Origin of the sequence: Exiguobacterium sp. s141 (assembly GCF_018618085.1) — a bacterium.
Taxonomy (GTDB): domain Bacteria; phylum Bacillota; class Bacilli; order Exiguobacteriales; family Exiguobacteriaceae; genus Exiguobacterium; species Exiguobacterium mexicanum_A.
The window spans coordinates 1-57,671 of sequence record NZ_JACSLJ010000001.1 but is presented as its reverse complement, the minus strand read 5'-3'; the positions used below and the strand labels follow the sequence as shown (position 1 = coordinate 57,671).

The window sequence follows — 57,671 nt, the reverse complement described above, 5'->3', positions numbered from 1 at the left end:
CCATATGAACAGAAGTAGGATTCCGGTATAGGCCGGCCATAGCTTGTCGTCTAAAAGTGACGGTGTGCTCACTTCGACTTGTCGCATCTTCACACCTTCTCGACCGGTACATCGACTCGCTCCAAAATATCAGCGAGAACTTCCCGTTTCGTCGATTTCACGTCCCCTTCGAGCGTGAGCGTCAAGCGGTGTGCCAGAACATGCGTCGCGACGGCTTGGACATCTTCCGGGGTCACGAATTGACGGTCTTCGATATAAGCGTAAGCTTGAGACGCCTTGACGAGGGCGAGCGTCGCGCGAGGACTGGCTCCGACTTCGACGAGCGGATGAAGTCGTGTCTCTTGGATGAGGGCGAGCAGATAGGTGACGACGTCGTCATGGATACGGACCTCCTCAACTGCTCGCTGCGCTGCTAAAAACGTTTCGGACGACATGAGGGCATGAACGATGTGGCGTGTCTTAGAAATTGTCTGAAGAATCAACTGTCGCTCCTCTCCTGCTTCAGGATATCCGACTTGAAGGGACATCAAGAAACGGTCGAGTTGAGCGTCGGGCAAGGCGAACGTCCCTGCCGATTCGATCGGGTTTTGCGTCGCGATAACGAAGAACGGTTCCGGCAGTTGATACGTGACTCCGCCGATCGAGACTTGCCGCTCTTCCATCGCCTCGAGCAAGGCGGATTGTGTCCGGGGGACGGCTCGGTTCACTTCATCAATCAATAAGATGTTGGTAAAGATCGGTCCTGTCCGATTTTCGAACGTCTGTGTCTGCACGTTGAAGAAGTCAGAACCGATGATATCGGTCGGAAGCAAATCGGCCGTGAATTGGATGCGCGTGAAATCAGCTTCAAAACTCTTGGCAATACTTTTGGCAAGTAACGTTTTCCCGGTACCCGGGACGTCCTCTAACAAGATGTGCCCGTTCGCGAGTAGCGCCGTGCAGCAGAGGCGCGTGATTTCAGGTTTTCCGAGATAGATTTGGTCCAATTGTTCCAATACACGTTTGATGGTCATAAGGGTGGCTCCTTTTCTAAACGAAGTAAATAGGCATCAAGCTGTTGTTTGAACGCTTCTTCACGTTGTGGCGTGATCTCGACTTTGTCATAACGGGTCTCTAAATAGCTCCGAAGCGAGGCGTCGAGTTGAATGCGGCTCGCCCAGGCGGATAACGTCTCGAACGTCCGTCGACGTTTTTCTGGCGGTAGCGCTTGTTCGAATTGAATCAAATGTTGCCGCAACGGGGAATCTGGTAGCGGATGAGCGGAGCGTTTTGCCTCTTCGAACGTTTCGTCTGTCTCTTGCCTTGAGTGGATCCTCTCGTCTATCGGAACGGCTTCCCTCCCCTTTTTGTGGAAGGGTCTACGCCACATCCATACACCAATCAAAAGAAGGAGGAAAGCGCTGACAGTGTAAGGCAACAGGGAAAGGCGATCGGATTCGCTTGTAGATGGTGTACCATATGACGGAGACGAGTTATTCTCATCTTCCCTTGGTGTGCCGCCTTCATCATCTGATGGCCCAACAACCGCTCCTGCTTCAGAAATACCGGGACCGGGATCTGCGTCACTACCATCTCCACACCAAACATCCGTATCGACGACCTCAATTATCCCAAACAACTTTCGCTTGTCATGACAATCCGTGACCCAACTTGTGATGGGGCTCCCTGAAATGTCCAACCCTTTGAAGTAGGTATAAGCAAGTTGACCTGAAAATGAAATAAGTGCGACAACCAGTAAAGAAATCAAGACTGCTGATACAAACAGAACTTTGGCTTTTCTCATGTAACGACCCGTATGTGAATATGTAGATTCGACTGCATCCCATTCAACGACTCCTTTCATTCATCGATTCCATTTAATCCTTTTTTTGGAAAATGGATTTGAAAGGATTATAGCATACGGATTAATGGAATATTCAGTTTTTTAGCAAAAAAAGTTGCCCGCTTATTGTACACGAGCAACCAGACTTCTCCACTATGCATATAATCTTCATCTTGAATCAGTTCGTGAAACCGATGCACCTCGACGTTCGCCGGAAGCATGAATCGCTGTAGGCACACAGAGCCCACTGGCAAGCGCGTCCATGTCTGCTCAGACGTATCGCGTTCCATGAACGCCTTTAGTCGTGCGTCGCTTTCAAACACGAGAAGTTCGGACTGCCAGAGCGTCGGCAAATCGAGTAAGACGACGACCTGGTATCGCTCCTCTTCTCGGTTATGCACTAGACGTGAGGCCCCTTCCATCATCACCTCGATAATCGCACGTTGAATCCGGCTGTTCTCCTGTACAGACGATAAGAACGATTGATCAATCGGGATTTTGTTATGCTAATACCCGTCGTGAAACGTCGTCGGGAACGAATAGGTCTGTTCGTCGACATCCATGCGCAACCGTTTCAGTCTTCGTCTAACACCGCGTACTTTCGCTCGTCTCTTCAAGACGTTTTCCCCAAGATGCTGTCGACTTGTTGCTGATGGTGCCGGTCGTGTTCGATGAACTCGGTGACGATATAGGCAAGTGTGTACGGAACACCGTCATGCGGAGAATGGGTCGTTCCGTTTGCCATCGTGTGAGAAGTCAGCGTCTCTTGACGTAATGACCGAAGCGTTTCTATAAGCAAGCTCCGACTCGTTTTGGCTAACTGGAACACGTTTTCTCCCGAAAGACGTTTCGCTTTTTGGGTCGCTCGCGCGTTAAATGAGTCGAATTCAGGGAAAATCATGGCTTCCCCGGTCTTGACGGCCGGGACGATGACGTTCAACAGATGATTGTCCCAATGGGCGATGTGAAGGACGATTGCTTTGATTGACCATTTGTCGGTTGCAATCGATTTTTCCCACATCGATTCATCCAATCCCGACAATGTGTTTAACCAGTCTATATAGGATGCAAACTCGTCGATGACATCTGAGGTTTTCGTCATAAAAGTATCCTCCTTCGGTTGTAAGCTAAGAAAATTGTATCATGTTCCGGCCGCTTAGCACTGAGCTTCGTCAATCAAGGAATGCTTGATTGAGGTGATTGAGCCTCACTTATGCATATAACGGGATAGACCTCTTCATATTGGTTTGAGGAGTCATCCCGTCGATTGAAATTGAACCGTAAGTTACCATCACGCCTTGTGGTGACGGGACCATAAAAAGAGGGAACGTATCCAACCAGTCCGCTGATGTCGGAAACGCATCAGGTGCCCAGTCGAGCTCAAGTTCGTGCCCGGCAAGCGCGTACGAGAATGGCATATGGCGATACACGTCAACGAGCAGTCGTTCGATTTTCTGTGTGAACACGGGTCTCGATGCAGGGTGTGAGACGATATCATTCCACTTTATATCGATGAGAATCCCGACATAGGTGTCCATCTCTTGAAGGGACACGGTCATCGTCATGTCCACGTCTCCAAAATAGTTGCTTCGTAAATGGATAGATCCGTAATGCCCAACCTGAGCAAAGTCGGTACCTGTCGTTGTCGTCCAACTAGTGCCCGCCTTATCCTGACTGTATGTCACGTTTATGATTTCGCCACCGCTACTTAACAGTTCCACACATACATTTTGAGCAAGTTCAGGTAACGGATAATGGCTCGGATAAGCCATCCCGATGGAAATGAATCCGCCTGCTTGATCCATTCAAACACCTCCTTTGTCTCATCATACAAAAAAGCGGCACCGTCTACACGGTACCGCCCTATCTTACAGCCAGACTGGTAAAGAAAAGAAAACCAAGAACAATACGGTCAAGACACCGACGACCGGACTGAGCGACCGATAGCCCTTCTTGAACAAGACGATCATCGTGTAGGCGATGAATCCGAGCCCGATGCCATCGACGATGGAATACGTGAACGGAATCATGATGATGACGAGAATCGCCGGGAAGGCATGCTCCCAATTGTCGAGCGGGAGATGCTTCACGTTCTGGAACATCATCATGCCGATAATGATCAACACCGGCGCAATCGCCGTCACCGGAATAATCGCGAACAACGGCAACAACAAGAGCGAGACGACGTACAGGCCTGACGTCACGAACGAGGCGATGCCGCCCCGAGCGCCGACCGAGATGCCGGCCGCGACCTCGACCGTCGAGACGGTCGGGCTCGAGCCGAATAGGGCACCGGCCATCGTCGATAACCCTTGGGCGACGAGCCCTTTCGGGGCATCCGCATCCTTGCTGATGGCGCGCGTCTGATTCTGGATCAGGCTGATGTTCTCGATCAGCAAGACGAGCGTCAATACGCCGACGGCGACCAAGAAAATTGGTGACGCCGACTCAGCGAACGAGACGTTGCCGAACACGGTCCCGAACGACTCGAAGAACGGCGTGAGCGCGAACTCACCGGTCCAGTCGAGCGTACCCATGACGGCGCTTAAACCGACCCCGAACGCGATTGTCCATAAGAAACTGCTCGGTCCCATCTTCAAGAAGAGCAGGATGGCGACGAAGAGCGACAGGAACGCGACCTGTACCGGCCGTTCCCCGAGGTCTCCGATATGAAGCAGTGCCCCACCACCGCCCGAGACGATCCCCGCCGCCTCGAGTCCGATCAAGATAAGGAACAGGCCGAGCCCGACCGTCAATCCGTCATGAATGATCGGCGGAAAAGCGTTCGCGAGTTTCCTCGCCACTTTCGTTACCGTCAATAGGACGACGAGCGCTCCTGAGACGAACGAGACGGCGAGCGCGCCTTGCCAGCTCAGCCCCATCTGCAGGACGAGCGTGTACGTGAACAACGCGTTGATGCCCATCCCTGGTAACAGGAGCAGCGGCAAGTTGAACAGCCCTGCGATGAACGTTCCGATGACGCTTGTCAAAATCGCTCCGACGAGCGCTCCCTCGAACGGGAGTCCGGCTTGTGTCAAGATTGCCGCGTGAACGGCCGGGATGTATGCTGTCGCCAGAAAGTTCAGCACGCCCCCGTATGTTTCTGTTTTCCATTCTGTTTGTTTTGCCATAGGAATCAATCCTTTATTGGCACCCTCACCCACCCATGTGGTTATACACACGAGATTGATTATATCCTGTCTGACCTCTGACATACAAGCTATTATTGGTTCAAATCCATCTTTGGACCCAGTCATGAGACCCATTCGGACGAAAGGTTCATTTTATAAAATAAGAACAAACGTTCCTGTTTTTAGCATCTTTTTTGACAAGAATCTGCTATAATGAAGAGGCAGGTTAACGCAGCAATAGTGGGGTCAGCCGCCAAGTCCACAATGGAGGAAGGCGGTGGTGCGGATGGAACAACTATGGACCTGGGTCGGCGATTATGTGATCGTCCCGATCCTCGCTCCGATCATCGTTCACTTGGTGTTACATCAAACATCCGATCGTGCAACGTCTGAACGCACAAAAAAATGACCCCCTCGGCGCAATGAGATGGGTCACTTTCTGATTCACTAACCATTGTGGCGGCTGGGCCACTCTTAAAGTGGTAACCTGTACGCCAGAGGCCGGTGTGTCCAGCACCGGTCTCTTTCTACTTGCATCATACCATACTTGTTCCCATTTTTCAGTAACAGAAACACGAAAACGGTGAAGTTGACGTGACGAATGATATCGGGACGCCCGACATTATTCCGAGAGCAAGCTTCTTGATTGATTGTTCTACAGTTCGAGGCAACGCAAAGCGCTTTGCCTTTTTTAGATTTCATTTATGACTCCTTTAAGAATTCTTTAAATCTGCCATCTACACTGAAGACAGTTCAAATTCTTAGGAGGTTTATTCCCATGTATAATCAGAATTATTCAGTTATGTTCACAATCGAATCAGGAGTCGTTCTCATCCCACTCGCCATCCTCGGACTCATCACGTTACTCGTCTGGTCGTTTCGCAAGAAACATGTAAAAGTCACACAAACCATTTTGCTTCTGTCATTCGGGATATACTTATTAGGTGTCCTTCACTTCGTGTTTTTCCCGATTGACGTCAATTTAGGAAAATATGCGAACCAAGTACCATGGTGGAAAACGATTAATTTTATTCCGATTTTGACCATCGATGTGTATTCGTTTGTGTTGAATATCGTGATGCTCCTCCCGTTCGGCTGTTATCTTCCATTTTTGAAACCGTCGATCACGAAAAAAGAAGTACTTAAATTAGGATTTCAGTTTAGTCTGATTCTTGAACTGATTCAATTATTGGTGCGTACGACACTAGGCAGTGGACGAAGCACGGATGTGAATGATTTATTGGCAAATGCGTTCGGCGCGCTCTTAGGGTTCTTACTCGTTCGCTTCGTCGTCCAATACGCTCCGTTCCGACGTTTGTATCAGAATTTCCAACTTTAATTCGCGAGGGAGTTTCAAGCATGACAAAAATCTTGTTAGTGGATGATGATGTCCAAATCGCAGAACTGATTGATGTGTATGTAAAAAATGACGGGTATCACACGACGATGGCAACCGACGGGGAAATGGCGCTTGACTTGTTCAACCAAGAATCGTTTGACTTAATCATTTTAGATTGGATGATGCCTCGGATGGATGGGCTTGAATTTTGTAAGCGGGTGCGCCAGACGAGCCAAATTCCGATCTTAATGGTCAGTGCCAAAGTTGGTGATATGGATAAGATATTGGGATTGACGACGGGAGTCGATGACTACATCATCAAACCGTTCAATCCGCTCGAGTTGATGGCACGTATTAAAGCATTGCTGCGCCGTTCAAACTATAACCGACCAAGCGAGTCCTCAAGTGTACAAGCTGGCCCTTTCCTCATCGATCGAGCCAGCCACACCGTCATGATGCAAGAGCAGACGATTCGATTGACTGCACGTGAATTTGAGATTTTGTATTTACTGGCGAAACATAAAGGCCGGGTGTATAGCTCTGAAGAAATATTTGAGGCTGTCTGGCAAGAGCATGGCGTCGGGTCGAATCAGACGGTGATGGTTCATATCAGTAACATCCGTGAGAAATTACATGCCGTCGTGCCACATGAGGTCATCATTCATACGGTGTGGGGAGTGGGATATAAAATTGAGACATAATATATGGCGCGTCATAACGTTCATCCCGATGTGGAAACGTCTGCTGTATGTATTGATTGCGTTTGGGGTCGCCACACTGAGCGGTGCTCTGTTACTGCCTGCCGTCTGGTACTTCGAGGAGTCATCACGATTTATGGAGAGTCTGATCATCGTGTTGTCGTATTTCCGGGAAGGTGTCATCGTCATGTTTTACAGTCTGATGGTCATCGTTTGTCTCGTGTTGATCTATCAATATGAGCGTAAACGGTATTTACAGTTTCACATTGAGCGGATGACTTCACTTGTCGAAGAACTCCACGCCGACCGGGATTCGGTTGAACCATCTGTCCCGCCAGAGCTAGAACGATTGATGGCAACCGTACGCGCCATCTCGGACAGTGCGGCAAAAGCGGAGCAGGAAGTGCTTCAAGCGGATCGGTTGAAACATGAGCTCGTGACGAACGTCGCCCACGACTTGCGCTCCCCCCTCACGTCAATCACGGGTTATCTTGACTTGATTCACAGCGACCGTTACCGGGACGAGGTGGAGTTGCGTCATTACATCCAAGTCATCCATGAGAACGCGACCCATCTGAAAGGCTTGATTAACGATATCTTTGACTATACATTTCTACAAAACGACCGGATTGCCCTCCAGACAAGCGAGGTCCGTCTCGATGAATTGCTCAATCAGCTCATCATGCAGTCGACGTTACGTCTCTCGGAAGTTGGAATGGAAGCTCGATTCAGCTCCTCAGCCGAACGTCCCATCGTGGAAGGGGATGCGTTGAAGCTCGTCCGTGTGTTTGAGAATATACTCGAGAATGCGATTCGTTACGGGCGTGACGGAAAGTATATCGATACATTTGTCGAAGATACGGATGAAACGGTTCTTATCAACATGACGAATTACGGCGAGGAGGCCATCCCCTCACGTGACATCCCATACGTGTTTGAACGATTTTTTAGAGTGGAAAAGTCACGCGCACATTACACCGGCGGATCAGGTCTCGGTCTCGCCATCGCCAAGTCCATCATCGATTTACATGAGGGCGAGATTCACGTGACGAGTCAACCAAGAAAAACGACGTTCACAATCATTCTCCCAAAAGTCTCTTCCAATGCTGTTCATGAAAAATCATGGCCCGTGTGACCTACACGCGCCATGATTTTTGCATTCACACAAAAGAGGATCAACTTCAAGCTTATGTCGGAGCGAGCCCCTCAAGCCGATTTAAAAAGACGAGCCCACTTGCAACACGCGAGTGGGCTCGTCGATCACCTGGCCGGGCTATCCGTTAGCCCGGTGTTTTCATGTCTTCCTCTACCGTATAACGGGAGAACCACTTCAACATGGCTTCTGCCTCGTGTTTCGGGATGTCCTCGATCATCTCATTCGATAACAAGCCACCCCGTGTCGAGAACAGGACGTTACATACATCGAAACGGCGTTGGAGTGGCGTCTGTGTCACTTGGACCTGTTCGATCCGCGGCTTGTCCGTCAAGAATGAACTGACGTTGAAGGCCCCTGTCCGCAGCTCGATGAACTGACCGTTGCGAGCGTAGCGCGTCGTCATATAGCTCAATAGGCGACCGCCGATAATGATGGCCCACAGGAGGACGAGCCACCAGGCGTAATCGCGGAAGAAATACAAAACGACACCCGAGACGATGAGTCCGACCCAGCTGATGCGTAGCAGTTTGACCCAGAGCGAACGTTTTGGCAAGCGATGAAGCGTGTCAGACCAGACGAACTGGTCGAAGTGCTCGTTCAACACGGTCATCGCCCGCTCCCGTTTCACGAACGGGAGGATGGTTGACGATTCGTCTTTCAACTCGTCCATCGTCCCGGCCGCGACGAGTTCGACACCGACGATGTTGAACCAGCGCCGAATGAACGTCTCTTTGACCCGGACCGCTTGAATCTTCTCGTATGGGATCTCTTTAGCGGAACGGTTGAGCAGTCCTTTCTCAACGCGGATGCGGTCCCCGCGTCGTTCGAGCCGGAAGTTCCCGTATTTCAAGAAGTTGATGACCATGCCGATGACGACCGACAATATCAGGACCGTCAGGACGAGCACACCAATCGCGATGATTGACGCATGGACGACCCAATCTCCGATCGTATCGAACGTCCCGTCGAGATTGATGAAGTCATCAATCGACGAGATGATCGTCGAGGCGACCGGGAAGATGGCGAACACTGACAATGACGTCAGCGAGGCGATGATGATCTCCCGGGTTGAGAGGGCGTACAACAAACGGCTCGCCGGTTTTTCAATCGCCACCGGTGCAATTGTCCCGTCCGTCTCCCCTTCTACCGGTATGTCGGTCTCGGTCTTGCGATGACGGACCTGGTCAAGGATGTCCTCGAGCCGCTTCGCCTCGTTCGGGAAGACGCCGGCCAGTTTGAACGAGGCGTCGTCACTGTTCGCGTTCGTGTCGAACGTCAACTCGACGACCCCGAGCAACCGGTACAAGAACGGGCTGTTCGAATGGACGCTTTGAATCTTATACAGCGGAAGCGACTTCTCTTTCTTAATCCAATTGCCATCGATGATATATACCGTCTTCTCATCGAGCGCATACCGGAAGTTGAGCCAGCCGAAGAACTTCTGCAGGACATCGAGCCCGAGGAAGAGCAGGATTCCGACCCGTAAGATGATGCCGAACGTGGACTCCCAATCGTTGTTGACGACGAACAATAACACGAGTGGGATGGAGAACGACTTGATGACCTCTAATACCCGTAACAGTAAGACGCGACTCGGCAGCCGATGCCACGTGAGGGCGGCTTCCGTCATACGACATCCTCCTCTTTGATGCGAGCGTAGACCGCAATCTGTTCACGGAGCGTCTTCGCGAACGATTCTTCAATCGCGTAGATGTCGTGTGACCCAGCGGCCGTTCCGATGGTGATTGTCTGCAAGCCGTATTTTCGAAGCAGCGGTCCTTGCTGGGCGTGGACGTATTGTACTTTCGTCATCGGAATCAAGACGTCGTGCGTCGTGATGATGCCGTGATGCAAGCGAATCTCGAGTGGTTTCACGTCATACGTGAACCGCTCTTGCTTCCACTTTTGGAAGACGACGATATCGATCACACTATAGATGAGGTCGATGGCGAGTAAGGCGTACATCATATATTGCAGCCATGTCGGCCAGTCAAAATAAAACGCGGCCGCGACGAGTCCCCCTGTGATGACGAGGCCGATGAGATAAAAGATGGCGCTCGACAGTCGGAAGACGACGCGTGCCTCGATTGGCAGTGTGCCGCTGAATGATGTCGGTGTTGTTTCTATGTCTGACATTGGTGTTTCCCCCTAACGATTCGGAACTGATGTCCGTTCTACCTCTAGTATACGGGGCGATTCCTAAAAAAGTTTCAAAATGAGGTCGGGAAACTGTTCAACTGCAAGCTCATCGATTCAAACCGCGGTCTGCCTTCTGATTCGACTTGCTGGATGAGGCGCTCGAGTGCGGAGACATCTTGCTCTTGTAGCGCAGCGTCTAGATGACCGGTCAGTTTAATCGACGTGAACGCACTCGACATGACGGCGACGTCACAGTCGAAGCCGTATTCATATGTCGCCCAGTCGTCAGGGCTCGATACATCCCGCTCCATCCAGCCTGAAGCGATGTCGTACGCACCGACGAGGAAGTCGATGTTCCGGTCTTTTCGGATTGCGTCCTCGAACATCACGAGCACGTCGGCACCTTCATCGCTCCCGAATCGACTATATTCATCCGTGCAGTCCAAATAATAGTCATCTTGGAAGTGAGCATTGAACCGAGGGTGTGTCGTGAGTCGGTTCGGTCCGACTTCAGGGTCGTCGACATAAATCAAGTCGTCCCAATCGGTATCGGTCTCGACGTACCCTTTCCGGAGTTTCTGACGAATCAGCTTGTCCGCTTCTTTGCGGCAGATACCGTCGGATTCAAAATACTTAATTTGAACTTTACCAATCGTCCCGAGTTTTCCGTAATGGACGGCGAACTCGTCGGAACCGACGCGGATGTTCCAAAACTTCTTGGTGTGTTGTAGGTACGTTTTCATCAAAACCTCCAGAATGATATATGAGTTCAGTCAAGTGCGGGTAGAACAAAGAGACGTTTTCTTGGTTTGAACTTCAGAATTTCCTCATGAGTTTTCCCTTCTTCTTCTACAGAAATTCGTAGCGTGTAGACACTGGTCGGATTCGGTTCAGCACCTAAAAATGCAAATTCATACGAGTTGCTTTGATCCATCTCAATTGGATGGGTCATAATATCCCCCGTCAGTTGGATGTCGTTCTCATAAAAAGATAGATTGACGAGGACACCGTCTGACTCCTCCCATTCCACCTGACCCGCCCACGTCTCTTTTAAGGAATGAGAAACCGTATAAACCGCATCAAACTTCCCGTCACTTGAACTCGCAATAAGCTTGGGCGGAAGGGTCAATGAGACAACCATCCAAATTACAAATAAAAGAATAACAAGGCCTATACTTACTTTCTTATTCATCATGCTGATCCCTCCCTCATTACTGCACGCCTCTCATACATTCAGCGACAACTTCCGGTATTCCTTTTCGCTCCATAAAAAAAGCCAAGCCGCTTCTGCGACTTGGCGATTTGTTAGTCTTCAAAGAACCACTTCTTACGCGGTTCCACTTTCAGGTTGTCCCCGTGCTTCTTCATCTCGGTGATGAGGTAGCGTTCGAGCTCATTCATCGCCTTGACCCAATCTGTCATTGTCGCGACGAGCGGGACGACGGTCAGGATGAGGTCCTCCTCCTCCTCACGCATTCTCTCAATCATTAGCTTGGCGAAGTCGAAGTTCTCGTGAATCAAGTCCTCTTCCCGGTCGATGATGTGCTCGTTCTCTAATTCATAAGCCGAGAATAGACGCTCATGCCGTCTGAGCAAGTGCCGCATATGACGCATCAGTTCGTCCTCGAGCTGAGGTGGTAGATGTTCGAGTGTCAGAAAATCGTCATGCAGCTTGTCGAGCACGTGGATAGCGGCACTGTTCGTATCAATCATCTTCGACTTCAAGACGGCCCGGCGATAAATCGGCGTCTTCTTCTCGAGCCAGCGGTTGGCTTTAATCTCTTCTTCAAAGAAGTCGTACGTCGTCTTTGAGGCTCGATGTTTCTTTTTCGTCTCATCGAGTGACTCAAATGACGAGCGTCCTCCCTCTGTTTCCGAGAACAGTCGCGCGATGCGGACGGCCATTTGGGAGACGGTCGCGATCTCGTCCTCAAGCTTCCGCTCATAGCGCGGCGGGAACAAGAGCGCATTGACGACAAGCGCCACGGTGATCCCCATCATGATGAGCAAGTAACGTTCCCCGGCGAACATCCAGACGGGCATGTCCGACTGGTTCGCCCCTTCCATAATCAGAATCGTCGTCAAGATGACGGTCCGGGTCGTCGACTCGAGGTTCAAAAAGAGAAGGATCGAGATGGCGATGATGATGACGACTCCGATGGCGATCGGTGTCGGGTTCGGCGTCAACATTAATGAGAAGACGGCGAGCAAAGCCCCGATCAAGTTCCCTTTTAGTTCTTCTAATAGCCGGACACCCGTCTGATAAACGGACGGCAATAATGCGAGCGAAGCCGCGAGTGCCGGTACGACAATCTGTTGAAATTGAAATGCCTCGGCGATGAGCAATACCAAGGCGACGGATATCCCGGTCTTGATGGTTCTAGCTCCAAATCTCATGCGGTGTCGACAACGAAGTGTCTTCCTCCCTTATACACGTCTTAACTTTTTGTATCCCACTTACCCTGCCCTGAAACCTCACAACTTCAAGCCGTTGTCTCCTGTTTCGATAGCGCTTCCGTGGTATGATGGCGTTGGATATTTTCTTTAATCTTGATTGGGAGGGGTTTACTTGTCAACCATTGCTTTATTTGGAGGGAGCGGCCGCACGGGGATGCGGTTGCTCGAACGTTTATTAGAAGACGGACACGACGTCCGACTGTTGTCACGCCGCGAGGTCGAACCGAGGGATCGTCTCACAGTCATCATCGGGGACGCGACCGATGCGGATGCCATCGCAGAAACGGTGAAATCGGCCGACGTCGTCATGTCGGCGCTCGGTACGGATAAGCAGGACGTCTTGTCCCACTTCACACCGCTCATCATTTCAGCGATGCAAGCAGCCGGGATCACGCGCATCTTGACGGTCGGGACGGCCGGCATCTTGCAGGCACATGATTCTGACAACTATCGTTTCGAGACCCGCGAGTCGAAACGGTCGATGACGACCGCGGCCGAGGATCACGCCCGGGCATATGAACTGCTCGATGCATCGCCGCTCGATTATACAATCGTCTGCCCGACCCAATTGATTGAAGACGCGTCCGTCGGGAACATCGTCATCACAGCTAACGTGCTCGGGACACAGAACTCGGGACCAATCTCGCGTGACGATGTGGCGGATCTCGTCATTCAAGCCTGGGAAAACAGCACATATCGTAGACACCGCGTCGGCATCACGACGGAATCATAAGTAGGGGATGGGGATTTATGAACGAACAACGCATGCGCCTCGCGCAATTGACTGACGTATTTGACATGCAAGCTGAGACCGAGTCGGCTCGTCTCGCCAAGACCGCGCTCCGAAAAGTGACACAAAATGAGATTTGGATTGCCGTCTGTGGCCATTTCTCGGCCGGGAAGTCGACGCTCCTCAACAATTGGCTTGGGGATGGCGTGTTACCGACGAGTCCGATTCCGACGAGTGCGAATATCGTGACGCTTCGACATGGGGAAATCGGGGCATCCGTCGCCGTCAACGGCACAGATTGGATTCGACTCGCGCCGAATGAACTCGACCGTTTGAGCGACTACTGCAAAATCGAAGAGATTAAAGAAGTCGAGTACGCCCTGCCCCGCTTCCCGTTCGGAAGCGACGTCGTCCTTATGGACACGCCTGGGATCGACTCGACCGATGAACGGCACCGTCAAGCGACGGAACGCTCGCTCTTTCTCGCCGACCATCTGTTCTTCATGATGGACTACAATCACGTCCAGTCCGAACAAAACATCAAACTGATGAAACAGTTTAGCGCCGAAGGACGTCCCTACTCGATCATCATCAACCAAATCGATAAGCACGATGAAGGAGAGCTTCCATTCAGCACGTTCAAGCGTTCGCTCGAGACCGCCTTCACCCGTCACGCCATCAATCCGGACGATATGTTCTACATCTCGCTCCGTGAGCTCGATCACCCGGAAAATGAGGTCGAACGCCTCCGGACGTACGTCCAAACCGTCATCGACGCCGCGCGGGAACATGCGGAAGCACGCGCCGACTTGCTCGTTGACACGTTGCTCGCCCGGTCCACTGGTGCGCACGACGCGCTCCTGAACGAGTTGCCGGTCATCGAGAAGCAGCCGACGGAGATTCAAGCCCGCCTGCAACGTCTCGACAAAAAATCGATATGGCTCACCGCGTTCCGCCGCGAGTTCTTCAAACACCAGACACCGATTGTCGCGAGCGCGCCGATCATGAACTACGAGTTCCGCGAACTGTTGCGGGACTATCTCGAGAGTTGTGCGCCGGAGTTCAAGGTCGGCCTCTTCTTCTCAAAAGACAAGACGCGCCAGGAACGGCTGCGTCGCGAAGACATCGCCGTCAAGGAATTCAACCGGTTGATTGATACGAACCTTCGCCCCCACTTGATCAAGTACGCCGAAGACATCGTCCGCGATTTGAAACTGCCCGAGGCGATTTTGTCCCGTCCGGATACGTTACCGACTGCACCGAGCACGCTCATCAGTGACCAAGTGAAGTCCGGCGCATCGCTCAGCGGTGACACGGTGCTTCAATTCAGCCGCGACATCGAGTCGGCTCTCGCCTCTTGGGTGACGAAAGTGTCCGAACCGTGGGTCACGTCCGTCGAAACGTATCTTGAGGCCGAAGGTAAAGACCGAATCCATGCCATCGAGACCGAGCAAGACGAATTATATGACATGCTCGACACGTTGGCGCTACAACGTCAGCTGGCCGAACAGAGAGACGAGCTCACTCATTACACGACACGTGACCTCTCGGATTCGCGTTTGACGGACCTTGAGACCCGTCACTACGTCACGGCCGACCAATTACCGCAGAAACAAGTCGAACATCAGCAACAAGAAGTTGCCTCGACCTCGCTTCTGGTGGATGATATCACCGCTTTGTCGTTTGATTTTTCGTATGAATATGCGGTATGTGAAATATTAGAGAACCATCCGTTATTCAAGTCACGCGTCAAGTCGCTCCGTCATAAATTGGCCCGGGCCGAATCCGAAACATACACGCTCGCCATCTTTGGGGCGTTCTCGTCCGGCAAGTCGTCGACATTGAACGCGTTGCTCGGTGAGACGGTGCTCCCGACGTCACCGAACCCACTGACGGCGTCGATCACGAAAATCGTGCCGCCGAACGGCCGCGCCAACAAGAGTGCGTTGATCACGTTCAAGACACGTGCCGAACTCGAGGCCGAGCTGAACGGTTACGGGGCGTCACTCGACGCACTCCATCTCGACCACCCGTTCGTAAACGCCGTCAAGAACGCTCCCCTGTCCTATCTCGGTAGCCAGGAGACGGTCGACTATGACACGTTCTGCTCGTTCGTCACGGAGGAAGAGAAGAGCTGTATCGTCAAAGAGATCGAGCTCGCCATCGACTCCCCTTGGGCCGAGCGTGGCATCATCTTCGTCGACACGCCAGGTGCCGACTCGCAGTTCAACCGTCATAGCGAAGTACAGTTCGGTTATATGCGTGACGCGGACGCCGTCCTGTTCGTGACGTATTACAATCACGCCTTCACCGAGGCCGACCGTGAACTCGTCATCCAGCTCGGACGTGTGCAAGGGACAGGTGACCATCACATGTTCTTCCTCGTCAACGCGTCCGATTTGGCGGCGGATGAGGCGGAACGGCTCGCCGTCACCGATTATGTGTCGAACCAGTTGACGAAGCTCGGAGTCCGTCATCCGACGGTGCTACCGATTTCGAGCCGGAACGCCATCCAAGGCACGGACGCCGGGTTCGACCGATTCTCGGCCAAGCTCGAGCAATTCGTCGACCACGATTTGCGTCAGGCGAACGCGGTCCGCATCAAAGATGAGGCACATACCCTCGTCACCGCGTTCGAGGACGTCGTCCGCGAGGCCGAAGCGGATGCGAGCGTCAAGGCGGCCCGCCGTGACAAGCTCGAACAAGTGCGCACGTCTGACAATCGTCTCAACGTCACGACGCTCGAAGACCCGTTCAAGCGTGAGACGGACGAGTTGCTCGCCCACCTCGAGACCCGCTCGCTCCTCCGGCTGTCGGACTTCGTCAAAGAGACGTTCCATCCGGTCGAGGTGGATGGGTCGAAGGCGAGCCTCGAGCGCGCCCTCAGCCGGACACTCGACAAGTATGCGTATGACATCCATCAAGAGCTGCAAGTGTTCCAATATCGGCTCGAGCGCTTCTTGAAACGGGAGACGGAACGCTTGATCGAGCGCGAGACGCTCAAACTGCGTTCGCTCCTGCCGACACTGTCGTTCGAGGGCACTGTCGACATCGATTGGCTCCGCGACGCCGTCGACCCGGTCACGTTCGAGGCGGCCCCGTTCCGTCACGTCTTGAAGCACTATAAGAATGCGAACCAGTTCTTCGAAGGCGACGGCCGGACGAAGTTGCGCGACGACTTGAGCGCCTTGTTGAAGACGGCGGTGCGTGAGCAACTCGCGCGCGTCGGAAGTCATCAAGTCGAACGGACGGCGACGCACCTTGCCGCGCTCGAGACGACGCTCAGCCAGGACTGGGACCGTGAAGTGAACGACCTCGTCGCCGGTGAATTGAGCGTGCTCTCGGACGGACAATTGTTCCAAGACATGACACAGCGCCTCGCTGCGCTCAGAAAGGACTGAACGCATGGGTTCTTTGTTGCTCGTCGGATTGATTCCGGCCGTCATCATGACGGTCGCACTCGGCTTGTTTATCCGCCATCTGTATTTGAATAGAGAGTAGACTTTGAAGGATGGGACCGAAACCGGCCCCATCCTTTTTTCACGTCGTCATAAACCGACTTCAAACCACTCGTTGACGGTCCCAAAGCTTTTCGACGCTCAATAGTTCTTGTTGATTGAACGTCACTTTATATACGTCCGGCATATCGAGTTCTTTCCAGAACGTATAGCCATACTGTCCATCAAAATAATTAAGGATCAGCACCATGATATTCCCGTGCGTACCGATTGCGATTCGCTTTCCTTCGTATTGGTCGAGTAGTGACTGAATCGCACGGACTCCCCGCTGTTGAGCGACAACGTTCGATTCGCCGCCTTCCCATGCAAAAGTAGGATCTTCCCACACTCTCGTCATCGCCAGGGTAAAATTCTCGGCCGGCTCTGTCGTCAACATCCGTTCCCGCAAATCGTCCATGAGTAGCACTTCTGTCCCAATCTGGTCAGCAATCCCTTGGACGGTTTGAATAGCTCGTTTATATGGACTCGAAACGACGAGATCAATCTTTTCTTCACTCAAGGTGTTCGTGATGTTACGGACGTCTCTCTCTCCCTTTTCAGATAAGGGTCTCGTCCATTCATCGGCTGTATATGTAGAGTGTGCATGTCTTACGAAATATAAGGTCGTCATGTCATCGTCTCCCGTTCTATGGATGTCATCATTCACTATTATTCCACTGAAACTTATTGTAAAATTATCCAGCGTGACTTCATTATAATCCTCAAAAAGAGGATAACGCCTACATATTTTTTTCCGATGAAGACGGACATCGAAGTTGGAACGGTGAGAATATACCGTGGGAGTTCACGATGTAAGCCGCAAAAATATAGGTTGATGGGAGAGGCAAACATGAGAAGCAGAATTCACATACTCGGCGCTTCGGGCTCCGGCACGTCAACACTTGGCGACGCGTTGGCGAACGTCCTGCCGCATACTCATCTGGATACGGACGATTATTTCTGGATCAACAAGTTCACCGAACCGAGACCTGTCCCTGAACGACGCGAGATGCTCAAGGAAGAGTTGCTACAATCTGAACGGTGGATTCTATCAGGATCTCTCGCAGGTTGGGGCGACTGTTTCATGCCCTATTTTGATTTGGTTATCTTTTTATGGATCCCACCAGATGTTCGTTTGGCCAGATTGCAACAACGGGAGCTCGAACGCTATGGAACGGAGGCACTCGCTGGCGGCAGCCTATACGAGGAATCACAAGCGTTTTTGAAATGGGCCGCCCTGTATGACCATGCCGGGACGGAAGTGAGAAGCAAGACGTTACATAACCAATGGCTTGCTGAATTGTCTTGTCCCATCCTAAGAATCGAGGGCGACTATTCGACTGAAGAACGGATAGCGATGGTGCTGAATTTTCTAAAAGAGGATTTTAGTCATAACAAATGAGCCCCGAGCACAATGCACGAGGCTCTTTATTATGCGTCAGCCGGGTACCGCACGTCGATGCGCTGCCGGATATCGGTCATGACGTCCGCGAGTGTGAGCATATCGTCAAATGAGTGAATCTCGGTCTCCCGCTCCCCTGCTTCAATCATGTTCACGAACGTCTGAATCTCATACGTCATATGGCTCGCCTGTTCTAAGCCAAGTTCGACGGTCGTCCCGTCGCGGCCAACGAATGTCAAGCGATCGAGCGAACCGATATCGTCAATCACGATGCGCCCCGCTTCCCCGATAATCTCGGACGGGGCGTCCGTGCCATGGATCTTCGAGTGGAGCACGATGATGTCCATACCGTCATACGACAAGATGGCCGAACCACTGCCGTCGACACCTGACTCGAGCTTGACCGCGTTCGCCTGCACGGTCTCCGGTCGACCGAACAGTTTCAAAGCCGGGCCGAGGCAATAGACGCCGAGGTCCATCAGCGAACCGTTCGAGAAGGCGGGATTGAACGTGTTCGGGTTGTCCCCGCGCTTATACAAGTCATAGCGTGACGAGTATTGCGACTTGTTCAAGATGACACGCCGGACCGGTCCGACGCGATGGAGTTCTTGACGCAACACATCGAAGTTCGGCATGAACAGGTTGCGGAGCGCTTCGAGCAAGACGACGTCATGTTCGCGCGCCGTCTCAAGCATCTGTCTGACTTCCTCGACGTTCGAGGCGAACGGTTTCTCACAGAGGACGTGCTTGCCGTGGCGGATGAAGAGCAGGCTCTGCTCGGCGTGGAGCGAGTTCGGGCTCGCGATATATACCGCATCAATCAACTCACTGGACGCCATCTCCTCGAGCGAGGTGAACGTATGTGGAATATCAAATTCTTCAGCGAACGTTTTCGCGCGCTCGTCTGTCCGGGAATAGACGGCGGACACGGATGCGCCTTCGACTTCATGGGTCGCTTCAATGAAAGAACGGGTGATAAAGTTCGTGCCGATGATACCGAATCGAATCATAGGAAAATCCCTCTTTTCTTTAAGTTGTGATGACTTTGATAAGCATGATTTCGTCATGGAGCGGGATACGGTGCTCCCCGATGACGGGAATCGACGGTTTATGTAGCCTGGCCGCATCGACCGCACCCGGGATGATCCGTGCGAAGCGCCAGCCTCGGCGTTGGTAAAATGCGAGCGCTCCCAGATTGTCGTTCGTCGTGATGAGCGACAGCCGTTCGAGCTGATGTTGCTTGGCCACTCTCTCCACTTCATCGAGGAGCGCCGAGCCGATGCCACGCTTCTCCTGGAGGCTGTCGAGCGAGATGATCTCAATCTCGTCTTCCCGAATGACATACGTGACGAGGCCGATGATGACGTTCGTTTCCGACCAGACAAACCCGTCAAGCGTGGCGCAATCATACGTCCCGGTCGAGATCACCATCTCAGGTGTGCCCCAGGCATCGATAAAGAATGCACGGACCGCGTCACGCGTCGAGGAGGTAATCGGTTCAATCATCGCAAATCACTCCGCCTCTCGGGCAAGTGACGGTTTTGATGCACTCGCCTCGGTGTAGATGCGGAACTGTTTAAACTGTTCATCGTAAATCAGGCGAATCGCCCATTTGAACGCCTTCACATATAGGGCATATAGCCAGGATGAAGGGATGAGTGAAATCCGAATCGTCACATCCGTCCCGTCCGTTGTCTCGCTCAACGTATACGTCGCAATCGACACCCCTTGATTCGTCACCGCCTGCACCTCGCATTCGTGAGGACGATTGACATGGGTCAACTCGGATTCGACCCGAATCTCTTTTTTCTCGAACTGTTGGACCGAGATGAACCGTTTTCCCGTCACGAGTGAGGCGTCACCGTCCTCATAAATATTTTCGATCAAATGGTCGTTCCATTTGATGATATGTTCGTCTTCTGCGAGACAAGCGAACGTGTGGTCAATCGGTGCGTCGATTGTCATCGTATATGTAGCCACTTCGAGTTGTTTCACATCAAATCCTCCTTCATCGATCGACATTCTTTTTTTCATTACGTTAGACAAGTTCTTTTTCAAAACAGACATACCGTTCATGCCCTTTCGGTTTCGAATCGAAATGGACGCTTCCACGTTCCATGTAGCCGTGTCGTTTGTAAAAGCTGCAGGCTGCCTCATTTCCTGAGAAGCTGTCGAGCCGGATGCTGGTGTAACCTTCCGCTTTCGCCAACTGTTCCGAGGCATGCAACATGGCTTTTCCGATGCCTTGACCTTGCCGCTCCGGGTGCACCATCAAGGAATGGATGACGAGCGGATGGTCGTGACGCCAGTCGATCGCCTCCCATTCGTGCGACTGCCATTGATCGAGTACAACGACTCCGAGCAACTCCTCACCGTGTTTCATGATATAGACAAAATCGTCTTTGATACATTCCTCAAAATAGGCGCGGTTCGGATACGTGTCGTCCCATTGAAAAATCTGTCGGGTGAGCAAATCGTCTTTACAAGCGAGATACAGTTGTTCAATTGCAGTTAAATCTGATGGTTTGGCTAATGCGATTGTGTTCATTCCAATGCTCCGTTCTTTAGGGTGACTATCTTTTATTGATGATCCGCTCGTATTTTTTATACTCGTCGTGGTCCATGCTTAGACCGAGCAGCTCAGCGATTGTGGATGGTATCAATCAACTCATACCCGATGAGCATGTCCCATCGGCTGTTATCGGTCGGGTCCATCATCACATGATCAATCAACATCTGCTCGATGCCTCGGGTTTGTTGAAGGTAATGTTCAAGCTGTTTGAACTGGTTTGCCTCAACGTAGGCGTCGATGGGATCCATCATCGCCTGTTGCTCCACCGAGAGGGTCTCGTTGCCTGAATACAGCTCAAAGATATTCCCTACGTTATAATCATTCAAAGATGTGTTCTCCTCTCCCACGTCGCTTTCCACGATGAGCGCTAGTAATTCTGTCGATATGATTGCGTTTTTAGAAAAAGAATTTATCATATTCGTTGCTATATTTTTTAAAAAAGATATCACATGCGGTATTTGAAATAAAATTATTCAAAATACTCTAGAATGGTTTCTGGGTCATATTCCAACCCTACCAGCTCGCTCGACCAATCGAGGCCGCACAGCAGCTCATCATCCGACATGTTCGGCAACCAGCGTTCAAGGAATAGCTCGACCGGCAACTCGATCACATGATAGTCGGCCCATTCTTTAACCCGGCACGCGAGCGCAAGCTCTCGTGACGAAAAGAATAACAGGACGTCTGTGTCTTCGACGTGCGATGGTGCGTACGCCCACCCCTCGTCTTGCTCCGCAGATAATCCGAAGACGAGTCCATTCTTCTCGACTCGTTCGCAAAATGTCTCGAGCACGTCGCTTTCCGCCTGCGTCACTTCGACGAACGCCTCAAACGAATGCGCCGCCACCTCGAGGTCATTTATCTCGTGCCACCAGGCGTAAATCGTCTCCCGGTCGTCTTTCAAAAAACCGAGCTCATCACCGGATCCGTTCGTCGCAAGCGTCACGAACCCATGCGGTAACTCCTCTTGTTTCAATTCGTTGGCTCGAATGACGTCATCCCATGTCTTATTGAAAAACCGCTCGTCCTTGATCGGATAAAAGAACCAATCCCCAAGTTCGAACTTGTTCTCATGACCCCATGCGTCACGTAAGCCGTCCGGGAAGCGTGACCCCACTTGTTACTCTACCTGTTCAATCGTTTCGACCGAAATTCCTGAAAGATTCGTATCAAGCCTCATCTCATCGCCTTCTTTCTAACATCAATAACATGAGTATACTGAATTTACAAAAAAGAGGGAATTGATTCCGACAAGTTGATTCAATAATGATCACGATTCTGTTGCGCCAAACGTTTGTAAAACGTAAAAAAGGACCTATAGACAAGGTCCATCGTCACGAGAAATCATTCGGTTGTAAGTTGTAACTTCTTAGTCGATTCACCGACTACCTATACGCGTCATCACTCGTTAACGAGCTGAACGCCGCTCACTTCATAATCACCGATTTGAATGAAGTGGAACCGTCCGTCCTCGGCTAACCCTCTAGCAGTTCCCGAAAACTCAGCTACAACGTCAGGGCGTTTGCGTGCACCGAACGGCCACTTGTACAACAACCCGCCTTTTACGAAGTAGCCGACCTGTCCTTGAATCGTCAGCGCCGAACTGTCGTGAAGTCGCTTCGGCGTCTTATACTTGTTGAGTCGACCGGTTGAATCAACATGAATCAAGTCATACCAAATCGACGGACAGAGCCAGACCCCGGTTCGATTTGCTTGCAACAATTCGCAGTCGACAATGGTCGGTGGACGTACAAAATCTGACTGATAGCGTTGTAACACTTCACCTGTCCTCGAGAAACAGACGAGTGCCTCGGTGGATATCCCTTCCCCGAACACCCCTTCATCGGCATAGCCGATCCAAACCCCCGTGTCGTTGACGGCGACCGCTCCGATGGCGTTGCCCGCATGGAACGAATGAAGTATCGACCCTCGTCCATCGATGACCCAGACATTGCCGGGTGTACCTTCGTGCGTCACATCGACGACGAGAAACGTTTCTGAATCAAGGAGACGGATGAATGGCGAACTCAAATGAAACGGCAGTCGTATCGTCCGCTCATTCCAATAGACGACCGGGCCATCCTGATCCACCAGAACAATCACTTCACCACCTGATAAATCGGCATCAAATACTCTTGATTCATCGGTTATAAATATCCTCTCAATCTGCAGTTTCATCCAGTTTCACCTCCCATATTCACCGCTATCTTGTTGTTCAATCAAACACGATGAATCGTTTATACGTTTACTCAACGAGTTAGACGGTCTTGATACTGCTCGAGCCTTCTGTGGAAGCGGTCAACTTCTTCCCGAGTCACCGAATCTGTCATTCCATAGCGCTCGTCCAAATATGGCTTGAAATCGATGTCCGTCAATTCGATGCGCCGTGCCCACTCTAAAACCGTTTCTGTCGGCAACCATTTCTTCGCCGGCGGTAACGCCTGATTGAACGCGATGAGAGCGTCCCGAATCGTCACACCTGTCCAAGCCGGTTCTTCGACACTCGTTATCGAGCTCGGGACTGAATGACGCGAGAACGTCCGCGTCGTGAACGAAGCTGTTTCGTCAGCTCGCTTGCGGTGCTGAAAACGAATGTTAGCGGCAAAAATCACTCCGCTAAGCAATACACAGGCTAGTAACAACACCCAATAGAAGAGGCCATCGCCTCGTTCGATGACGGTAGTCACAGAATCAATCGTATAATCCAAATAGTCCAGTTTCAGACGAGACTGTTCTTCTTCTTTCGGTATCCTCATCTTTCCTTCGGACGACTCCATCAAATACTCAGATTCTGCCGGTGTCGGTCGCAACTTTAACCCCGAGGTCGGAGGCTCATACCACCATTCCATCAACAAGCTGATGAGACGAAGTCCAATAAAGACCGTTCCTACTGTCAGCACTGCGGTCAAACCAAGCCGAATCATCCAACGCATGTTGTCGCCTCCTCTAGGGATGACTTACATCACATTGTATCATTGGACGTTTCCACTTGGAATAATCATTCAGCACGACTCTAGTCATCGTTTTACAGAAGATGCATCTTAGCGACCTGACTTGTTGGCCGCAGCTTTAGAATCTCGGTCGCTAATTCGTTCGCTTCATCATCCGTCATTAATTTGTCGGGAATCGCATTGAAAAAGAGCAAGTATTCCTTTAGATCTATGCGACTAGAATCAAGCACGACAGCACGTTTCGCATGTTCGTAGGCCCGTTCATAGGCATGAGGATGGTGACAGAACGGTTGGCTCATGAGAAGCGACGCAGCCTCTTCCCAATCCGCAGTCTGCTCAACTTGAATCTGATCGCATACGATTTCGTAGACCGCTAAATCATCCGTATCAAACGCAACTTCAAGAAATGTATCTAACACCACTTCGTGAGCGAGCGGCTTCACTAGACGTTGAACGGTCGCTCGGTCATTTGAGAGGATCGCCTTGTGTAGTTGTTTTTTCAGGCTCATTTGAACGCTTGCCCCTTCCTTGATGATTCATCAACGCTCTTTTTTTCATTCATTTCCGTTTAAAACCTAGCGCGATGGAACGAAGAATCCTCGATTTGTTTCCGCAACTATCACACGCTATAATCATTGGCTCATCACCATAACACGTGGTTGCTATTTTAACGACCAAGCTCGAAGCGTAATCTCAAAAAGAAACGTTCGAGGTTTCGGTAGCCATAACCACGGCGTTTGATAAGCTTGATTTTGTTGTTCGTTCCTTCCATCTTTCCGTTCGATAGACTGGACACGATTGTTCGACGCATCGCTTCCTCTCGGTTCTGGATCGATTTCGCGATCTTCGCCAGAGGCCCGCAAGGATGGGACTGATAACGATCCAACCAATCGGTCAGTCGACGTTTCGCCTGTCCATGGCACGTGGCCTTCAGCACATATCGAATATGTTGAAGTCCTTGATAGAGGTCCCGGGTGAACGGATCTTCCCGAAGGCAAGAATCGGCGACCTCCCGGTCTTCGGGGGACAGCGTCTCCGGACGACAGGCGAGAGCACGGTCAATCACACGGACATGATGGTGACGTTTCACCTCGTTCAAAAAACGACGCCGACGGCGAAGGGCGTCCGTGAAGAACTGGATGAGATGGAAACGATCCAGCACATGTTTCGCATCCGGGAAGACATGTGCGACGGCCTTCGCCATTGCCGGTGCAAAGTCACTGACGACAGAACGGATGTCTCCGGCTATGCCTTGGAGTGCAGCCGTGATGGCCGTGACGTCCCTTCCCGGGACAATGGACAGGAGCCGACCACTCTCCGCATCGAGGGCGATTGTCGCATAGTGATGTCCTTTTCGTGTGGCGAACTCGTCGATGAGGACGTCTGTCGTATGCTTCTCTGTCTCTACTGAGGCGTACCGATAAAACCATCGTTCCACCGTCGTGTAAGGTAATCCCTATTCACGCGCTACATCTGAGATCGTCCTACCGTGGCAACGTTCTGCGATGCCTTTCCGGAACACCTCGGTGGAGGTGCGGACGAGCCCGAGACCGTAGTCATACACGAACGTCAAATCACAAGAGAAGCATCTTTGACGTGGGACATCCAGCTCAATCCAGAGTATACCGACGTTCCATGCGTGACCGTGTCGGAAGCGACGTCGCCTTTTCGAATGCAGGACTGTCTTTCTCTGGCAAAGCGGGCAAGGGATGTCGTGTCGATCCGGGATGACCGGGAAAACGTTCGGTTCTTCGTCTGAAGACATCTGGATCTGAAAAAGGTCTGGAAGTGGAAGAAGTAATTTGATAAACTGTTGGGACAAAGCGAAAACTCCAATCGTGGTTTGTCTAGGCAACAATTACGATACCGGGGTTTTCGCTTTTTTTCTATGTTCAATTCAAAATCTGATGGATTTTATGCGTCAACCACGCCTTATGGTGATGAGCCTCTTCTATACCATTTTCAGCTCTTCTAAAGATAGAATGCTTAACAAGACATGCAGGCATTGGCCATACTAAATTTCAATTTGCCTTGCCACTTGTCGCTCCCTGTTCATTCTAACAAGCATGCCCAAACATTAAAACAATCATTCGAATATATAATTGACAATCTAGCGAAATCTTTGTACACTTGCATTAATCAAACGTTTGTTTGAATGTATAACTATCAGAGGGTATCACTTCACACTAGGATATCCGTAAAGGAGATGAGGGTGCTGTTAACCACGATTTTTACCGCGGTTGCCGCTTATGTGGCGACCAGCATTGATTACGTCATTATTTTGCTGATCCTGTTTTCACAAACGATGAAAAAAGGCCAGTTAAAATCCATTGTCATCGGACAATACCTAGGAACAGCCATCTTGGTGGGCGTCAGCCTGTTGGCTGCGTACAGCCTGACGCTTGTGCCGTCCCACTGGGTGGGCTTGCTAGGGCTCATTCCGATTTACCTGGGCATCCGGGTCTGGAAGCGAGAAGAAGACGAGGACGACGAAGAGAATCTCCTGTCCCGTTTGTCTTCCGGAAACCCCAATCGCTTGTTTGTCACCATTACAGTCATTACCCTGGCGGCTGGCGGCGACAACATTGGCGTCTACATACCCTACTTTTCAACCTTGAATCCAAGTGAAACTGTGGTGATGCTGGTTGTCTTTGCCATCCTGGTCGCCGTCTTGTGTTACCTCAGTTACCGGTTGGCAGCCGTTAAAACGATTTCTGAAACGATAGAAAATTGGGAACGGTGGATTGTGCCGATTGTCTTCATCGGGCTCGGCATCTTGATTATGGCGGAGAATGGGACTTTCCGATTCCTTTGGGGATTGGTGAGTTGAAATGATTCTTTGCACTCTTTGTTTTATATAGAAGAAAATCACTTACTTGAAAAAACGAATGAGTAAACAGAAGTGAGAAAAAGGAGTGAATGAAAATGGCAAAAGAGATTTGTGATGTGGTCTGTGTAGATGAAGAAAAGGTGGAACGAGTCCAGCAGCAACTGTCTGAACAAAATCCATTGGAAGTGGCGAAGATCTTCAAGGCGTTGTCGGACGATACGCGTATCAAGATCGCCTACGCCTTATCGCTGGAGGACAAACTGTGTGTGTGTGACGTTGCGAATATCATCGGTTCATCTACCGCAACCGCCTCCTACCACCTGCGACTACTGAATAATATGGGGTTGGCGAAATACAGCAAGGAAGGCAAGTTGGTCTACTACTCACTGGATGACGCGCATGTGAAACACTTGGTGCAAGTGGCCTTCATCCATCAGAAGGAGGTTGTTTCCGTTGGTTGAAAAAACGAAGGAAACAGAAGACAAAACGGTCTACCGGGTTGAGGGCTTTTCGTGTGCGAATTGCGCCGGGAAATTCGAGAAGAACGTCAAACAGATTCCCGGTGTCCAGGATGCCAAAGTGAACTTTGGGGCTTCGAAAATTGCGGTCTACGGCGAGGCGACGGTCGAGGAACTGGAAAAAGCCGGCGCTTTCGAGAATTTGAAGGTCGCACCGGAAAAACCGAAACGCCAGGCGGCTCCTGAAGTGACCGTCGAAGACAAAAATGTCTTCCGGGTCGAAGGCTTTACATGCGCGAACTGCGCCGGGAAGTTTGAGAACAACGTCAAGCAGATCCCCGGTGTCCAGGATGCCAAAGTGAACTTCGGGGCTTCAAAAATTTCCGTTTACGGGGCAGCGACCATCGACGAATTGGAGAAAGCCGGTGCGTTTGAAAACTTGAAGGTGGCGCCTGAAATTACAGGACGTCCAGCTATCACGAATACCGGAACCGAAAAAGCGCCAGCTCGAACAGAGAAGAAAGTGCCGTTCTACCAAAAGCACAGCACCTTGCTCTACTCCACCCTCTTGATCGTGTTCGGCTACATTTCCCAGTTCGTCAATGGCGAAGACAACCTGATGACGTCGCTCCTGTTTGTGGCGGCGATTGTCATTGGTGGGTACTCGCTCTTCAAAGTCGGTTTCCAGAATTTAATACGCCTGGATTTCGACATGAAAACCCTCATGACCGTTGCCGTCATCGGGGCGGCTTTTATCGGCGAATGGGCGGAAGCGTCTATCGTGGTCATCCTCTTTGCGATCAGTGAAGCACTGGAACGCTATTCCATGGACCGGGCGAGACAATCCATCCGTTCGTTGATGGACATCGCTCCGAAAGAGGCACTGGTCCGGCGGAATGGCCAAGAACAGTTAATTTCGGTAGACGACATTGTGGTGGGCGACACCATGATTGTCAGACCGGGACAGAAGATTGCGATGGACGGCACGGTGACCAACGGGTATTCGGCGGTCAATCAGGCGGCCATCACCGGGGAATCCGTGCCGGTCGCCAAAACGGTGAACGATGACGTCTTCGCGGGCACGCTGAATGAAGAAGGCTTGCTCGAAGTCAAAGTCACGAAGTTGGTTGAAGACACAACCATTGCGAAAATCATCCACCTGGTTGAGGAAGCACAAGGCGAACGGGCTCCTTCGCAGGCGTTTGTCGATAAATTTGCCAAATATTATACACCGATTATCATGGTCGTTGCTGCGCTTGTAGCCATCGTTCCTCCCATTCTGTTTGATGCCAGCTGGGAAACCTGGGTCTACCAAGGATTGGCTGTGCTAGTCGTAGGATGCCCGTGTGCTTTGGTCATTTCGACTCCGATTTCGATTGTATCTGCTATCGGGAACGCAGCGAAAAAAGGCGTTTTGGTAAAAGGCGGCGTGTATTTGGAAGAAATGGGCGCGCTGAAAGCCATCGCGTTTGACAAGACCGGCACCTTGACCAAAGGGGTTCCGGTTGTCACGGACTTTGAAGTGCTGAACAAGGGAATCAGTGAAAAAGAGCTGCTTTCTATCGTCACAGCACTGGAGTACCGCTCACAGCATCCCCTTGCTTCGGCCATCATGAAAAAAGCGGATGCAGAAAATATTTCTTATTCTTCGGTCTTGGTCGAGGACTTCTCATCCATTACCGGCAAAGGGATTAAAGGAACCGTCGAAGGAACCACGTACTATATCGGCAGCCCGATCCTCTTCAACGAGCTGGGCGCCGCAAGTGCGGATAAGAACTTGGAACAAAATGTCACAGCTCTTCAAAATCAGGGCAAGACGGCCATGATCATCGGAACGGAACAAAACATCCTGGCGGTCATCGCCGTGGCCGATGAAGTCCGGGACTCCAGCAAGGAAGTCATCCAGAAGCTGCACGACATGGGCATCAAGAAGACGATCATGCTGACGGGTGACAACAAAGCGACCGGTCAGGCCATCGGCCGAGAGGTCGGCGTCACCGAAATCCAGGCCGAGCTGATGCCGGAGGACAAATTGAATGTCATCAAACGCTTACGGGCCGAGTACGGCAAGGTGGCGATGATTGGAGACGGCGTGAACGACGCGCCGGCACTCGCCGCTTCTACGGTCGGGATTGCCATGGGCGGAGCCGGAACGGATACCGCTTTGGAAACGGCGGATGTCGCTTTGATGGGCGACGATTTGAGCAAGCTGCCATTCACGGTGAAATTGAGCCGGAAATCCCTGAATATCATCAAAGCGAACATTACGTTCGCCATCGGCATCAAAGTGATTGCACTGCTATTGGTCATTCCGGGTTGGCTGACCCTGTGGATCGCCATCATGTCGGATATGGGCGCTACCCTTCTAGTCGCGTTAAACAGTTTACGGCTGATGCGAGTGAAAGAATAAAAAGCAAAAGGGGTTTCCGATTATCTGGAAACCCCTTTTTTATGATGAATTATAAAATTAAGTGCAACATCTGAACGTGAACGCAAAAAAAAGCCCACAGCGATGGCCTCGTTTAGAATGAAGTTACGACACAAACATTCAGACGGAGGAATCGCTAAGAGCTACACCCATCTTACCACAACGGTGCGCGTGAAAATAGAGACCTATCTGGAGCTCGGGATGTCCATCCGGTCCATCGCGAGACGGATCGGGCGACAGCCCTCGACCGTCTCGCGGGAGATCAGACGGAACCCCGGCTACGAGTCAGGACGTGCGCAGAAACGCTACGAGAAGGCGAAAACCCATTGCGGCGTCAAGACGAAGCTCGACGACACGATGCGCCGGACGATCGTCGAGAAGCTGCGTGCGACCTGGTCACCAGAACAGATCGTCGGCCGCCTCTACGCAGGAAAAATTGCCTTCTCCACCATCTACCGCTGGATCTATGCGGGACGGATCGACGTGCCCGTGACCGTGCTCCGCCAGAAGGGGAAACGTCAAAAGCCGACCGAGACGCGCGGTCGCATCAACGTCGGTCTCCCCATCTCGAAACGACCTCCAGAGGTCAGGGGTCGCCGGACATTCGGGCATTGGGAGCTCGACACCGTCGTCTCCGGACGTGGGAAATCGAAGGCGTGCGTCGCGACGTTCATCGAGCGGAAGAGCCGGTTCTATCTCGCCCTGCCAATCGCGGACCGCACCGCGGCCTCGATGGAGGGGGCGATCCATGCGGTGCACGGTGCCTTCCCGGAAGGCACGTTCGAGACGGCGACGACGGACCGGGGCAAGGAGTTCAGCGGTCACGAGCGCATCCAGGCGTCGCTCGGCGTGCCGATGTATTTCGCCGACCCGTAACTCATCGTGGCAACGGGGGAGCAACGAGAACGCCAACGGGCTCCTCCGCGAGTTCTTCCCGAAAGGAACGGACTTCGCGCAGGTCGGTGACGGTGAACTCGCGGATGCGCTGGCCAAGATCAACGGGCGACCGAGAAAGTGCCTGGACTGGAAAACCGCACACGAGGCCTTCACCGAGGAAGTGTTGCGCTTAATTTGACAAACCGTCTTATAAAAAAGAAATGTGTTTAATTTTTATCATAAAATCCGTTTGTGAAAAAACTATGCATTTTTTGATTAAATCTCTTGTCAATTTTTGAAATGAATTTGATATACTTTTTTGTAATATAGTGATGCTATACTCCTTTTAACAAATCGTTCGTCACTGTATCTTTATCTTTAAAGGAGTAAAACTAATGAAAAACAAGGTAATACTTATCGCTTCTAGTGTCTTACTCACAACAACTTTTTCGATGCATAGTCCAAAAGTCGAAGCAAGTAGTGCATATAACGTAAAAGTGAAGACAGACGATCTTCGTGTTCGGACTGGTCCTTCTCTCAATCACAAAATTGTCGGCATCACTAACACTGGGCAGACCTTTTCTTATTTAGGAAAAAAAGGAGCTTGGACAAAAGTCCTTTACAAAGGAAACACACGGTATATCTATAGTTCTTACCTAAAAAAATATAAGAGCCACGTTGCCAAAAAAACATCATATAATAACTCTCTTTTTGCTTCTCCTACAGAAGGTCGGCTGACCCAAGGATACGGAAACTCTAATGGTGCTTACGGTTATACATTCCATAATGGCGTTGATCTAGCTGCAGCAAAAGGCACACCCGTCTACGCTTCTGCCAGTGGAAAAGTCATTACATCTAAAAACAGCGGTGCATACGGTAAACACGTTATGATTTCACATAGTCTACAGAATCAAAAATACGTAACCGTTTATGCTCATATGAACAGCCTTTCGGTAAAAAATGGTCAGACAGTCTCTAAAGGTATGAAGATTGGAACAGTTGGGAATACAGGAAACTCGTTCGGAAATCATTTGCACTTTGAGATTCATAAAAACAGTTATAAATACAGCAGTTATTCTGCAGCGAATAGTGTCAACCCAATGAACTATTTGTAACCTAAAAAAAAAAGAAAAGATTAGACTGACCTAGCTGTATGAGACACTAATAAAAATACCTTGATTAGGCTACCGCCACACCATATTTTATCGGTGTGAGGTAGCCTAATTTTTCTTGGATACGTTCTTCGTTGTAGTAAGTTAAGTAATTATTCACCCGCTCACGCACTTCATAGTCGCTTAACGAGTTGAACTTGACGTACTGGAACACCTCAGACTTCAAGTTCGAATGAAACGATTCGATCACCGCATTATCCCAACAGTTGCCTCTTCGAGACATGCTGCTCGTCAGATACTTCCTCTTTACGAAATCTTGAAAGGCATATGATGTATAGACACTTCCTTGATCTGAATGGATGATAACCCCTTCGGGATTGTTCCGACTCTCCAACGCCATCCTTAACGTATCGATGACGAGGGGCGTCTGTTGATGATCGTATAGCTTATAGGCAACAATCTCATTGTTGAATAGGTCGATGATCGTGGAGAGGTACTTCGTCGTGCCCCCGTATTGGATGTAGGTGATGTCCGTCACCCACTTCTTATTCGGTCTACTGGCAGTGAAGTCTCGCTTGAGAAGGTCAGGGGCGATGACGATACTCTCACCCTGAGACTTCCATTTTCGTTTGGGTTTGATCCGACACTGGAGATGGTGCTTCTTCATGATTCTCTTCATTTCGAGACTCCGCTAGGATTACAGAAATATGGCCCCTGGCTTCATCGTGATGTGGTCGACTTCTTCCTTCACTACTGCGAAACCATGTTTACTCGATATAAAGGTAAAGTCCGATATTGGATTCCTTTTAATGAAATCAATGTCATGTCGACAAAACCATGGATGGGGGGAGGAATCCCTTCTTCAACGAAAGAATCACAGTTTATCGGTGCATTCCATCAGATGTTGGCGAATGCCAAAGCCGTGACACTTGCCCATGAAATTGATTCAGAGAACAAAGTGGGGATGATGTATAATGGCCACTTCGCATATCCAAACTCCCCAGACCCAGATGACGTCCAACGAACTGAGGAATTCATGCATAAAATGCAGTACTACTGTGAAGTACTTTGTCGTGGCAAATATCCGAACTACATTAAAAAAGAATTAGAGCGCGAGAATATCTCTTTGCCGTTTGAAGAAGGAGACGCCGATACATTGTATCGTGGTCCTGTTGATTTTATTTCATATAGCTATTACTTAACTCACGTTATCGTCAAGGAGTCGCCTCTCGAATTCTCTGGTTTGAATGGCGTGAAGACAGGCTATAAAAACCAGCATGTGGAGCAAAGTGAATGGGGATGGAGTATCGATCCGAAAGGTTTACGCTATTCCTTAAATTACTTGTATGATCGATATCAGTTACCACTTATGATTGTTGAAAACGGTCTTGGGGCCGTTGACACGCTCACGCCGGACAAGAAAGTACATGATGACTATCGTATCGCCTATCTTCGGAGTCATATCGAAGAAATGAAAAAAGCAGTCGCGATTGACGGGGTTCCGTTACTTGGCTATATGGCATGGGGTCCAATCGATCTGATTGCAGCCAGTACGGGAGAAATGAAGAAACGGTATGGGTTCATCTATGTAGACTTGGACGACGAAGGGAACGGGACCCTAGAACGGATTAAAAAAGATTCGTTCTACTGGTATAAAAAAGTCATAGCTTCAAATGGAGATGATCTGACTTGAATTAAGACGGAGGTATGGAATGATTCGTATCAAAAAAGTATTAAATTCAAGTGTCGTGATTGTCGAGGACAAATCAAAGCTTGAGTACATTTTAATTGGAAAAGGAATTGGTTTCGGGCAGAAAATCGGAAATGTTGTCGCTCCACCTGAAGCCTCCCAAATGTTCATACCCGCTGACGATGTCCGTATTAAAGAGTTCATAGGACTGGTGACTGAAATTCCTCCTGAATTCGTCGAGTTCACTCGAGAAATCGTTGCATATGCTGAGGAAAAGCTAGCTACAAAGCTCAATGCCGGTATCTTTTTAACACTGACAGACCACCTTCACTTTGCGGTAAAACGTTATTATAAAGGTATTACTATCAGCAACCGAGTATTTTGGGAAATTCGAAACTATTATCCACAGGAATTCAAGATTGGAAGTTATGCGGTTAATCTCATGAATGAACGATTTAAAATCGAACTGCCTATTAAAGAGGCAGCCAATATTGCTTTTCATATTATCAACGCGCAAGGAGAAAGAGAAGAAACACGTGATGGCATGCGCTACGCCAAGATGATTGGGAGTATTGTGAACCTTATTCGATATGCTTACAATATTGAAACCGATGAAGAAGATATTCATTATTCATGATTCATCACACATGTGAAATATTTCGCTGAACGCTTTTATGCTGGAAAAATATTGAATGAAGAATCCGATCAACTATTTGAACAGATTGCGAACATCTACCCAAAGGCCATGAATGGTTCATTCAAAGTACGGGACTACCTTAAACAGTTGCACGGTGTGACAATTCCTAATGAGGATCTAGCTTATCTAGCCGTTCATATTCATCGACTGACAACTAATATGGATTTGAATAAACAATAACTTTCTTAATTACCTGGTTCTTTTTGACGAAGACCAGGTTTTTTCTATACTGAACAAAAAAATATCCATTTTTTATAATCGAGCAGCTATAGGCCGCATGACATATGTGTGTTTTTCACCACTGATTCGATTTCTTTAGATCGGCGTGACGGGCTCCTTTAATAACTTTTTCAGAAAAGATAAAAGGAAAGAACAACTTTGCTCTTTCCTACAATTTCAGTCAAGTGTTAATAATTATTTATACATCGCACGTCTTCATGCTTAGTTTTGGGATGACAGGGTTTCTGTGGTTCGGATTCCGCTACAATCCAACGCCCTCGGCTGAATTGAATCCAAAGGACGATCGCCTTAAAGATGATGTCTAGACCGATGGCGATCCACACTCCTGCAATGCCCATCTGCATCTGAATCGCCAATACATATACTGCCCCAGTCCGGATCACCCACATACCGATCGTGGTCAGATACATTGGAAACTTCGTATTGTTCGCTCCTTGGAATCCACCGGTCAATACAAGGACGACTGCTAGGAAAGGCTGGAAGACCGCTGCTATTTTTAACGCGACATCGATGTCTTTGATGACTTGGGGATCGTCGGTGAAAAGTGAACCTGCCCATCCTCCGAAGAAGAATAAGACGACCCCGAATAAGGACATGAAGCCCATCGCCATGAACGTGCTCAATCTGGCATATTCTTTGGCGGTCTCGTGGTCTCCCGCTCCGATGTTGCGACCGACGAGAATGGTTGCTGCTGTCGCGAAACCATATGCCAACATATAAGAGAACACCTCTAGATTCCCTGCAATTTGATGCGCGGCGAAGGTGTTCGTCCCGAGTACCACGATGAATCCGAAATACACGATCTGTCCGGCTCTCATGACCAATCGCTCGATAGCCGCCGGGCTTCCAAGGTTCACGAGCTCCAACTGGTGTTCGAGATCCGGTCTCCAGAAATCTTTCCTGAAGGCGATCACTTCCGTCTTACGAATATAGTTCATCAATAAGAGCGTCCCGACGAGCCGGGCGATGACGGTCGCGAGTGCCGCTCCGACGAGACCAAGTTCGGGGATGATCCAAAAACCGAAAATCAACATATAGTCGAGCACAATATTGACGACATTGATGACGATGCTTACCTTCATCGGTGATTTTGTGTCTCCCGCACCTCGTAAGATACTACTGAGCACAAACATCAATGCCATCACGATCGATGGGATCCCGACAATTTTGAAGTAGGTGCTACCAGCTTCTAAAACGTCATTCTCCACCCCCATCAACCGCAGGAGAGGCTCAGCGAAAAATAGCGTCACGACCCCAAAGGTCACCCCGACCACGACAGATAGGACGATGGCCTGCTGCGCGATATGTCTCGCGCGCTCGATTCGTTCTGAGCCTAAGTTATTGGCGACATAAACGTTTACTGCCACACCGATTGCCATAAAGACAGCAAAGTAGATGGCGAGGATGGCATTCGTCACTCCTACCGCTGACACTTCTGCTAGGCCGATTCTTGAGACGAACAGCGTATCGACAAATCCGAGCAACGTTTGGAAAAAATTCTCGGCAATCGCTGGTAACGCGAGTAGAAGGATGAATTTCATCTTGGTTTTTCGATCACCATGAGTGTCCAGCCGCTCACTTTCTATCATCTGAGTCCTCTCCTTCGAAAATTATGCTTACAACGATTACAGGAAAGCGACCCAACGAGGAACCATGGGTCGCTCATGGTCAATCTGAGACACGAATGACGAAAGGATAGGTGTGCACAGTCCCATGGAACTGGAATTCGGCCCAGACCTTGTATAGGCCAGGTTTATGGAAGACCGTCTCAAATTCCGTCGTATCATGAGAAGAAGGATGCACATGGATAAACTGTTCTCCGGCTTCATCCAAGATGACGACATGACCAAGTGCTCCAAGGTATGGCTCCGGGTTACTTTCTTTGGTGTCATAGCTGAAGACAGTCGGGACATGCGCTTTTAAAGAGTCAATCGACAGCTCGACGGTATGACCTTCGATCGTCTTCGTCAGACGCTCATCCACTTTAAGTGACGATTCGATAGAGGAAGAGGAATGATGATCAATCTGTAAGTGAACCGGCTTCACTTGATATGCCAGTCCCTTAGGCTGAATATCCACGAAGAGTTTATACGCCCCTGCCTCAAGTTGGACGGGGTGCTCGAATCGACCCTCACCCTTTTTAAACGGATGGAGGTGTCGGTACTCAGTTAGGTCTTCGTTCACGAGAATCAAATGGAATTCCTTTTCATGGCTGACTTCGAGTTCCGGGGCTTGCTGATGTTGATCCTTTAACTCGATACTGATTTTCCCGAATTCATATTTAGCTTCTACAGACACTTCATTTCCCGTCAAGTTCTTCATATGATGATGTCCATGGTCTTTCACGTTTAACACTCCTTTGTGTAGTCCTTGATCGCACCGTCACTCGACCTCCATTACTTGCAGCAAGAACAACCGATTTTAACGGTCGCCTCCGTTACCTCGTAGCCAGTCTCTTGAATTGCGGTTTCAATCTCAGAAAGTGTGAGTTGGCTTTCATCGAACGTCCACCTCTCCCGCCGAAAGATTGACCTTCACTGATTCAATACCCGCTAACTTTCCAACGTGTCCTTCAATCTTATTGATACAAGATCCACAAGACATGCCCGCTACCTGAAATGTTGATTTTTTCATTATATGTTCCTCCTGATTATTTAATTACCATACATGGGTAGGGTGTAAAAGTATCGATTTTTTTACACCCTCGCCACCTTATGTTCGTGTCCCTCATTGCGCGACACGCTTTCAACAGGTTCTGAGAGTGAGCTATCGTTGCTTATCGTAGCAATGTTAGAATCTCTTCTTTGTTGTTCTCGAAGCCAACAAAGTACTTCACTACTCTTCTTTTTCTGAGCATCCCTTTTTTGTAGAAGACAAACAGTGGTACGATTCGATTCCCTGATATCGCTACCATTTCTTGTTCAAGGTCAAGGTTCGCACCCACATCTTTGTTCACATAAGGGACTGTGGTTGTTTTTAAATATTTTTTGGCATCCTGACAATCTGAACACGTCGGACGCGTGTAAAGCTCGAGCTGTAGGGCTGTATCCATCCCACTCCCTCCTTTTATTTGATCATCGAAGGCTTGAATCGTTTTAAACGGAGTGCGTTCACCAGGACCGAGACTGAGCTTAAACTCATGGCCGCTCCGGCAAGTATCGGGTTCAACAAGGGCCCGCCGAGTAGATAAACAATCCCCATCGCAAACGGGATACCCATGACATTATAGGCAAATGCCCAAAACAGGTTCTGTTTGATGTTGCGGATGGTTGACTTGCTCAATTCGACAGCTGTAGGTACATCCATCAAATCGCTTCGCATCAAGACGATGTCTGCAGATTCGATCGCAACGTCAGTACCCGAACCGATCGCGATTCCGATGTCTGCTTGGGCCAAGGCTGGTGCGTCATTGATTCCATCACCGACCATTGCGACCTTCTTCCCTTCGGCCTGTAACTTCTTCACTTCGTTCGCTTTATCTTCAGGTAACACTTCACTCAGTACCCGATCGATCCCGACCTGTCTCGCAATCGCCATGGCCGTACCTTTGTTGTCTCCGGTGATCATGGCTACTTCGATACCCATTCGTTGAAGTTTCTGAATGGCTTTACGACTGTTTTCTTTGACGGTGTCTGCGACAGCGATGATCCCTGCGATTTGTTGGTCAATCGCGATATACATCGGCGTCTTGCCTTGGTGTGCGAGTTTGTCTGAAGCGCCTTCAAGGACATCCAGTGAGATGCCGCGGTCTTTCATCAATTTTCTGTTTCCGGCAAGCAAGACTTTTCCGTCGATCAGTACTTCGATCCCGTGCCCTGGGATGGCTTCAAAACGATCGATATCCATGACACGCATCATTCTGTCCTCTGCCGCTCTTACGATTGCTTCGCCCAATGGATGTTCAGACCCTTTTTCAGCGGAAGCGGTCAAGCGTAACAACTCATCTTCTTGATGTCCATTCACTGTCACGATATCTGTCACTTTCGGTTTTCCTTCAGTGATCGTCCCTGTCTTGTCGAACACGATCGTCTGGACTTTATGGGTCGTCTCCAAGGCGCCGCCACTCTTGATCAACACACCATTCTCAGCACCTTTGCCCGTACCCACCATGATTGCTGTTGGTGTGGCCAAACCTAGTGCACAAGGGCAGGCGATGACCAGTACTGAAATCGTGATCGTCAAGGCGAAGAGGCCGGTCTGACCGCCTAAATACCATGCAATTCCTGAAAGGATCGCGACGACGATGACAATCGGTACAAAGTATCCGGAGATGATATCGGCCAGTTTTGCGATAGGAGCTCGAGAGCCCTGTGCATCCTCGACCAATTTGATGATTTGAGATAGCGCTGTATCCTTACCGACTTTCGTGGCTCGGTATTGGATGATCCCGTTCTTGTTGATGCTGGCACCGATGACTTGAGCACCCACATTTTTTTCAACAGGGATACTTTCACCGGTCAGCATGGATTCGTCTACAGACGTATTACCTGATAGAACCACGCCATCCACCGGAATCTTCTCACCAGGCTTTACGATAATCGTGTCGCCGACGATGACTTCGTCGATTGATACTTCTAACTCTTGTCCGTTGCGGACGACCTTTGCCGTCTTAGGTGCCAGTCCCATCAATTTTTCAATCGCTTCGGATGTTTTACCCATCGACCGGACTTCAAGATATTTACCTAATGTGATCAGCGTGAGAATGACTGCGGCTGTCTCATAGTAGAGGCTATTCACGTATCCCTCATAACCTGAGAGGATAGCCATGGTGGCACCGACGCTATAGAAGAAGGCTGCGCTCGTCCCTAGGGCGACAAGTGAATCCATATTCGGATGCCCTCGGAACAATGTCTTAAATCCTACGGAGAAGAATTTCCATCCGAACAGCATCACTGGGATGGTCATCATGAGCTGCAAGACAGCGAACAATTCTGGGTTCATCGTTGGATCCAATGCCATCGGTAGGGGTAGGCCGATTATATGCCCCATCGCCACATAGAGTAATGGAATCGTGAAAATCGCCGATCCTACAAATCGGTTCCACATCGATTGAATTTTTTTCAGTTTCTTTTCTTTCTCTGTATCTTGGCCATCCGTTGATTCTTGATCTTCTCTTGCCTCATATCCGACGTTTGCCACCACTCGGACCACATCTGATACAGTCACCAGCTGAGGATCATATCGAATGACTAATTTTTCTGTCGCCAGGTTCACATTCGACTCAGTCACACCCACCATTTTCCTCGTGGCCTTCTCAATCGTCTGCACACACAAGGCACAAGTCATCCCTGTGATGACAAATGATCTTTGCTCGGTCTCGGTTGAGGCCTTGTAGCCAGCCTTCTCGACGGTCGTCTGAATATCCAGCGGCGAGATTTTCGTCTCATCGTAATGAATGCTCAATTTCCCAGTCGCTAGGTTGACGTTGGAGGTCACTACGCCAGGCAATTTTTTTGTTGCTTTTTCAACTGTCTGAACGCAGGACGCACAGGTCATCCCTTCCACGGCAAATGTCTTACTCTCCATATCGTCTTACCTCCATTATTATTGGGCTGATTCGACTTCGTAACCGACCTCGCCCACAACTTCTTTAAATTCATTCACATCTAGTCGTGTTTCATCGTACTTCACTTTTGCGATGCCTTTCTTTAAGTTGACTTTCGCACTTTCAACCCCATTCAGACCTTCAAGTGCTGACTCGACTTTGTTGACACAATGAGCGCATGACATACCTTTAATCGTTAAAATCGTTTTTTTCATCTTGAGTCTCCTCCTATTCACTACATTCATGACATCATTTCAAACTCAATGTCTGGATCCACAAGAATGGTCCTGACATCTGCATTGACCCGGGGTACAGGTGCATGGAATGTCCTCCACCGCTTCACTTTCCTTCATCTCAAGGATTTTTTTGAGATTCTCGATATCCTGTACACTCAGTGTCGCCTGTGTGATCATCGTTCCGATTGTGTTCCCGACATCCCTGTCACAGATATGATCGAGTAGATCGTGTAACGTCTCTCTGATGACGTCACCTTCAACGACGTTCGCGGAGTAGATGAATTTCTTCCCCTCGGCCTCGGTTGAGAGCATCCCTTTTTTCACGAGCCTTCCAATGAATGTCTTCGTCGTCGCAGGCTTCCAGCTCATCTTCTTTTCCAATACCTCGATGATTTCTTTACTGGTCACGTGATTTTGGGCCCAAACGATACGCATGACTTCCCATTCTGAATCCGTGATTTGTTTTTCGACATGTTCAGCCATTTGTCTAACCTCCAAATTTTAAGTTTACAATCGTAAACATTTTGTTTGATTTAAGTTTACAATCGTAAACGTCGTCTGTCAACCATTATGTTTTTGGGTTCGCTATTCAGTCTTCATTGGCTATATTCTTGTCTAGAAAACGCATCTGGATATCCTTCAGCAACGCTTTCAAATAGTAGTGCGAGCTGACGGCATCCCGGGCACCAATCGGTGGTGAACTTTAAGACTACAGGCTGCGTAGAGTGATTAACCATTTGCAAATCAGATAATTGAAATTTCGAAAGCATTTTTTCTCCTCTCTTTTCGTTTACGTTTGTAATCGATTTAAATTTACAACTGTAAACGTTATTTGTCAATCTATATATTCGTGTCCATTTTGTATGTTTCTTTAAGCTTATTGTTTCTCTCAAAACACTAATTCGATTCGTATTTAGTTGGGTCGTATTTATTTTGAACTCATACAGCTTTAAATTGTTAACTACTGTCATCTCTTATATGATGTAATAAAACAAAGTAGGAATTGTCTTAAGCGTTTTGTTGCTTAGTCGCTAGGATTAAATAGATGATTCGACTACTAGCTTACTATTGAGACATTCTCATAAGTAAAAAGTGTAGGAAGGTATACATTTCGACGTCGAAATGTATACCTTCCTACACCACAAAGTGCCAGTTTATGAGTGATTTTTTTTATAACAACTTGTATTTAAATGATTTAAATATAGGAACTACATATGCTGTATACAAAATAATAACCAAATGAGGGATTAGAATTGGAATCAAACGAGACCAAGGTGACGTCATTCCGCGTGTCACAAGAAGTGAAAGAACATATTCAGCGTTTAATGGAGCAACGTCAAATATCAACCAACCAATTATTCGAGCAATTAATATCATTGGCCGATAAACAGTCACCGGACCCCTTAGTCGTCAAGGAGAACGAATCACTCGAAGCAGCACTGAATCAAGTGCTTGCCCTGTTCAATGAACGAGCCACTCGACTAGAAACGCAACAAAAAGAACATGAGCGAATCAACGCGCGATATAAAAATACCATTCATGACCTTGAACAAAGCGTAATTGCAGAAGCTGAACGACTCCAAGAGGAGTATGAGCGAAAGGTGTCGTCACATGAAATTGCACTCACTCAATTACAAGATCAAATCAACCAACTAATCGCTGAAAAGAGAATCGTTGAAGACGCATTGGAAACAGAACGTGTGTCTAACAAAGAAGAACTAAAAGAGCAGAAAAAAACAGTTTTTCATCTAGAAGGAGACATGAAAAAGCTAGAAGATGAACGTAGCCAGCTCTATCGGCAAAATCAAAGTCTTATGGACGCTGTCGACGACTTAAAAGCTCGTACACGCCGTCTTGACCAGCTTGAAGAAGAGAACCAGAAGCTGCACTTAGAAGTCCAGCTCCTCCGTCGAGAGAAAGAGACATTCGAGAACCGGTTACAGGAACAGGTCGAGCTCGCGGTCCTGCGTGAGCGGAGCACCCAACAAAATAAACAATGATACGAAAAGGGTACTAGGTTGAGTCAACCAGTGACTGAATCTAGTACCCTTATGTTTATTACAAACAAAGTATTTAACGGTTTGAAGAAATCGTCTGATACATGTTCAATGACTTGACCAAAGATGCTTCATTCACACGTAGAATCATAACCTCATGAGAGTATAAAGAATGACTCCGCTTGGTCCAATTAAGATTTCACCTGCAATCCACGCACCTTGAATCGATTACGCTTTTCTTCTAATTTCACTTTCATATCTACCGAGAACGTATTTTCAGGAGTGTTGTAGGCACGCCGTGCTGCCATACTAAGCATTTTTGCCACATCCTCTGCCCGGTCGTCCTGTAAATCATGCAGTGAAGATCGAACATACTGGCGAGCCATTTCTCGGTCACGTAGCGATTCAGGGACCGATACATGACGACTTAATGCCAGGGCCAATTGAGCCGTCTCTAAGCGATAGCTTGTCCCGCCTGCCTGCATACGATTCAGTTCATCCGCTAGCTCGCTTTGCAGAAGTACATGATTACTGTCTGACATCGGTCACCCTCCTCTACTCTTCTTTTGATTTATTATATACCCTTTTCCTGAAAAATTCGACTCAAGTCATGCACGTTACAAAATGGATTGTCCCACGTCATGTTTGCTTTGTATTCCTCTACAAGGTCGAGAAGTTTATCTTTATCGCAAAGTGCCAATAGATTCGTTTTTTCGAGATCCTCTAGATCCTTTTGGCGAGAGGAGAAAATCTTGGTACATGCTAAAAGTTCAATGTCGGGGATATACACATCAATCGCCTCGAACAGCCCTTCAATCTTATGCCGGAATTCATTTTCCCTAAAGTCTTCACGGGGTGGGAACTGAATCACCCCTTCGACAATTTCAATTTCATATTCATGAAGCGCCTCTTTCAATTCAGGTGTCACGACGCCCTCCGTCACGCGAATATCAATATCTCGCGTCGGACGATACTGAACTGCCCCCCGTCAAGTAGACAGGGCAAATAATGAAAACCAATCTAAACGGCTTGAGACCTGTATTCGACAGGGCTCAAGCCGTTTAGTCGTTTCTAGAGTAGACCATGGTTGTAGAACGATATGTAGGTCTCGATGGCCGACGTGAGTTCGCTATAGACCTGGAACTCACGCAAGTAGTACATCTCGACTTTCAAAGTGCCCCAAAAACTCTCGATCGGGGCGTTGTCGAGACAACGACCAACTCAGGACATGTTGCCGATTAGTCCTGCGTCTTTCACCATACGTTTGAACCCTCTCGAGGTATATTGGAGCCCTCGGTCACTATGGATCATCGGACGCGCTCCTGGACGGAGCCCCGCGATGGCTGGCATCATCGTCTGGAAGACGATCCCGTTGTTGTTGGACCTTCCGATACGATAGGCGACGATCGATCCGTCGTACAGGTCGATGATCGCGCTCAGATACGCCTTCTTCCCGGTACCATATTTGAACTCGGTGACGTCGGTGCACCATTTCTCGTCCGGCCGAGACGCACCGAATTCTCGGTTCATCAGGTTCTCGGCCACATGCTGTGGCATCGACTTCTTATGTCTCTTCCGCTTCCCGCGGATGATCGATTGGATCCCATGGACATGCATCAGGCGATAGACTTGCTTTTCATTGAACGTGGACAGACCTTGTTGCCTGCGTAGCCGATTGATTGTCATCGTGACCCGACGGTAGCCGTATGTACGGTTCGCCTGGTCATAGAGTAGACGAATGTCCTCCAGGAGCTTCTCGTTCTCTTCTTGACGCACCGATACGGTGCGGTTCAACCATTTGTAATAGGCCGCACGTGAGATGCCAGCTGGGAAACCTGGGTCTATCAAGGATTGGCGGTTCTAATAGTGGGTTGCCCGTGTGCCTTAGTCACTTCGACGCCGATTTCGATTGTTTCCGCCATCGGTAATGCTGCCAAAAAAGGGGTCTTGATTAAAGGCGGCGTATACCTGGAAGAAATGGGCGCGCTGAAAGCTATTGCATTTGACAAAACCGGTACCCTGACCAAAGGTGTACCTGTCGTCACAGACTTTAAAATCACGAACAAGCAGGTAAACGAGAGAGAACTGCTTTCTATCGTGACGGCATTGGAATATCGTTCTCAGCATCCGTTGGCCTCTGCCATCATGAAAAAAGCGGACGAGGAAAACATACCTTACACCTCTATCAGAGTTGAGGACTTCTCTTCCATCACAGGAAAAGGCATTAAAGGAACGATAGACGGCACCACCTACTTTATCGGAAGCCCGCTTCTCTTTAACGAGCTAGGTGTTGAAAGTATTGATAATAATCTGGACCAAACCGTAACGGCTCTGCAACAGCAAGGTAAGACTTCGATGATTATCGGAACGAAACAAAGCATATTGGCGGTTATCGCCGTAGCCGACGAAGTCCGGGAATCCAGCAAAGAAATCATCCGGAAACTACATGATATGGGTATTAAAAAGACAATTATGCTGACGGGTGACAACAAAGGGACAGGCAAAGCTATCGGCCAGCAAGTTGGCGTCAACGAAATCCAGGCAGAATTGATGCCAGAGGATAAATTAAATGTCATTAAACGCTTGCGAGCTGAGTACGACAATGTCGCGATGGTCGGGGACGGCGTAAATGACGCTCCGGCACTCGCTGCCTCTACTGTTGGAATTGCCATGGGTGGTGCTGGAACGGATACCGCTTTGGAAACAGCAGATGTCGCCCTGATGGGCGACGATTTGAGCAAACTACCGTTTACGATAAAATTGAGCCGAAAATCCCTAAATATTATCAAAGTGAACATCGCGTTCGCTATCAGTATCAAAGCGATTGCATTACTCTTGGTCATCCCGGGCTGGCTCACCCTATGGATAGCTATTATGTCCGATATGGGGGCAACTCTTCTGGTAGCACTGAACAGTTTAAGACTGATGAATGTCAAAGAATAAAAAAACAAAAATATTCATTTTTATATCCTCGAATTTGTACTGGGTATGATAAAAATAAATGATCTCTGTTTTTTAAGACGGCTTTAAGATGACTTCGGTATTGTTCCCGAGTCATCTTTTTAGGTTTCATTATCAGCTTTTTTATCATCAGACAGTTTTAATCGAGGCCGAACCTTATTCATTGACCGGAATATTCTCCGAAGTATGGAAAGAAAATCCGGTCGATAGGTCTACTAAACTATGACAATTAAATCTAAATATTTGAACGTTCGTTTTGGAATCATTCATTCATTCGAATACATCCTATTTTAAGAGACGAAATTTCGATAGTGTTCAAAAAAAAAACGAATGAGGGGGTTTCTAAATATACCCTCATTCGATATTCAGTTTCCTTGCACGTAGAAAAGTATTTATTGGTATCAGACGGTATGAAGTATAGAATTTTTACTCATATGTCGAACCTCAGTGTGGATTTGGTGCAAGGATGACTTATTTCTTTAGTTGTGTTTTTTTGATTCTAACTCTATTGTAGAATGTTTAATATCTAGTTTTGAAGTCACTTCTTTGACTTTTTGTTTAACAATAGTTGAATCCTTTAGATTCATCTCTTCTACTATTAAGTGTAAATTCATGGCGTTATCTTCGCCATCAATTGACCAGACATATAGGTTTTGAACAGAAATCACTTCTTCAATACCTTCAATCTTTTGCTTCACCTCATCGATGTCAATACCATCAGGGACAGCACCTAAAAGTATTTTCATTGTTTTAACTAAATTACGAAACACATTCACTAATATAAACAACGCAATAGCAATTGATAGGATGGGGTCAAGTATATGTATATCCTTGAAGAGTAAAACTATCCCTACTACAAGAACGGCAATCCAACCTAAAACATCTTCTAAAAGGTGCCAAGATAGTACTCCCTCATTTACTGATTTTCCTTTGTGTAGACGGAATGCCGCAAAACCATTTAAAAGCACACCAAAAATTGCAAACCAAATCATTCCTTGTGCATTAGAATGCTCCGGTTCAAACAGTAGAGGAATTGCTTGAGTAAAAATATATACAGATCCAATTATTAATATTGTCGCATTTATTAATGCTCCTAAAAGGGAAAAACGATTATATCCAAAAGTGAAGTTATGATCGGGTTTTTTGTTCGAAAATTTTTGTAAGAACCAGGACAGGCCCAATGCAAGAGCATCACCTAAATCGTGAATGGCGTCCGACATGATTGCAACACTATTAATCAAAAATCCCCCGATAAATTCACCAATCGAGAAAACAAGATTAATTATAAATGCTAGTTTGATATTTTTTGATGCCTTATCAGTACTCGCCATTGTTCGATCTCTCCTCACTTGGTAGTCCATCCTTAAAAAGGTTAGTTGTTAGAATAATACTGGTCTCTAGCGTTCTGCAATATAATAAATTTCTTTGCCTATTGATTGTAAACAACGCATACTTGAGAACTTAAGCGCAGTTCTTAATATTTTAATAAACAATCGAAGGACGTAATTTTTGAAAGCGAAATTAAATACATGTATCTAATTTGTTAGAACCATTTAGGCACTAATTTTATATATAAGACTTCTCCGAACAATTCGGTAACGGTCTGTAAAATGATCACTACAGCTACTTGTGTTGATAGGGGCTCTGGTAATATAGATGCTAATGGAAGAACTACAAGTGAATTCCTTGTTCCCATACTAAATGTAATTGCTCTTCTTGAAGCAATATCTAGTTTGAACAACTTACCAAGGGACTTTGACACCCATGGTATGATAAGTAGAAATAAAATATAAACTGGTATTACATCTATTAATGTCCCGAGGTCACTATACACTTCCCTAATTTGAGAGGCAACTACCACAAAAAGTACAAAAGACATAAATGGAACGGGAATCCATGGCGGCATTTTCATGATACGATTACCTAAAGAACTCTTTTTAGAACACAATTGTGTCATTATCGCTAATAGAAGCGGTATAAAAATCAAAAATAGAAATGCATCTAGAAATGGACCCATCCTAACGATACTAATAGCCTTTTCTCCTAATAATACGAATAAATATATGGGTAAGAGTATCGTCTGTAAAATTAAAAGAATCGGTGTTACTTTTAACAATATTGATTCGTTTCCCTTTCCCATCTTTGTAAAAACAATCACATAGTCGATGCACGGTGTTAACAACACCAAATACACCCCCAGCATTAGTGATGAATCTTGAAGAAATATGATAACCAAAACCTAAACTATTAAAGGAACGGCAACAAAATTTCCTAATAAAAGAGCTACCACAAACCTCATGTTTGTAGCAGATCCATTCGATTTCAGAAACGGAATTTGAACGAACATCCCATACATCAAAACTCCTAAAAGGGGAGAAATAAAAATATCGAGATATACAGCTTCTGTATTCAATAGACCAAAGATTACTGCCAACATCAAAAAAATGATGTATATACTGACTTGGTGGGCTTCCACCTTCTCTAGCACTTGAATTCCGAATTTGCTTTCCTTCTCTATCAAAATCACCTCCAAAATTTTCAGGAAATTTCAGAATGAAATAGATAACTCCACGATTTTAATTGCCAGGGCAAGAGGTTTTATATTTTTTCTTCTAGTATTTTTATTTATCCAACAGTAAAAATACCGACTGAAAGTAAATATAATTAAGGCTCATTATTTACACTTCCGAATATAGTTAGTATCTTGAATATATATCAGTCAAAAAATAAAGTGATAACCATTAAAAAAATAATTATTTTAGCCTAAAGCCACATCTAAAATCATCATGATTGTAAAGCCAAACATTAAACAAACAGAAGCCAAGTCCTTGTTTCCATTTTCTTGAGATCCTGGGACTACCTCCTCCACTACAACAAAAATCATTGCTCCTGCAGCAAAGCTTAGCGCAAACGGAAGTAAAGGCTCCATTATGAGTACTGCTACTACTCCTACCAACGCCGCGAACGGTTCAACCATACCAGATAACTGGCCATAGAAAAAACTTTTACGACGAGATAATCCATCTCGTCTCAATGGCATTGACACAGCAGCACCCTCAGGGAAATTTTGTATGCCGATTCCGATTGCCAGCGCGATAGCTCCCGTGATTGATGATGAAGGGAATCCTGCTGCAACTGCTCCAAATGCAACGCCTATGGCAAGTCCCTCTGGAATATTATGCAATGTTATTGCTAACATCAGTAACGTGCTCCGCTTTCTCTTCTTAGGGTTTATACCCTCAGCCTCATCCATCGGTGAAGTGGGATGCAGATGTGGAATCACTTTATCAACACCTGATAAAAAGAATCCTCCAAGTAAGAAACCGATTGCAGCTGGTAACCACGCCGGAAGAGAATCTTGTTCCGCCATCTCAATTGCAGGTGAGAGTAATGACCAAAAACTAGCGGCAATCATTACTCCTCCAGCAAAACCGAGCATCCCATCCATTAGCTTTTGATTCATTGATTTTGTCATAAACACTAACGCGGCACCAAGCGCCGTCATCCCCCAAGTGAATAAAGTACCCAGCAATGCTTGAGTAAGGGGTTCTAACGAAGAAATATATTCAATCATCTATCAAAACTCCGTTGCCAAAAATCGAGTTTCTATACATGCTCAAAATTAAGTAACTATTATCCAAAATCAGCATTGCTGTCTCCTCCTCTTGATTGTCAATCCTACTCAACAGGTGATTTTTTTAATGTTGATGTACTACTTCCCCTACCTTCAGTTTGCAAAGCAATTCATCGCTGTGAGGATGAGAAAGAGTTTCGAATTGAATCGTAGAGTGTTGAACGTTTAGATGTGCTAAATCGTGTTCAATTTCTTGAAGTAGATTCTCACTGTCATAGATTTGTAAATTACCATCAACGACAACATGACATGAGAGTGCATTCATTCCACTTGTGATACTCCAAAGATGAAAGTCGTGTATACTCCGTACCCCCTCCTTGTTGTGAATGACTTGAAGAACCTTTTCGACATCAACGTTTTGTGGTGCACCTTCCATTAATACGTTCAATCCGGATTTCGTCACGAAATAACCACTTCGTAAAACAAGTCCCGCTACAATGATTCCTGCGAGCGGATCTGCCCAGTTCCATCCAAATGCCATGATAAGAAGCGCTGCCAGTATTGCACCGACTGAACCCAACGTATCGCTTACAACATGTAGATAAGCACCTCGCATATTCAAATTATGTTCTACGTCTGCACCTCTTAACATAATCCATCCAACAAGAAGGTTTATAGCAAGGCCAATACTGCTAACAATTAACATTCCTACGGATGCGACCTCAGGTGGTTGAATAAATCGATTGATGGCCTCATAAAAGATATATATGGAAATCAGTATGAGTGTGACCCCGTTTAAAACAGCTGCTAGAATCTCGAAGCGTCTATATCCGAACGTTTTACGATTGTTCGCTATTTGTTCACCTAATTTAAAGGCAAGTAATGCAATAGCGAGCGAAGCCGCATCACTAAGCATGTGACCTGCGTCCGCTAAAAGTGCTAAGCTATTTGTAAGGTACCCTCCAATCGCCTCTACAACCATGTATGCCGAAATAATAAAGAATGAAATGATCAAAATCTTTTTGTTAGAGGTATGAGAATGATCATGTGCATGATTATGTGCCATAAGATTAACTCTCCTTACTATATTTAGTGGTGTTTCGCATGCTCAATCGCCTGTCTTAGTAAGTTCATGACATGGTGATCATCTTCTGAATAAAATAGAGTAGTTCCTTCTCTTCTAAACTTGACAAGTCGAAGATTTTTTAAAAAACGTAGCTGATGAGACACGTTTGATTGACTTAAGTTAAGAAGATCAGCTATTCCGTTGACCGAATGTTCCTTTGTGCATAGCAGGGTTAATATTTTAATTCTTGTCGGGTCACTAAGTGCCTTGAACGTCTGAGATACAATAAATAGAGTCTCATCGTCAATCTGCGCCCCTATTTCTATTTCATTTTCTGTAGTATCTTCAATCGGTTCATCCATAAGTCAGTACCTCCGCTCATGATAACTATACATGTTCATATGTTCATATATAACTTATTAGACTTTTGCTGTGCCGTCAACACTTAATTTAAAAAACATTTATTCTATCAGCTCTACATACTTGAAGATTTGAGATACTTTCTCTGGTTTTGCGATTATTTCTTATTTTTAGCCATACAAAAACTACCTATTAGAGAGCTAGTTAGATCTCATACTCGATAGGTAGTCACGCTTTTTCAAAAAATCAATATAGTACACTAACGTTTTAAGAAAACGTCAATTGAATTATTTACTGGGTATTGTCTAATCTATTTTCCAACTTCAAAAAGCTTTTCATGTTTTTCTAAATCAAAGCTGTTTTTTAGTAAGCATACCAATTTGATACAATTAGTTCTTCATTTTTCAAATCCAAATCAAAAACTACTGTTTGGTACTGATTCGTCCAAGAATGACTGTAATCAGAAAAAAGGCGGTCAACGCTAAAAACGGAATTGTGATAAAACCCATCCAGTCAATGTACTGTGCATTACAGGAAACTCCTTGTTCACATGGTCTGACTTCCGAAAAGCCGGGCACCTTTTGTACAAGATAGTGGTAAAAAGAGATACAGAATCCGATTATTGATAAAGGGAGAACATAAAATTTGATTGAGCTATCTTCTCTGAAAACTGCAATTGCAAGAATCAAAGCTATTGGGTACATAAAGATACGTTGAATCCAACAGAGTTCACAAGGTATAAAACCACGAATTTCGCTAAAATATAGACTTCCAAGTACTGCAGTAATTGAAACAACCCAGGCGAGGTACAGTCCATATCGGTTTATTACTGAAGCGCTCATTGGGTTAGCTCCTTTTCAATTTGTTTTTTTATAGAGGTATAGTCGAATGGATTTTCAAGGATGACCCCATTAACTGCAATCGTCGGGGTCAGTGTAACATTGTATTTTTCTACGAGCGCCGCATCCATTTTAACTGATTCTAATCTAGAAGAACGACTTGATAGGTCTTCTCTAAATTTATTTAAATCTAGAGAAGGGACAGTCTTCGTCGCAATCTCTTCCATTTTCTCCACCGTAACCCATGGATTATCGTGTATTTGCACGTCAGGTTGAGCTTCATAAATAGCTTTGTGAAATTGCCAAAATGATTCTGGGTGATTTTTGTAAACAGATTCTGATGCAAGGGCAGCTAAAGTGGACTCATCTCCGTGAAACAAAACATTAATGTAACTAAAGGAAGCTTTCCCACTTTCAATGTAATCTTTTACAAGTTGAGGATAGATTGTTTCACCCCACTCTTTACACGAAGGGCATTTATAGTCTCCGAATTCTACAATTGATATCGGCGCTTCCTTTTTACCTATTGTAGGTTGATTATTAACTGATATCTTTTCATCTTGAACAATTTTAGTCTTTGATTTTTCGGAACTTTGATCATTTAAAAATAAAAAAGCTAAGACTGCAATTACTAATACGGATGTAAAAATAGTCAATAGTTGATTAGTTTTCAAAACAATTCACCTCTTTTATAAATTCGTTATTTCTTTTATCAGAATTATAGCTAAAAATACTAGAGTATCCTTAGTTTTTCAACATTGAATCCATGGACTTCTAAAAACGAAATCTATGAGTCAAACAAGTTACATTCTAACACATTCATGCAACTAAACTTTTATGCAGATGAAAGGAGGGCCAATTTATTTCTTAAAATACGTCTATTCCCCTTAATAATAGTGCATTTTAAAACAGGGCAAGAAAACTTTTAACTGTAGATAGACGAAAGCCAATAATCGTTGCATAGAATGACTAATATTTAAAGGATAAGTACCATACAGATAGTAAAAAACCATTCATGGGTCTTTACAACCAAAAAAACTACATATGAGGAGTCTATTATGAAGTCTAAACATAAATTTCGAATAAGCTTAGTAATTTCCTTGGCTTTATTAACTTCTTTTTTCTATCCCTTTAAGCTTTTAACTAGTGTTAACGTCCTAAACGTCGTACATGCAGAGGAATCTCTATTCATAACAACTGAAAATTTGAATTTGCGTTCCTCGTTCTCTTCAAAAAGCAAAGTCCTTTTGACGATTCCAAAAGGAAAAACCATTAAGAAGATAGGTGTATATGGAGAAGATAAATCCTGGTTTAAAGTTTCATTTAATTCAAAAATCGGTTATGTCTCAACGAAGTACGTGACGCCAAAACCTATACCTAAAAATTCAGTCAGTTCAATAAACACAATATATAAAACTAAAACTTCACTAAATCTGCGTAAGGGCCCATCTGTCAAATCACCCGTTTTAATGACTATCCCAAAGTCCAGCCCACTAATGTACCATGCTGCCTCAGGCCCTTGGTATAAAGTATCATACAATGGGACTCAAGGCTATGTGGCAAGTCAGTATGTAACCATATCGCCCTCGGCTATGAAGTCACGAAGTAAGCAAACGACCGAGATTCGCTCAAGCATGTCTTTAGTGAACTCAAAGGTCCTTATTACGATTCCAGCATCTACTGAAGTGACTGTACTAGGAAAATCGGGCACAACGGGTTCTTGGTTAAAAGTTATGTATAACGGTATTACAGGATTCACACCTGCTCGACATTATATAGTGCAAGTGGCACCGGGGGATTCTTTATCCACTTATCCAACATATATTACTATCGAAAATCTTAATTTACGTAACCAAGCGAGTCGTTACGGATCTATTTTGACAACAATTCCCTCAGGCACTTTGATTTCTGTCATATCGAAAAGCGCCAGTTGGTACAAGGTGCGATATAACAATCAAGTCGGTTACGTATCATCTGGTTTTGTGCAACCATTTACCGGAAAAACTCCTATAAAATCACCGGTGATTCCAGCTAACAAACACGTGATTTTAATTGACGCTGGACACGGTGGGGGAGATGCTGGTGCAGTGACTTCAAACGGTACAGTTCAAGAAAAAGTACTCACCCTAAACATTGCTAATCGTGTGGCCGACGAACTAAAGAAAAACTATGAGCTTTATGAAGTGAAACTAACGCGCTCAAATGATAGATACTTGTCACTTGTTGAGCGGACCAATCTATCAGAAAGGCTTGATGCTGACGCTTTCATAAGCGTCCACATTAATTCTTCACCTTCTTTCGCTACAGGTCATGAAGCACTCGTCCCTACTTCTAGCGCGTACACCACAAATCCATATGCGAACGCTAGCCGCAGATTAGGTGAAGTAATTAATCAAGAAATCGCCATGAACGTTCCAGATTTTAAAAATCGAGGCGTTAAGCGACAAGATGTCTATGTGGTAGGAAGAAACACGGTACCTTCTACTCTCATCGAATATGGCTTTATTGCTAACTCAGTAGATCGCTCCTATATGTCGGGAAGTAACATGATCAAAGCAACCGCCAAAGGAATTGATAAATTTATGAAGAGTTACTACTAAATAAACACCAAACAAATACTAACAAACGATTTGACCACTGAATTTGAGACAAAATGTCCTAAATTCAGTGGTCATCATTCATTTCCTCATCAAAATGGCATTATAAGTATTTCTCTTGATATACTCGAATGACAATAAACTCAAAAGAACAACTGACATAGAAATGAAAAGAAATAGAAATATAGATGGTGAAGTAATATTGATACAATGATTCCGGTTCGAGTTTTAATCATGATACGAATACTTTTATCCAGCAACGCATTTTTTATAATAGAGATAAGTTACGGAGGCAACAACATTGTTTACCATGAAAAAAATTATAGCTTCAACTTTACTTGGTGTTATGTTAGTTCAAAGCGCATCCCCTTCTTACGCTTTAAACTTGACTGAAAAACAAAAAAATATCCAGCAGAAGCAAGCGCAAAATTCTACAGAGCAACGTAAAGCTAATACGTCAATTCAGCAGCGTGAACAAGATATCACACTCGAAGAACAGAAACTGAATGACTTGGAATCCGAGTTACAGGATATTATCAATGAGGTCACCCAGAAGAAGGCTGAAATTCGGACAACCCAAAAGAAAATTGCTCAGATTCAAACTCAAATTAAAGAATTCCAGAAAAAAATGAGCTCTCAAAAGACATTGATGGAAGAACGCATGGTCACGATGCAAAAAAACGGTGGTTCTTCTATAAACTGGGCTGAATTTATTTTTGGTTCAAAAGACTTTGGTGATCTGGTTTCACGCATGATCACCGCAGGGACGATTCAAGAAAATGATCAAGAACTTTTCAAAGAATATCAATCAACAAAAAATAAGCTTCAAATTGCTAAAGCTGAATTGGACACTGAAAAAGATAAGCTTATTAGTCAAAAAGAAGAGCTAGAGAATAGTCAGAAAAAATTGAACGGCAAAATTAAAGTGCGGGCTGCTCAAATAAAAAAATTAGAGGCCGAAAAAATCCAGTTCACATCTAAATTGGTAAGCTTGCAACAAATGGAATCGACGCTTCAAGAACAAGAAAAATCAATTCAAGCAGAGATTGAAGCCCAAAGGCTTGAAGAACAAGCTAAAATTCGTACCAAAGAGGCTGCGCGTAAAGCTGCAGAAGCAAAAAGTGCCGAAAAAAATGAAATCAGCGAGAATAAAGCCTCTCTCGAAAAATCACCAAACTCTGAGAAAGTGGTAAACACTTCAAAGACTACGGATTCACTCGCTTCTCCAACAAGTGGCGGAGTTTTTCAACGTCCAACCTCAGGTATCGTAACCCAAGGATGGGGTCCAGCAGGCGGGGCCAATGGCTACAGCTTCCATAATGCACTAGATACAGCTGGACCAGTAGGAACTCCTATTATGGCTGCTCAAACAGGAACTGTAACTCGAGCAGGCTGGGGTGGACCTTATGGAAATCATGTCATCATTACGCATGTCATAGGCGGTCAAGTTTGGACTACCCTTTATGCTCACATGAGCTCATTGTCCGTTTCCGCCGGACAACGTGTGACCCGAGGACAGAACATCGGTGCGATGGGGAGTACCGGAAATTCGACCGGTTCTCATTTACACTTTGAAGTCCATCGAGGAAACTATTCGTACTCAGCTACAAGTGCAGGGAATACAGTCAACCCATCCCAATTTTTCTGAATTTCAGAGGCGAAATTGTTTAACACTATATAATTACTTCAGTAAATCACTTAATATTTAGACCACAGAATATTAGATGCCCCGTAAAAGTTGGACCTGATAATCTAATTTTTATGGGGCGATTTTTATGTCCGAAAGCTTTTAAAGTCTCGGTGACCAAACGCTAACTGACTCGCAAGAAAAACTTCAGAAAGTTAGGATGAGCTTTCGTTCGTGCCCCCACCCCCCTACGAGTGCCTGGGGAATACAATCTCAGGTGCGACATACACATTCACTATGTAGATATTAAAAACGATATGGATGGGTAGACAATCTTTAATCGATTCAATCTTGAAGTACAGACTCTTCTCTCCTTTGATGACCTTCAACTGGCAATATACGTCGAGACGAACCTTAGGTTACTAAGGCCGTGTCTAACGGTCGATGATAAATTTACGGATATGAAGGTCCAAATTCAAACCTAGGTTGTCGAAGTCACCAGATGATCTATTTCATGATCCAACTTTTTGGATTAAGTTCAATTAATATCTTTTGAACTTAATATATAAAATTGAACTTAATATATAAAATGTACATTTCTTTATTTTTTATATAGAAAAGTAAACCAATCGAGCATACGACGCTCTATAAAGTCTTGAACCTTAAAAGTGACATGGGGTCTATGCTCGATAGCTAATAAGATTGCATGATCAGGTCACTTTTAATGTAATAATCAATACATCACATTTTCGTGTATGTTAATATTAAATCGTTTAAAGGAGAGAAAAAAGATGGCAAGGTTTTTTTCACTGTTGATTGTTTTGTTAGTATTATCTGGTTGTGGAAGTACAGTAAGCAATAATGGACCTGAAGTGATTCCAGAATTAATTGATGTACAATTTAAAACAGATCCTGAAATAGTAAAAGCAAACGAAGTTATTGAACTTATAGCAACTGTTTCTCAAGGAAACGAGAAAGTAGACGATGCGGATAAAGTTGAATTCGAGATATGGAAAGAAGGCCAAGAGGAAAGCCAACACGAAAAAATTGAAGCCAATTATCAACAAGACGGACTGTATGTAATTTCTTATATTTTTGAAGAGCCCGGTAAATACTTTATATATTCACATACGACAGCAAGAAGCTATCATTCTATGCCCAAAAACGAAATATTAGTAAAATAATAAATTTTAATTATTACAATTAATAATATAGACGAGCTAATCCATGATGAAAAAACTCGTTTTTATTGAATCGCGCGACAACATCAACCTTGTGATATATGCTCGAAAAATACCAATTTTATGATATATCCTTTCCGCTCCAATGTCTGATACGTCCATTCCGTCGCTCCACCTTGGAAACTACCATCAGTTGTATGCTTATATGTAGGAATATAAACGCGAGTCAAATAGAGTCACATTGCTCAAACGCATCCTCAAAAACTCGAAGGATGCGTTTTTTGTCCTGCTGAGTATTGCGGATACAGAGAGCCACTAGTGCGGACGACTGAGCGAGTCAATATGAAGAAAAAGGCCATCGACTCATCGATGGCCAAGATCTTAGCTTATCCCTAGCCCGTGGTGTTCCCTCATTGAGGTTTCGCCATCGACCAGGATTTTATAGGAGTCGTGTACGATCCTGTCGAGAATTGCGTCCGCGATTTGGGCCTGTCCTAGATTCGAATGCCACTCCGCGTGGCGTTAGACGCGCCCACGCTCTTGCTTTTGACGTTGCCCTTACGCTCCGTGCCTCCCGTTAGAAAGGGCCAGGAACATAGAGATGCGGCGGTGAGCCAGCAGCTCTTGTTATCGGGCCGTCAGGGGGGCAGCGGTGCGATGAGCGACTTCGCCTCCTGGCGTTAGACGCTCACGCATGAGCCCGAATCACCATTCCTTCTCCCATGCCCCAATCCTCGAACCGATACTTGATGAGCCAATGGACATATCACCTCATATTCGAATACACCCTTGGATAGCTCTGAGACGACGAAGCTGACGTCCCCATCCGCCACCACCCATGTCCCATATAGATACATTTTCTTGATCGGACGCTCTTCCGCATCCAGGTAAATCAATACCCCGAAATAGGGCGAGTTCAGTCCGTCATCGAACCGGACGACCTTCTCGACGCAATGGTCCTTGGCGACGACACGCATCCAATCGGGATGTTCCATCAGTTCCGAGAACACTATCCGGACGAACGGATCCAACCCTTCGAACGCATAGTCATCAAGTAGCTCCTCGTCCATCACGTCTCCCCCTTCCGCTTCGCTATAGAACGATTCCCCCTCCAGAGCCAGTTCAGTCCTTGTTCATGAGCCTACAGAAATGAAGACTTTAAAAAAAATGTATACACGTATACAAATCTACGTGTATACATGTATACAATGACTCCTTTTTCTTATGTACGACGATTTCGTCGAATCATATTGGTATTGAAAAAGACGGTGAGGTGGGTCAAGCGTTCTCCTTCCTTCACATCACAAAGAAGATCCATGCTCACAAGTTTTAAGTCGTCAAAATCTTCTTGAAGCCGGTCAGGAAGGCGTCGAAGTGTGTAATGCAAAATAGGAGTGCAGAAGTGTGCAACGGAAACGTACACAACTCTGCACTCCTATTTTAGAAAAGAAAAAGGACTTGCC

General features: G+C 46.9%; 57 protein-coding genes and 7 pseudogenes (1 of these 64 running past the window's edge). 19 read left to right on the top strand and 45 right to left on the bottom strand.

Annotated features, from left to right (window positions below; genetic code table 11):
• From KNP74_RS00315 to KNP74_RS00285, 7 genes are all read right to left on the bottom strand, one after another.
• A protein-coding gene (locus tag KNP74_RS00315) for a DUF58 domain-containing protein (RefSeq protein WP_251130048.1) crosses the window boundary here: on the bottom strand, positions 1-87 show its start. The gene continues 975 nt to the left of window position 1, outside the view; the window shows 87 of its 1,062 coding nt (coding positions 1-87); its start codon is at positions 85-87; its stop codon lies off the left edge, out of view.
• A gap of 2 nt (positions 88-89) precedes the next feature.
• The gene (locus KNP74_RS00310) at positions 90-1,013 is read right to left on the bottom strand and encodes an AAA family ATPase (protein ID WP_214716248.1); all 924 of its coding nucleotides are present in this window, start codon (positions 1,011-1,013) and stop codon (positions 90-92) included.
• A complete protein-coding gene (locus KNP74_RS00305) occupies positions 1,010-1,783 on the bottom strand; it encodes a hypothetical protein (RefSeq protein ID WP_251130046.1) in 774 nt (257 codons plus the stop codon). The genes KNP74_RS00310 and KNP74_RS00305 overlap by 4 nt, the downstream gene beginning before the upstream one ends.
• Positions 1,784-1,890: 107 nt before the next feature.
• Entirely contained in the window at positions 1,891-2,313 is a 423-nt protein-coding gene (locus KNP74_RS00300) for a DUF3916 domain-containing protein (protein WP_371816314.1), read from the bottom strand.
• 122 nt (positions 2,314-2,435) lie between these two features.
• Positions 2,436-2,924 carry a DinB family protein gene (locus KNP74_RS00295; RefSeq protein WP_128122488.1) on the bottom strand — a complete coding sequence of 163 codons (489 nt, stop codon included), beginning with the start codon at positions 2,922-2,924 and terminating at the stop codon, positions 2,436-2,438.
• Positions 2,925-3,033: 109 nt separating this feature from the next.
• Positions 3,034-3,627, bottom strand: a complete 594-nt coding sequence (locus KNP74_RS00290) for an Imm64 family immunity protein (RefSeq protein ID WP_214716246.1) — start codon at positions 3,625-3,627, stop codon at positions 3,034-3,036.
• Between the two features lie 63 nt (positions 3,628-3,690).
• Positions 3,691-4,953, bottom strand: coding sequence for an NCS2 family permease (locus KNP74_RS00285; protein WP_214716244.1), 1,263 nt, complete (start codon positions 4,951-4,953; stop codon positions 3,691-3,693).
• 286 nt (positions 4,954-5,239) lie between these two features.
• Between KNP74_RS00285 and KNP74_RS15000 the strand changes: the two genes are divergently transcribed.
• The 4 genes from KNP74_RS15000 (at position 5,240) to KNP74_RS00270 (ending at position 8,125) form a co-directional block, all read left to right on the top strand.
• Positions 5,240-5,362 (top strand): hypothetical protein, encoded by a 123-nt coding sequence (locus tag KNP74_RS15000; RefSeq protein WP_255417482.1) that lies wholly within the window; start codon positions 5,240-5,242, stop codon positions 5,360-5,362.
• 369 nt (positions 5,363-5,731) lie between these two features.
• On the top strand, positions 5,732-6,292 hold the full coding sequence (locus tag KNP74_RS00280; RefSeq protein ID WP_214763118.1) for a VanZ family protein: 561 nt from the start codon (positions 5,732-5,734) through the stop codon (positions 6,290-6,292).
• A gap of 20 nt (positions 6,293-6,312) precedes the next feature.
• Positions 6,313-6,993, top strand: coding sequence for a response regulator transcription factor (locus KNP74_RS00275; RefSeq protein ID WP_021067428.1), 681 nt, complete (start codon positions 6,313-6,315; stop codon positions 6,991-6,993).
• Positions 6,983-8,125, top strand: a complete 1,143-nt coding sequence (locus KNP74_RS00270) for a sensor histidine kinase (RefSeq protein WP_214716240.1) — start codon at positions 6,983-6,985, stop codon at positions 8,123-8,125. Before KNP74_RS00275 ends, KNP74_RS00270 begins: the two co-directional genes overlap by 11 nt.
• 145 nt (positions 8,126-8,270) lie before the next feature.
• On the opposite strand, the gene KNP74_RS00265 is transcribed toward KNP74_RS00270, so the two are convergent.
• The 5 genes from KNP74_RS00265 to KNP74_RS00245 all read right to left on the bottom strand — a co-directional run bounded on the left by KNP74_RS00265 (position 8,271) and on the right by KNP74_RS00245 (position 12,682).
• The gene (locus KNP74_RS00265) at positions 8,271-9,776 is read right to left on the bottom strand and encodes a PH domain-containing protein (RefSeq protein WP_214716238.1); all 1,506 of its coding nucleotides are present in this window, start codon (positions 9,774-9,776) and stop codon (positions 8,271-8,273) included.
• Positions 9,773-10,282 carry a PH domain-containing protein gene (locus KNP74_RS00260; RefSeq protein ID WP_214716230.1) on the bottom strand — a complete coding sequence of 170 codons (510 nt, stop codon included), beginning with the start codon at positions 10,280-10,282 and terminating at the stop codon, positions 9,773-9,775. Before KNP74_RS00260 ends, KNP74_RS00265 begins: the two co-directional genes overlap by 4 nt.
• A 74-nt stretch (positions 10,283-10,356) precedes the next feature.
• Entirely contained in the window at positions 10,357-11,028 is a 672-nt protein-coding gene (locus KNP74_RS00255; RefSeq protein ID WP_214716220.1) for a WGR domain-containing protein, read from the bottom strand.
• Between the two features lie 26 nt (positions 11,029-11,054).
• Entirely contained in the window at positions 11,055-11,480 is a 426-nt protein-coding gene (locus tag KNP74_RS00250; protein ID WP_214716218.1) for a hypothetical protein, read from the bottom strand.
• A gap of 110 nt (positions 11,481-11,590) precedes the next feature.
• Entirely contained in the window at positions 11,591-12,682 is a 1,092-nt protein-coding gene (locus KNP74_RS00245) for an FUSC family protein (protein ID WP_214716211.1), read from the bottom strand.
• Between the two features lie 172 nt (positions 12,683-12,854).
• Here KNP74_RS00245 and KNP74_RS00240 point away from each other — a divergent pair, with 172 nt between their 5' ends.
• Together KNP74_RS00240 and KNP74_RS00235 are read left to right on the top strand one after the other, a co-directional pair.
• Positions 12,855-13,475: an NAD(P)-dependent oxidoreductase gene (locus tag KNP74_RS00240; protein ID WP_131472727.1), complete on the top strand. Its 621-nt coding sequence runs from the start codon at positions 12,855-12,857 to the stop codon at positions 13,473-13,475.
• Between the two features lie 17 nt (positions 13,476-13,492).
• Positions 13,493-16,873, top strand: coding sequence for a dynamin family protein (locus KNP74_RS00235; RefSeq protein WP_214716209.1), 3,381 nt, complete (start codon positions 13,493-13,495; stop codon positions 16,871-16,873).
• 160 nt (positions 16,874-17,033) lie between these two features.
• Here KNP74_RS00235 and KNP74_RS00230 read toward each other — a convergent pair whose 3' ends face one another.
• Positions 17,034-17,600, bottom strand: a complete 567-nt coding sequence (locus KNP74_RS00230) for a histidine phosphatase family protein (protein WP_131472731.1) — start codon at positions 17,598-17,600, stop codon at positions 17,034-17,036.
• Positions 17,601-17,819: 219 nt separating this feature from the next.
• On the opposite strand from KNP74_RS00230, the gene KNP74_RS00225 reads away from it, so the two are divergent.
• Positions 17,820-18,371, top strand: coding sequence for an ATP-binding protein (locus tag KNP74_RS00225; protein ID WP_131472733.1), 552 nt, complete (start codon positions 17,820-17,822; stop codon positions 18,369-18,371).
• A gap of 29 nt (positions 18,372-18,400) precedes the next feature.
• Here KNP74_RS00225 and KNP74_RS00220 read toward each other — a convergent pair whose 3' ends face one another.
• The 11 genes from KNP74_RS00220 to KNP74_RS00170 all read right to left on the bottom strand — a co-directional run bounded on the left by KNP74_RS00220 (position 18,401) and on the right by KNP74_RS00170 (position 25,659).
• Positions 18,401-19,381, bottom strand: a complete 981-nt coding sequence (locus KNP74_RS00220) for a Gfo/Idh/MocA family protein (protein ID WP_131472735.1) — start codon at positions 19,379-19,381, stop codon at positions 18,401-18,403.
• Between the two features lie 19 nt (positions 19,382-19,400).
• Positions 19,401-19,877: a GNAT family N-acetyltransferase gene (locus KNP74_RS00215; RefSeq protein WP_214716207.1), complete on the bottom strand. Its 477-nt coding sequence runs from the start codon at positions 19,875-19,877 to the stop codon at positions 19,401-19,403.
• 6 nt (positions 19,878-19,883) lie between these two features.
• Complete coding sequence (locus KNP74_RS00210) at positions 19,884-20,405, bottom strand: SRPBCC family protein (protein ID WP_214763117.1); 522 nt, start codon at positions 20,403-20,405, stop codon at positions 19,884-19,886.
• Between the two features lie 4 nt (positions 20,406-20,409).
• Positions 20,410-20,919 (bottom strand): GNAT family N-acetyltransferase, encoded by a 510-nt coding sequence (locus KNP74_RS00205; protein ID WP_131472741.1) that lies wholly within the window; start codon positions 20,917-20,919, stop codon positions 20,410-20,412.
• Between the two features lie 92 nt (positions 20,920-21,011).
• Positions 21,012-21,269: a hypothetical protein gene (locus tag KNP74_RS00200; protein ID WP_029595493.1), complete on the bottom strand. Its 258-nt coding sequence runs from the start codon at positions 21,267-21,269 to the stop codon at positions 21,012-21,014.
• Positions 21,270-21,412: 143 nt separating this feature from the next.
• Entirely contained in the window at positions 21,413-22,060 is a 648-nt protein-coding gene (locus tag KNP74_RS00195; RefSeq protein ID WP_131472743.1) for a DUF2750 domain-containing protein, read from the bottom strand.
• A 284-nt stretch (positions 22,061-22,344) separates the two neighbouring features.
• On the bottom strand, positions 22,345-23,121 hold the full coding sequence (locus KNP74_RS00190) for a hypothetical protein (RefSeq protein WP_214763116.1): 777 nt from the start codon (positions 23,119-23,121) through the stop codon (positions 22,345-22,347).
• A gap of 71 nt (positions 23,122-23,192) precedes the next feature.
• Positions 23,193-23,876: a hypothetical protein gene (locus KNP74_RS00185; RefSeq protein ID WP_029595496.1), complete on the bottom strand. Its 684-nt coding sequence runs from the start codon at positions 23,874-23,876 to the stop codon at positions 23,193-23,195.
• 92 nt (positions 23,877-23,968) lie between these two features.
• The gene (locus KNP74_RS00180; protein WP_051627722.1) at positions 23,969-24,403 is read right to left on the bottom strand and encodes a hypothetical protein; all 435 of its coding nucleotides are present in this window, start codon (positions 24,401-24,403) and stop codon (positions 23,969-23,971) included.
• Positions 24,404-24,561: 158 nt separating this feature from the next.
• On the bottom strand, positions 24,562-25,332 hold the full coding sequence (locus tag KNP74_RS00175; RefSeq protein WP_084158416.1) for an ISL3 family transposase: 771 nt from the start codon (positions 25,330-25,332) through the stop codon (positions 24,562-24,564).
• An 18-nt stretch (positions 25,333-25,350) separates the two neighbouring features.
• The gene (locus KNP74_RS00170; RefSeq protein ID WP_141639593.1) at positions 25,351-25,659 is read right to left on the bottom strand and encodes a hypothetical protein; all 309 of its coding nucleotides are present in this window, start codon (positions 25,657-25,659) and stop codon (positions 25,351-25,353) included.
• 450 nt (positions 25,660-26,109) lie between these two features.
• Between KNP74_RS00170 and KNP74_RS00165 the strand changes: the two genes are divergently transcribed.
• The 5 genes and pseudogenes from KNP74_RS00165 to KNP74_RS00145 all read left to right on the top strand — a co-directional run bounded on the left by KNP74_RS00165 (position 26,110) and on the right by KNP74_RS00145 (position 31,601).
• Entirely contained in the window at positions 26,110-26,724 is a 615-nt protein-coding gene (locus tag KNP74_RS00165; RefSeq protein WP_029595498.1) for a CadD family cadmium resistance transporter, read from the top strand.
• A 95-nt stretch (positions 26,725-26,819) separates the two neighbouring features.
• On the top strand, positions 26,820-27,185 hold the full coding sequence (locus tag KNP74_RS00160; protein WP_029595499.1) for an ArsR/SmtB family transcription factor: 366 nt from the start codon (positions 26,820-26,822) through the stop codon (positions 27,183-27,185).
• Entirely contained in the window at positions 27,178-29,592 is a 2,415-nt protein-coding gene (locus KNP74_RS00155) for a heavy metal translocating P-type ATPase (protein WP_029595500.1), read from the top strand. The genes KNP74_RS00160 and KNP74_RS00155 overlap by 8 nt, the downstream gene beginning before the upstream one ends.
• Before the next feature lie 117 nt (positions 29,593-29,709).
• A pseudogene (locus KNP74_RS00150) lies at positions 29,710-30,685 on the top strand (IS30 family transposase).
• Positions 30,686-30,881: 196 nt separating this feature from the next.
• Positions 30,882-31,601 carry a peptidoglycan DD-metalloendopeptidase family protein gene (locus tag KNP74_RS00145; protein WP_029336161.1) on the top strand — a complete coding sequence of 240 codons (720 nt, stop codon included), beginning with the start codon at positions 30,882-30,884 and terminating at the stop codon, positions 31,599-31,601.
• Between the two features lie 64 nt (positions 31,602-31,665).
• Here the strand turns inward: KNP74_RS00145 and KNP74_RS00140 are convergent, their stop codons facing one another.
• On the bottom strand, positions 31,666-32,265 hold the full coding sequence (locus KNP74_RS00140) for an IS3 family transposase (RefSeq protein WP_051627790.1): 600 nt from the start codon (positions 32,263-32,265) through the stop codon (positions 31,666-31,668).
• Here KNP74_RS00140 and KNP74_RS00135 point away from each other — a divergent pair.
• Together KNP74_RS00135 and KNP74_RS00130 are read left to right on the top strand one after the other, a co-directional pair.
• Positions 32,251-33,291: a glycoside hydrolase family 1 protein gene (locus KNP74_RS00135; RefSeq protein WP_214755135.1), complete on the top strand. Its 1,041-nt coding sequence runs from the start codon at positions 32,251-32,253 to the stop codon at positions 33,289-33,291. The genes KNP74_RS00140 and KNP74_RS00135 overlap by 15 nt on opposite strands.
• Before the next feature lie 19 nt (positions 33,292-33,310).
• Positions 33,311-34,165: pseudogene (locus KNP74_RS00130) on the top strand (PRD domain-containing protein).
• Between the two features lie 227 nt (positions 34,166-34,392).
• Here KNP74_RS00130 and KNP74_RS00125 read toward each other — a convergent pair.
• The 8 genes from KNP74_RS00125 to KNP74_RS15055 form a co-directional block, all read right to left on the bottom strand.
• Entirely contained in the window at positions 34,393-35,766 is a 1,374-nt protein-coding gene (locus KNP74_RS00125; protein ID WP_251130045.1) for an MATE family efflux transporter, read from the bottom strand.
• 127 nt (positions 35,767-35,893) lie between these two features.
• Positions 35,894-36,571: a hypothetical protein gene (locus KNP74_RS00120; RefSeq protein ID WP_371816307.1), complete on the bottom strand. Its 678-nt coding sequence runs from the start codon at positions 36,569-36,571 to the stop codon at positions 35,894-35,896.
• A 150-nt stretch (positions 36,572-36,721) separates the two neighbouring features.
• Positions 36,722-36,859: a heavy-metal-associated domain-containing protein gene (locus KNP74_RS15065; RefSeq protein WP_353048059.1), complete on the bottom strand. Its 138-nt coding sequence runs from the start codon at positions 36,857-36,859 to the stop codon at positions 36,722-36,724.
• A 142-nt stretch (positions 36,860-37,001) separates the two neighbouring features.
• On the bottom strand, positions 37,002-37,277 hold the full coding sequence (locus KNP74_RS00110) for a glutaredoxin family protein (protein WP_034781864.1): 276 nt from the start codon (positions 37,275-37,277) through the stop codon (positions 37,002-37,004).
• Positions 37,278-37,291: 14 nt separating this feature from the next.
• The gene (locus tag KNP74_RS00105; RefSeq protein WP_214763114.1) at positions 37,292-39,751 is read right to left on the bottom strand and encodes a heavy metal translocating P-type ATPase; all 2,460 of its coding nucleotides are present in this window, start codon (positions 39,749-39,751) and stop codon (positions 37,292-37,294) included.
• An 18-nt stretch (positions 39,752-39,769) separates the two neighbouring features.
• A complete protein-coding gene (locus KNP74_RS00100; protein WP_029336168.1) occupies positions 39,770-39,985 on the bottom strand; it encodes a heavy-metal-associated domain-containing protein in 216 nt (71 codons plus the stop codon).
• A gap of 45 nt (positions 39,986-40,030) precedes the next feature.
• On the bottom strand, positions 40,031-40,489 hold the full coding sequence (locus KNP74_RS00095) for a CopY/TcrY family copper transport repressor (RefSeq protein WP_034781861.1): 459 nt from the start codon (positions 40,487-40,489) through the stop codon (positions 40,031-40,033).
• A 113-nt stretch (positions 40,490-40,602) separates the two neighbouring features.
• Entirely contained in the window at positions 40,603-40,743 is a 141-nt protein-coding gene (locus KNP74_RS15055; RefSeq protein WP_353048191.1) for a thioredoxin domain-containing protein, read from the bottom strand.
• Between the two features lie 552 nt (positions 40,744-41,295).
• Between KNP74_RS15055 and KNP74_RS00085 the strand changes: the two genes are divergently transcribed.
• Complete coding sequence (locus KNP74_RS00085) at positions 41,296-42,006, top strand: hypothetical protein (protein ID WP_147287427.1); 711 nt, start codon at positions 41,296-41,298, stop codon at positions 42,004-42,006.
• A 188-nt stretch (positions 42,007-42,194) separates the two neighbouring features.
• Here KNP74_RS00085 and KNP74_RS00080 read toward each other — a convergent pair whose 3' ends face one another.
• The 3 genes and pseudogenes from KNP74_RS00080 to KNP74_RS00070 all read right to left on the bottom strand — a co-directional run.
• Positions 42,195-42,545 carry a hypothetical protein gene (locus tag KNP74_RS00080; protein ID WP_029336171.1) on the bottom strand — a complete coding sequence of 117 codons (351 nt, stop codon included), beginning with the start codon at positions 42,543-42,545 and terminating at the stop codon, positions 42,195-42,197.
• A 32-nt stretch (positions 42,546-42,577) separates the two neighbouring features.
• A pseudogene (locus tag KNP74_RS00075) lies at positions 42,578-42,964 on the bottom strand (DUF6036 family nucleotidyltransferase); the annotation flags it as partial.
• Between the two features lie 110 nt (positions 42,965-43,074).
• Positions 43,075-43,830: pseudogene (locus tag KNP74_RS00070) on the bottom strand (IS3 family transposase); the annotation flags it as partial.
• On the opposite strand from KNP74_RS00070, the pseudogene KNP74_RS00065 reads away from it, so the two are divergent.
• Positions 43,822-44,946, top strand: a pseudogene (locus KNP74_RS00065) (heavy metal translocating P-type ATPase); the annotation flags it as partial. The pseudogenes KNP74_RS00070 and KNP74_RS00065 overlap by 9 nt on opposite strands.
• 497 nt (positions 44,947-45,443) lie before the next feature.
• Here KNP74_RS00065 and KNP74_RS00060 read toward each other — a convergent pair.
• The 7 genes and pseudogenes from KNP74_RS00060 to KNP74_RS00030 form a co-directional block, all read right to left on the bottom strand.
• Positions 45,444-46,295: a cation diffusion facilitator family transporter gene (locus KNP74_RS00060; RefSeq protein ID WP_029336174.1), complete on the bottom strand. Its 852-nt coding sequence runs from the start codon at positions 46,293-46,295 to the stop codon at positions 45,444-45,446.
• Between the two features lie 212 nt (positions 46,296-46,507).
• Positions 46,508-47,401 (bottom strand): annotated as a pseudogene (locus KNP74_RS00055) (arsenic resistance protein).
• Between the two features lie 321 nt (positions 47,402-47,722).
• Entirely contained in the window at positions 47,723-48,538 is an 816-nt protein-coding gene (locus tag KNP74_RS00050; protein ID WP_214763112.1) for a ZIP family metal transporter, read from the bottom strand.
• A 124-nt stretch (positions 48,539-48,662) separates the two neighbouring features.
• The gene (locus tag KNP74_RS00045; protein ID WP_029336176.1) at positions 48,663-49,604 is read right to left on the bottom strand and encodes a cation diffusion facilitator family transporter; all 942 of its coding nucleotides are present in this window, start codon (positions 49,602-49,604) and stop codon (positions 48,663-48,665) included.
• 23 nt (positions 49,605-49,627) lie between these two features.
• Positions 49,628-49,966, bottom strand: coding sequence for an ArsR/SmtB family transcription factor (locus KNP74_RS00040; RefSeq protein WP_029336177.1), 339 nt, complete (start codon positions 49,964-49,966; stop codon positions 49,628-49,630).
• A gap of 420 nt (positions 49,967-50,386) precedes the next feature.
• Positions 50,387-50,806, bottom strand: coding sequence for a disulfide oxidoreductase (locus KNP74_RS00035; RefSeq protein ID WP_029336179.1), 420 nt, complete (start codon positions 50,804-50,806; stop codon positions 50,387-50,389).
• On the bottom strand, positions 50,803-51,477 hold the full coding sequence (locus tag KNP74_RS00030) for a thioredoxin domain-containing protein (protein WP_029595508.1): 675 nt from the start codon (positions 51,475-51,477) through the stop codon (positions 50,803-50,805). The genes KNP74_RS00035 and KNP74_RS00030 overlap by 4 nt, the downstream gene beginning before the upstream one ends.
• Positions 51,478-51,861: 384 nt before the next feature.
• Between KNP74_RS00030 and KNP74_RS00025 the strand changes: the two genes are divergently transcribed.
• The 3 genes from KNP74_RS00025 (at position 51,862) to KNP74_RS00015 (ending at position 56,211) form a co-directional block, all read left to right on the top strand.
• Positions 51,862-53,403: an N-acetylmuramoyl-L-alanine amidase gene (locus KNP74_RS00025; protein WP_214763111.1), complete on the top strand. Its 1,542-nt coding sequence runs from the start codon at positions 51,862-51,864 to the stop codon at positions 53,401-53,403.
• A gap of 307 nt (positions 53,404-53,710) precedes the next feature.
• The gene (locus KNP74_RS00020) at positions 53,711-55,048 is read left to right on the top strand and encodes a murein hydrolase activator EnvC family protein (protein WP_029336183.1); all 1,338 of its coding nucleotides are present in this window, start codon (positions 53,711-53,713) and stop codon (positions 55,046-55,048) included.
• Between the two features lie 770 nt (positions 55,049-55,818).
• A complete protein-coding gene (locus tag KNP74_RS00015) occupies positions 55,819-56,211 on the top strand; it encodes a FixH family protein (protein ID WP_029336184.1) in 393 nt (130 codons plus the stop codon).
• 378 nt (positions 56,212-56,589) lie between these two features.
• Here KNP74_RS00015 and KNP74_RS00010 read toward each other — a convergent pair.
• Positions 56,590-56,718 (bottom strand): annotated as a pseudogene (locus KNP74_RS00010) (ATP-binding protein); the annotation flags it as partial.
• Positions 56,719-56,888: 170 nt separating this feature from the next.
• Positions 56,889-57,278, bottom strand: a complete 390-nt coding sequence (locus tag KNP74_RS00005) for a hypothetical protein (protein WP_214763110.1) — start codon at positions 57,276-57,278, stop codon at positions 56,889-56,891.
• Positions 57,279-57,671: the final 393 nt, after the last annotated feature.

What these genes read in the sequence shown, in the direction of transcription:
- KNP74_RS00310 (WP_214716248.1), bottom strand. Translation starts at nt 1,013, where the DNA reads ATGACCATCAAACGTGTATTGGAACAATTGGACCAAATCTATCTCGGA.
- KNP74_RS00305 (WP_251130046.1), bottom strand. Translation starts at nt 1,783, where the DNA reads ATGAGAAAAGCCAAAGTTCTGTTTGTATCAGCAGTCTTGATTTCTTTA.
- KNP74_RS00295 (WP_128122488.1), bottom strand. Translation starts at nt 2,924, where the DNA reads ATGACGAAAACCTCAGATGTCATCGACGAGTTTGCATCCTATATAGAC.
- KNP74_RS00290 (WP_214716246.1), bottom strand. Translation starts at nt 3,627, where the DNA reads ATGGATCAAGCAGGCGGATTCATTTCCATCGGGATGGCTTATCCGAGC.
- KNP74_RS00285 (WP_214716244.1), bottom strand. Translation starts at nt 4,953, where the DNA reads ATGGCAAAACAAACAGAATGGAAAACAGAAACATACGGGGGCGTGCTG.
- KNP74_RS15000 (WP_255417482.1), top strand. Translation starts at nt 5,240, where the DNA reads ATGGAACAACTATGGACCTGGGTCGGCGATTATGTGATCGTCCCGATC.
- KNP74_RS00280 (WP_214763118.1), top strand. Translation starts at nt 5,732, where the DNA reads ATGTATAATCAGAATTATTCAGTTATGTTCACAATCGAATCAGGAGTC.
- KNP74_RS00275 (WP_021067428.1), top strand. Translation starts at nt 6,313, where the DNA reads ATGACAAAAATCTTGTTAGTGGATGATGATGTCCAAATCGCAGAACTG.
- KNP74_RS00265 (WP_214716238.1), bottom strand. Translation starts at nt 9,776, where the DNA reads ATGACGGAAGCCGCCCTCACGTGGCATCGGCTGCCGAGTCGCGTCTTA.
- KNP74_RS00260 (WP_214716230.1), bottom strand. Translation starts at nt 10,282, where the DNA reads ATGTCAGACATAGAAACAACACCGACATCATTCAGCGGCACACTGCCA.
- KNP74_RS00255 (WP_214716220.1), bottom strand. Translation starts at nt 11,028, where the DNA reads ATGAAAACGTACCTACAACACACCAAGAAGTTTTGGAACATCCGCGTC.
- KNP74_RS00250 (WP_214716218.1), bottom strand. Translation starts at nt 11,480, where the DNA reads ATGATGAATAAGAAAGTAAGTATAGGCCTTGTTATTCTTTTATTTGTA.
- KNP74_RS00245 (WP_214716211.1), bottom strand. Translation starts at nt 12,682, where the DNA reads ATGAGATTTGGAGCTAGAACCATCAAGACCGGGATATCCGTCGCCTTG.
- KNP74_RS00235 (WP_214716209.1), top strand. Translation starts at nt 13,493, where the DNA reads ATGAACGAACAACGCATGCGCCTCGCGCAATTGACTGACGTATTTGAC.
- KNP74_RS00230 (WP_131472731.1), bottom strand. Translation starts at nt 17,600, where the DNA reads ATGACGACCTTATATTTCGTAAGACATGCACACTCTACATATACAGCC.
- KNP74_RS00225 (WP_131472733.1), top strand. Translation starts at nt 17,820, where the DNA reads ATGAGAAGCAGAATTCACATACTCGGCGCTTCGGGCTCCGGCACGTCA.
- KNP74_RS00220 (WP_131472735.1), bottom strand. Translation starts at nt 19,381, where the DNA reads ATGATTCGATTCGGTATCATCGGCACGAACTTTATCACCCGTTCTTTC.
- KNP74_RS00215 (WP_214716207.1), bottom strand. Translation starts at nt 19,877, where the DNA reads ATGATTGAACCGATTACCTCCTCGACGCGTGACGCGGTCCGTGCATTC.
- KNP74_RS00210 (WP_214763117.1), bottom strand. Translation starts at nt 20,405, where the DNA reads ATGAAAAAAAGAATGTCGATCGATGAAGGAGGATTTGATGTGAAACAA.
- KNP74_RS00205 (WP_131472741.1), bottom strand. Translation starts at nt 20,919, where the DNA reads ATGAACACAATCGCATTAGCCAAACCATCAGATTTAACTGCAATTGAA.
- KNP74_RS00190 (WP_214763116.1), bottom strand. Translation starts at nt 23,121, where the DNA reads ATGAAACTGCAGATTGAGAGGATATTTATAACCGATGAATCAAGAGTA.
- KNP74_RS00185 (WP_029595496.1), bottom strand. Translation starts at nt 23,876, where the DNA reads ATGCGTTGGATGATTCGGCTTGGTTTGACCGCAGTGCTGACAGTAGGA.
- KNP74_RS00180 (WP_051627722.1), bottom strand. Translation starts at nt 24,403, where the DNA reads ATGAGCCTGAAAAAACAACTACACAAGGCGATCCTCTCAAATGACCGA.
- KNP74_RS00170 (WP_141639593.1), bottom strand. Translation starts at nt 25,659, where the DNA reads ATGTCTTCAGACGAAGAACCGAACGTTTTCCCGGTCATCCCGGATCGA.
- KNP74_RS00160 (WP_029595499.1), top strand. Translation starts at nt 26,820, where the DNA reads ATGGCAAAAGAGATTTGTGATGTGGTCTGTGTAGATGAAGAAAAGGTG.
- KNP74_RS00145 (WP_029336161.1), top strand. Translation starts at nt 30,882, where the DNA reads ATGAAAAACAAGGTAATACTTATCGCTTCTAGTGTCTTACTCACAACA.
- KNP74_RS00135 (WP_214755135.1), top strand. Translation starts at nt 32,251, where the DNA reads ATGGTGCTTCTTCATGATTCTCTTCATTTCGAGACTCCGCTAGGATTA.
- KNP74_RS00140 (WP_051627790.1), bottom strand. Translation starts at nt 32,265, where the DNA reads ATGAAGAAGCACCATCTCCAGTGTCGGATCAAACCCAAACGAAAATGG.
- KNP74_RS00125 (WP_251130045.1), bottom strand. Translation starts at nt 35,766, where the DNA reads ATGAAATTCATCCTTCTACTCGCGTTACCAGCGATTGCCGAGAATTTT.
- KNP74_RS15065 (WP_353048059.1), bottom strand. Translation starts at nt 36,859, where the DNA reads ATGAAAAAATCAACATTTCAGGTAGCGGGCATGTCTTGTGGATCTTGT.
- KNP74_RS00110 (WP_034781864.1), bottom strand. Translation starts at nt 37,277, where the DNA reads ATGGATACAGCCCTACAGCTCGAGCTTTACACGCGTCCGACGTGTTCA.
- KNP74_RS00105 (WP_214763114.1), bottom strand. Translation starts at nt 39,751, where the DNA reads ATGGAGAGTAAGACATTTGCCGTGGAAGGGATGACCTGTGCGTCCTGC.
- KNP74_RS00100 (WP_029336168.1), bottom strand. Translation starts at nt 39,985, where the DNA reads ATGAAAAAAACGATTTTAACGATTAAAGGTATGTCATGCGCTCATTGT.
- KNP74_RS00095 (WP_034781861.1), bottom strand. Translation starts at nt 40,489, where the DNA reads ATGGCTGAACATGTCGAAAAACAAATCACGGATTCAGAATGGGAAGTC.
- KNP74_RS15055 (WP_353048191.1), bottom strand. Translation starts at nt 40,743, where the DNA reads ATGGTTAATCACTCTACGCAGCCTGTAGTCTTAAAGTTCACCACCGAT.
- KNP74_RS00080 (WP_029336171.1), bottom strand. Translation starts at nt 42,545, where the DNA reads ATGTCAGACAGTAATCATGTACTTCTGCAAAGCGAGCTAGCGGATGAA.
- KNP74_RS00060 (WP_029336174.1), bottom strand. Translation starts at nt 46,295, where the DNA reads ATGGCGAGTACTGATAAGGCATCAAAAAATATCAAACTAGCATTTATA.
- KNP74_RS00050 (WP_214763112.1), bottom strand. Translation starts at nt 48,538, where the DNA reads ATGATTGAATATATTTCTTCGTTAGAACCCCTTACTCAAGCATTGCTG.
- KNP74_RS00045 (WP_029336176.1), bottom strand. Translation starts at nt 49,604, where the DNA reads ATGGCACATAATCATGCACATGATCATTCTCATACCTCTAACAAAAAG.
- KNP74_RS00040 (WP_029336177.1), bottom strand. Translation starts at nt 49,966, where the DNA reads ATGGATGAACCGATTGAAGATACTACAGAAAATGAAATAGAAATAGGG.
- KNP74_RS00035 (WP_029336179.1), bottom strand. Translation starts at nt 50,806, where the DNA reads ATGAGCGCTTCAGTAATAAACCGATATGGACTGTACCTCGCCTGGGTT.
- KNP74_RS00025 (WP_214763111.1), top strand. Translation starts at nt 51,862, where the DNA reads ATGAAGTCTAAACATAAATTTCGAATAAGCTTAGTAATTTCCTTGGCT.
- KNP74_RS00020 (WP_029336183.1), top strand. Translation starts at nt 53,711, where the DNA reads ATGAAAAAAATTATAGCTTCAACTTTACTTGGTGTTATGTTAGTTCAA.
- KNP74_RS00015 (WP_029336184.1), top strand. Translation starts at nt 55,819, where the DNA reads ATGGCAAGGTTTTTTTCACTGTTGATTGTTTTGTTAGTATTATCTGGT.
- KNP74_RS00005 (WP_214763110.1), bottom strand. Translation starts at nt 57,278, where the DNA reads ATGGACGAGGAGCTACTTGATGACTATGCGTTCGAAGGGTTGGATCCG.